Annotated in this window: 41 protein-coding genes, 3 tRNA genes and 1 pseudogene; 25 read left to right on the top strand and 20 right to left on the bottom strand. The window is 69.2% G+C overall.

Annotation, left to right across the window (positions count from 1 at the left end; translation table 11 throughout):
* The 5 genes from SCNU_RS20930 to SCNU_RS18505 all read right to left on the bottom strand — a co-directional run.
* On the bottom strand, window positions 1-180 hold a 180-nt coding region (locus SCNU_RS20930; RefSeq protein WP_238526488.1), incomplete at its 3' end, for a hypothetical protein.
* A gap of 11 nt (window positions 181-191) precedes the next feature.
* Window positions 192-1106, bottom strand: coding sequence for a galactofuranosyltransferase GlfT1 (gene glfT1, locus SCNU_RS18520; RefSeq protein ID WP_009680951.1), 915 nt, complete (start codon window positions 1104-1106; stop codon window positions 192-194).
* A gap of 5 nt (window positions 1107-1111) precedes the next feature.
* Complete coding sequence (gene wzt / locus SCNU_RS18515; RefSeq protein WP_009680950.1) at window positions 1112-1945, bottom strand: galactan export ABC transporter ATP-binding subunit Wzt/RfbE; 834 nt, start codon at window positions 1943-1945, stop codon at window positions 1112-1114.
* An 8-nt stretch (window positions 1946-1953) separates the two neighbouring features.
* Window positions 1954-2817, bottom strand: coding sequence for a galactan export ABC transporter permease subunit Wzm/RfbD (gene wzm, locus SCNU_RS18510; RefSeq protein WP_009680949.1), 864 nt, complete (start codon window positions 2815-2817; stop codon window positions 1954-1956).
* Window positions 2818-2839: 22 nt separating this feature from the next.
* A complete protein-coding gene (locus tag SCNU_RS18505; RefSeq protein ID WP_040518885.1) occupies window positions 2840-3388 on the bottom strand; it encodes a bacterial proteasome activator family protein in 549 nt (182 codons plus the stop codon).
* 41 nt (window positions 3389-3429) lie between these two features.
* Between SCNU_RS18505 and SCNU_RS18500 the strand changes: the two genes are divergently transcribed.
* Window positions 3430-4626: an aminotransferase class V-fold PLP-dependent enzyme gene (locus tag SCNU_RS18500; RefSeq protein WP_009680947.1), complete on the top strand. Its 1197-nt coding sequence runs from the start codon at window positions 3430-3432 to the stop codon at window positions 4624-4626.
* Between the two features lie 80 nt (window positions 4627-4706).
* Entirely contained in the window at window positions 4707-5225 is a 519-nt protein-coding gene (locus tag SCNU_RS18495; protein WP_009680946.1) for a MarR family winged helix-turn-helix transcriptional regulator, read from the top strand.
* 10 nt (window positions 5226-5235) lie between these two features.
* Here the strand turns inward: SCNU_RS18495 and SCNU_RS18490 are convergent, their stop codons facing one another.
* Window positions 5236-6201 (bottom strand): NAD(P)H-quinone oxidoreductase, encoded by a 966-nt coding sequence (locus SCNU_RS18490; protein WP_009680945.1) that lies wholly within the window; start codon window positions 6199-6201, stop codon window positions 5236-5238.
* A gap of 84 nt (window positions 6202-6285) precedes the next feature.
* Between SCNU_RS18490 and SCNU_RS18485 the strand changes: the two genes are divergently transcribed.
* Together SCNU_RS18485 and SCNU_RS18480 are read left to right on the top strand one after the other, a co-directional pair.
* A tRNA-Ser gene (locus tag SCNU_RS18485) sits at window positions 6286-6370 on the top strand.
* A gap of 599 nt (window positions 6371-6969) precedes the next feature.
* Window positions 6970-8130 (top strand): alpha/beta fold hydrolase, encoded by a 1161-nt coding sequence (locus tag SCNU_RS18480; RefSeq protein WP_009680943.1) that lies wholly within the window; start codon window positions 6970-6972, stop codon window positions 8128-8130.
* Window positions 8131-8218: 88 nt separating this feature from the next.
* Here SCNU_RS18480 and SCNU_RS18475 read toward each other — a convergent pair whose 3' ends face one another.
* Together SCNU_RS18475 and SCNU_RS18470 are read right to left on the bottom strand one after the other, a co-directional pair.
* The gene (locus SCNU_RS18475; protein WP_009680942.1) at window positions 8219-9559 is read right to left on the bottom strand and encodes an MFS transporter; all 1341 of its coding nucleotides are present in this window, start codon (window positions 9557-9559) and stop codon (window positions 8219-8221) included.
* A gap of 14 nt (window positions 9560-9573) precedes the next feature.
* The gene (locus SCNU_RS18470) at window positions 9574-10512 is read right to left on the bottom strand and encodes a TauD/TfdA dioxygenase family protein (protein WP_009680941.1); all 939 of its coding nucleotides are present in this window, start codon (window positions 10510-10512) and stop codon (window positions 9574-9576) included.
* Window positions 10513-10602: 90 nt separating this feature from the next.
* On the opposite strand from SCNU_RS18470, the gene SCNU_RS18465 reads away from it, so the two are divergent.
* The 3 genes from SCNU_RS18465 (at window position 10603) to SCNU_RS18455 (ending at window position 12985) form a co-directional block, all read left to right on the top strand.
* Complete coding sequence (locus tag SCNU_RS18465) at window positions 10603-11841, top strand: PucR family transcriptional regulator (RefSeq protein ID WP_085948517.1); 1239 nt, start codon at window positions 10603-10605, stop codon at window positions 11839-11841.
* Window positions 11842-11913: 72 nt separating this feature from the next.
* On the top strand, window positions 11914-12594 hold the full coding sequence (locus tag SCNU_RS18460; RefSeq protein ID WP_009680939.1) for a hypothetical protein: 681 nt from the start codon (window positions 11914-11916) through the stop codon (window positions 12592-12594).
* Window positions 12595-12637: 43 nt separating this feature from the next.
* Window positions 12638-12985 carry an SRPBCC family protein gene (locus SCNU_RS18455; protein WP_009680938.1) on the top strand — a complete coding sequence of 116 codons (348 nt, stop codon included), beginning with the start codon at window positions 12638-12640 and terminating at the stop codon, window positions 12983-12985.
* 22 nt (window positions 12986-13007) lie between these two features.
* Here the strand turns inward: SCNU_RS18455 and SCNU_RS18450 are convergent, their stop codons facing one another.
* Window positions 13008-14039, bottom strand: coding sequence for a LacI family DNA-binding transcriptional regulator (locus SCNU_RS18450; RefSeq protein ID WP_009680937.1), 1032 nt, complete (start codon window positions 14037-14039; stop codon window positions 13008-13010).
* A 128-nt stretch (window positions 14040-14167) separates the two neighbouring features.
* Here SCNU_RS18450 and SCNU_RS18445 point away from each other — a divergent pair, with 128 nt between their 5' ends.
* Both SCNU_RS18445 and SCNU_RS18440 read left to right on the top strand, forming a co-directional pair.
* Window positions 14168-15355 (top strand): acyl-CoA dehydrogenase family protein, encoded by a 1188-nt coding sequence (locus tag SCNU_RS18445; protein ID WP_009680936.1) that lies wholly within the window; start codon window positions 14168-14170, stop codon window positions 15353-15355.
* Window positions 15352-16473 carry a CaiB/BaiF CoA transferase family protein gene (locus tag SCNU_RS18440; RefSeq protein ID WP_009680935.1) on the top strand — a complete coding sequence of 374 codons (1122 nt, stop codon included), beginning with the start codon at window positions 15352-15354 and terminating at the stop codon, window positions 16471-16473. Before SCNU_RS18445 ends, SCNU_RS18440 begins: the two co-directional genes overlap by 4 nt.
* Window positions 16474-16505: 32 nt before the next feature.
* Here the strand turns inward: SCNU_RS18440 and SCNU_RS18435 are convergent, their stop codons facing one another.
* On the bottom strand, window positions 16506-16970 hold the full coding sequence (locus tag SCNU_RS18435; protein ID WP_009680934.1) for a winged helix-turn-helix transcriptional regulator: 465 nt from the start codon (window positions 16968-16970) through the stop codon (window positions 16506-16508).
* A 110-nt stretch (window positions 16971-17080) separates the two neighbouring features.
* Between SCNU_RS18435 and SCNU_RS18430 the strand changes: the two genes are divergently transcribed.
* The 4 genes and pseudogenes from SCNU_RS18430 (at window position 17081) to SCNU_RS18420 (ending at window position 19491) form a co-directional block, all read left to right on the top strand.
* Entirely contained in the window at window positions 17081-17497 is a 417-nt protein-coding gene (locus tag SCNU_RS18430; RefSeq protein WP_009680933.1) for a PaaI family thioesterase, read from the top strand.
* A gap of 33 nt (window positions 17498-17530) precedes the next feature.
* Window positions 17531-18160 (top strand): annotated as a pseudogene (locus tag SCNU_RS20925) (cysteine hydrolase family protein); the annotation flags it as partial.
* Window positions 18140-18709 carry a TIGR03086 family metal-binding protein gene (locus SCNU_RS20920; RefSeq protein ID WP_420795032.1) on the top strand — a complete coding sequence of 190 codons (570 nt, stop codon included), beginning with the start codon at window positions 18140-18142 and terminating at the stop codon, window positions 18707-18709. The pseudogene SCNU_RS20925 and the gene SCNU_RS20920, both read left to right, overlap by 21 nt.
* A gap of 26 nt (window positions 18710-18735) precedes the next feature.
* Complete coding sequence (locus tag SCNU_RS18420; RefSeq protein ID WP_009680931.1) at window positions 18736-19491, top strand: substrate-binding domain-containing protein; 756 nt, start codon at window positions 18736-18738, stop codon at window positions 19489-19491.
* Window positions 19492-19500: 9 nt separating this feature from the next.
* Here the strand turns inward: SCNU_RS18420 and SCNU_RS18415 are convergent, their stop codons facing one another.
* The gene (locus SCNU_RS18415) at window positions 19501-20931 is read right to left on the bottom strand and encodes a serine/threonine-protein kinase (protein ID WP_009680930.1); all 1431 of its coding nucleotides are present in this window, start codon (window positions 20929-20931) and stop codon (window positions 19501-19503) included.
* Between the two features lie 131 nt (window positions 20932-21062).
* Between SCNU_RS18415 and SCNU_RS18410 the strand changes: the two genes are divergently transcribed.
* On the top strand, window positions 21063-21965 hold the full coding sequence (locus SCNU_RS18410; RefSeq protein WP_009680929.1) for a D-isomer specific 2-hydroxyacid dehydrogenase family protein: 903 nt from the start codon (window positions 21063-21065) through the stop codon (window positions 21963-21965).
* A gap of 10 nt (window positions 21966-21975) precedes the next feature.
* On the opposite strand, the gene SCNU_RS18405 is transcribed toward SCNU_RS18410, so the two are convergent.
* On the bottom strand, window positions 21976-22944 hold the full coding sequence (locus tag SCNU_RS18405; protein ID WP_009680928.1) for a GlxA family transcriptional regulator: 969 nt from the start codon (window positions 22942-22944) through the stop codon (window positions 21976-21978).
* A 71-nt stretch (window positions 22945-23015) separates the two neighbouring features.
* On the opposite strand from SCNU_RS18405, the gene SCNU_RS18400 reads away from it, so the two are divergent.
* Window positions 23016-24290 carry an MFS transporter gene (locus SCNU_RS18400; protein WP_238526487.1) on the top strand — a complete coding sequence of 425 codons (1275 nt, stop codon included), beginning with the start codon at window positions 23016-23018 and terminating at the stop codon, window positions 24288-24290.
* Between the two features lie 44 nt (window positions 24291-24334).
* Here the strand turns inward: SCNU_RS18400 and SCNU_RS18395 are convergent, their stop codons facing one another.
* Genes SCNU_RS18395 through SCNU_RS18385 form a run of 3 tightly spaced genes read right to left on the bottom strand, consistent with a single transcriptional unit; the run spans window position 24335 to window position 27458 of the window.
* The gene (locus SCNU_RS18395) at window positions 24335-25945 is read right to left on the bottom strand and encodes an FUSC family protein (RefSeq protein ID WP_009680926.1); all 1611 of its coding nucleotides are present in this window, start codon (window positions 25943-25945) and stop codon (window positions 24335-24337) included.
* Window positions 25936-26553, bottom strand: coding sequence for a class I SAM-dependent methyltransferase (locus SCNU_RS18390; protein ID WP_009680925.1), 618 nt, complete (start codon window positions 26551-26553; stop codon window positions 25936-25938). Before SCNU_RS18390 ends, SCNU_RS18395 begins: the two co-directional genes overlap by 10 nt.
* A 5-nt stretch (window positions 26554-26558) precedes the next feature.
* Window positions 26559-27458: a LysR family transcriptional regulator gene (locus SCNU_RS18385; RefSeq protein WP_009680924.1), complete on the bottom strand. Its 900-nt coding sequence runs from the start codon at window positions 27456-27458 to the stop codon at window positions 26559-26561.
* A 174-nt stretch (window positions 27459-27632) separates the two neighbouring features.
* Between SCNU_RS18385 and SCNU_RS18380 the strand changes: the two genes are divergently transcribed.
* On the top strand, window positions 27633-28661 hold the full coding sequence (locus tag SCNU_RS18380; protein WP_009680923.1) for a YeiH family protein: 1029 nt from the start codon (window positions 27633-27635) through the stop codon (window positions 28659-28661).
* A 108-nt stretch (window positions 28662-28769) separates the two neighbouring features.
* Here SCNU_RS18380 and SCNU_RS18375 read toward each other — a convergent pair whose 3' ends face one another.
* The 3 genes from SCNU_RS18375 to SCNU_RS18365 form a co-directional block, all read right to left on the bottom strand.
* Window positions 28770-29192, bottom strand: coding sequence for a DUF779 domain-containing protein (locus SCNU_RS18375; RefSeq protein ID WP_040518881.1), 423 nt, complete (start codon window positions 29190-29192; stop codon window positions 28770-28772).
* Window positions 29193-29203: 11 nt separating this feature from the next.
* Window positions 29204-30727 carry an acetaldehyde dehydrogenase ExaC gene (exaC, locus tag SCNU_RS18370; protein WP_009680921.1) on the bottom strand — a complete coding sequence of 508 codons (1524 nt, stop codon included), beginning with the start codon at window positions 30725-30727 and terminating at the stop codon, window positions 29204-29206.
* Window positions 30728-30841: 114 nt separating this feature from the next.
* Entirely contained in the window at window positions 30842-32113 is a 1272-nt protein-coding gene (locus tag SCNU_RS18365) for a GAF domain-containing protein (protein WP_009680920.1), read from the bottom strand.
* A 185-nt stretch (window positions 32114-32298) separates the two neighbouring features.
* On the opposite strand from SCNU_RS18365, the gene SCNU_RS18360 reads away from it, so the two are divergent.
* The 6 genes from SCNU_RS18360 to SCNU_RS18335 are packed head-to-tail and all read left to right on the top strand — an operon-like array spanning window position 32299 to window position 38251.
* Window positions 32299-33237: an ABC transporter ATP-binding protein gene (locus SCNU_RS18360; RefSeq protein ID WP_009680919.1), complete on the top strand. Its 939-nt coding sequence runs from the start codon at window positions 32299-32301 to the stop codon at window positions 33235-33237.
* A 29-nt stretch (window positions 33238-33266) separates the two neighbouring features.
* Window positions 33267-34043 (top strand): ABC transporter permease, encoded by a 777-nt coding sequence (locus SCNU_RS18355; RefSeq protein ID WP_009680918.1) that lies wholly within the window; start codon window positions 33267-33269, stop codon window positions 34041-34043.
* A gap of 36 nt (window positions 34044-34079) precedes the next feature.
* On the top strand, window positions 34080-35192 hold the full coding sequence (locus SCNU_RS18350) for a sensor histidine kinase (RefSeq protein WP_040518879.1): 1113 nt from the start codon (window positions 34080-34082) through the stop codon (window positions 35190-35192).
* Between the two features lie 53 nt (window positions 35193-35245).
* Window positions 35246-35857: a response regulator transcription factor gene (locus tag SCNU_RS18345; protein ID WP_009680916.1), complete on the top strand. Its 612-nt coding sequence runs from the start codon at window positions 35246-35248 to the stop codon at window positions 35855-35857.
* A gap of 53 nt (window positions 35858-35910) precedes the next feature.
* On the top strand, window positions 35911-37026 hold the full coding sequence (locus SCNU_RS18340; protein ID WP_009680915.1) for an acyltransferase family protein: 1116 nt from the start codon (window positions 35911-35913) through the stop codon (window positions 37024-37026).
* A 10-nt stretch (window positions 37027-37036) separates the two neighbouring features.
* A complete protein-coding gene (locus tag SCNU_RS18335; RefSeq protein ID WP_040518886.1) occupies window positions 37037-38251 on the top strand; it encodes a hypothetical protein in 1215 nt (404 codons plus the stop codon).
* Between the two features lie 6 nt (window positions 38252-38257).
* On the opposite strand, the gene SCNU_RS18330 is transcribed toward SCNU_RS18335, so the two are convergent.
* Window positions 38258-38707, bottom strand: a complete 450-nt coding sequence (locus tag SCNU_RS18330; protein WP_009680913.1) for an acyl-CoA thioesterase — start codon at window positions 38705-38707, stop codon at window positions 38258-38260.
* A gap of 86 nt (window positions 38708-38793) precedes the next feature.
* Here SCNU_RS18330 and SCNU_RS18325 point away from each other — a divergent pair, with 86 nt between their 5' ends.
* The gene (locus SCNU_RS18325; RefSeq protein WP_009680912.1) at window positions 38794-39789 is read left to right on the top strand and encodes an alpha/beta hydrolase; all 996 of its coding nucleotides are present in this window, start codon (window positions 38794-38796) and stop codon (window positions 39787-39789) included.
* Between the two features lie 240 nt (window positions 39790-40029).
* On the opposite strand, the gene hisC is transcribed toward SCNU_RS18325, so the two are convergent.
* Complete coding sequence (gene hisC, locus SCNU_RS18320) at window positions 40030-41091, bottom strand: histidinol-phosphate transaminase (RefSeq protein ID WP_040518876.1); 1062 nt, start codon at window positions 41089-41091, stop codon at window positions 40030-40032.
* A gap of 112 nt (window positions 41092-41203) precedes the next feature.
* Between hisC and SCNU_RS18315 the strand changes: the two genes are divergently transcribed.
* Together SCNU_RS18315 and SCNU_RS18310 are read left to right on the top strand one after the other, a co-directional pair.
* A tRNA-Ser gene (locus tag SCNU_RS18315) sits at window positions 41204-41292 on the top strand.
* A 58-nt stretch (window positions 41293-41350) separates the two neighbouring features.
* Window positions 41351-41423: transfer RNA gene (locus tag SCNU_RS18310), tRNA-Arg, on the top strand.
* The last annotated feature ends 136 nt before the right edge of the window (window positions 41424-41559 follow it).

Below are 41559 nucleotides of genomic sequence, written 5' to 3'. Positions count from 1 at the left end.
TCCCGCCTCACCAGCGACCAGACCGAACCCATCGGTGGATCCGGGCTCAACCAGCGGGTGGGTGTCCTGCGGGGTTTCGACTCGCTCCGCTCCCGCAACCAGCGGGCAATGCGCCTCCCGCTGGTTGAGCGAGGAGCGCAGCGCAGCGAGCACCGCAGTCGAAACCGGCCCGGCCGGCATCAGGAGTTCGACTACGGCCGTTCGAACCGCTCGGCGCGGCCGAGCTTGCGCAGTCGCATCCACTCGCGGAAGCCCGCGACGTCGCGCTGCTGAACCAGGAAGTACCAGCCGAAGCGCGCGTACTCCTGCGGGAGGAGCTTGCGCATGCCCGGCTGACTCATCAGGTAGCCGCGGTTGCGGTAGGTGAAGAATCGCTTCACCTCGTTGTCCGGGTACTGCGTGTGCATCCGGCCACCGAGGATCGGACGGAACTCGTCACTGCCGTCGGGGTGGAGATACGCGGTGGTCAGACAGGTGCCGAAGCCGATGCCCGACCGCGCCAGCCGCCGGTGCATCTCCACTTCGTCGCCCCGGAAGAACAGCCGGAGGTCGGGCACGCCGATCGCGTCGACGGTGTCGGCGGAGAACAGCGCACCGTTCATCAGCGACGCGATGCCCGGCAGCAGGTCGTTGTCCGGACCTGCGGTCTCACCGTCGGCGTACAGCTCCGACCGCTTCCGTCGCCACACCAGTCCGCGCCGCAGCGGGAAGGCGAGGTCGTCGGGGGAGGCGATGTTCACGACCACCGGGGACACCTGGCCGAGGCGATGTCGATGAGCGCAGTCGAGCAGCGTCGACAGCACCTGCGGACCCTCGGGACGACCGTCGTCGTCCGCGCACCAGATCCAGTCGGCGCCGAGCGCGAGCGCGTGCAGCATGCCGAGCGCGAACCCGCCCGCCCCTCCGAGATTGTGCTGCGACGGTAGGTAGGTGGTCGGAATCGGCTGGCTCGCGACCAACTCGCCGACCTCTGGCTCGGCGGCGTTGTCGACGACGATGAGGTGGTCGAGCGGCCGGTCCTGCGCCGACAGCACCGTCAACGACTCGGCGAGGAGCTCGCGTCGCTTGTGGGTGACGACGACGCCGACGACCGTCGCGCCGGACACGGCGCTCACGCGGTACCCGCGGCACCGGAGGTGCCGTCGCGTTCTTCGGCCAGCTCGTCGAGCACCTTGCGCACGTGCTGTGCGGCGTCGGGACCCTCATATGCTCCGACGACGTCCTCGATGCCGCCGTCCATCCGGATCTGGCCGTGGTCGATCCACAGTGCGCGGTCGCACAACTGTGCCAGGAACTCGTTGGAGTGGCTGGCGAAGACCAGAATGCCCGATCGCTCCACCAGCGCCTGCAGTCGCACGCGGGCCTTCTTCATGAACTCCGCGTCGACGGCGCCGATGCCCTCGTCGAGGATGAGGATCTCGGGGTCGATGCTGGTGACGACGCCGAGCGCCAGGCGCACGCGCATGCCGGTGGAGTACGTGCGCAGCGGCATCTGCAGGTAGTCGCCGAGCTCGGAGAACTCCGCGATCTCATCGGTCTTCTTCAGCATCTCCTTGCGGCTCATGCCGAGGAACATGCCGCGGATGATGATGTTCTCGTAGCCGGAGATCTCCGGGTCCATGCCGACGCCGAGATCGAAGACGGGCGCCACGCGGCCCTTGACCCGGCACGATCCGCGCGTCGGCTCGTAGATGCCCGACAACAGGCGCAGCAGGGTCGACTTGCCCGCGCCGTTGTGGCCCACCAGGCCGACGCGGTCGCCGTGCTCCAGGTGCAGGTTGATGTCGCGGAGCGCCTCCACGACCACCGTCTTCGAGCTGTTGGCGCCGATCACGCCGCCTGCGGCGCCGATCACCGCCTTCTTCAACGAGCGTGTCTTGGCGTCGAAGATCGGGAAGTCGACGCAGGCGTCCCAGGTGTCGACGCGGATGTCGCTGTCTGCCACAGGTCCTCCTAGACCCAGTACGCCACGCGGGCGCGATAGTTGCGCATCACGAACATCGCCGCCACCCAGCCGATGAGGGTGCAGCCGATCACGATGAGCCAGTGATACAGCGCGACGTGCTGGCCGAGCAGCGGCCCGCGCGCGATCTCCAGATAGTGGTACATCGGATTGAGCTCGACCAGCTTGAGACGGCTCGACGCGTCGGCGCCGGTGCTGCTCAGCGACTGCGCCGACCAGATGATCGGCGTCATGAAGAACACCAGGCGGACGGCCGTCGTCAGCAGCTGGCCGATGTCGCGGAAACGGGTCGACATGATGCCGAAGACGATCGTGGTCCAGACCGCGTTCAGCGCGTAGAGCAGCAGGGCGGGGAACACCAGCAGCGCCGTCCAGCCCAGCGGCTGCGGGAACACCACGAGCAGGATCAGATAGATGACGATGTTGTGCGCGAAGATGATCAGGCTGCGCCACACCACGCGGTACACGTGCACGCTCGTCGGGGCGGGCAGCTGTTTGATCAGGCCCTCGTTGGTGGAGAAGACCACCGAGCCGTCGAGGATCGACGTCTCGATGAAGCCCCAGAAGATGAAGCCGAGCGTCACATACGGCAGGAAGACCTTGATGTCCTGGTGGAACAGCTCGCCGTACAGGATGCCCATCGCGACGGCGGTGACACCGGTGGCGACGGTGATCCACAGGGGACCGAGGATCGAGCGCTTGTAGCGCTGCTTGATATCGGTCCACCCGAGGTGCAACCACAGCTCGGAGTTGCGGAACCCGTCGACGAGGTCCTTGATGCCTCGGGCGAACGTCTTCGAGTCCGAGGTCTGGGGTGCGGGCGGGATTCCGCCGTCATTGACTACGGCTGACACAACGCCACAGCATACAAGTGCCTCAGAGGTACTGACCTGTGCTGTGCCCGTCGTGTGACGGCGCTCCCGACGGGAGTGCGCCCTGGCGCATCTGCTCGAGCTGACTGCGGGCGGCCATCTGCTGGGCGAACAGTGCGGTCTGGATGCCGTGGAACAGGCCCTCCAGCCAGCCGACCAGCTGTGCCTGCGCGATCCGCAGCTCGGCGTCGGACGGGGTCACGTCGTCCGAGAACGGCAGCGCCAGGCGATCGAGTTCTTCGCGCAGTTCCGGAGCCAGGCCGTCGGCCAGTTCGGCGATCGAGGTCCGATGGATGTCGGCCAGGCGATTGCGGCTCGCGTCGTCGAGGGGAGCCGCGCGCACCTCTTCGAGAAGCTGCTTGATCATCGTGCCGATCCGCATCACCTTGGCGGGCTGCTCCACCATCGAGGCCACGTTCCCCGGCTGGTCGTCGTCGCCGTCCTGCGGAATCGCGCCGGGCAGAATGATGGACTCCTCCGCCTGCGGGAAACCGGAGTCGGACGGGTTGCCGGGGTCACCCGGCGTCGCGGAGCCGAACATAGCGGGGTGCATGGCTACCATTGTGCACTTTCGCTGCCAGTATCGTTGTGCGCATGCCGTTCGACATCGCCTCGGTCAGGGGGCTCTTCCCAGCGCTGGGAGACGGCTGGATCCATCTCGATCCGCAGGCCGGCATGCAGATCCCCGACTCGGTGGCGTCCGCCGTGTCCACGGGATTCCGCTCGCTGCCGGTGATCCCGGGCACCCGCAGCCCGCAGGCGCGAGCCGCGTCCGACGCCCTCGACAACGCTCGCCGTGCCGTCGCAGACCTGCTCGGCGCCGACCCGATGGGCGTGGTCCTCGGGTCGTCGCGGTCGGCGCTGATCTCGGCCCTCGCCGACGCGCTGCCGCTCAGCGCGTGGATGGACCGGAACATCGTGCTCTCGCGGTCCGACGACGAGCCCGTCCTCGCCCCGGCGACCGCGGCCGCAGCCCGGCACGGCACACAGATCCGCTGGGCCGAGATCGACGTGGAGGACGGCTCGCTGCCTACGTGGCAGTTCGCGGACATCATCGACGACCGCACGTCGCTGGTCGCGGTCACTCTCGCGTCGTCGGTCACCGGGGCGATCACCGACATCGGGCCCATCGCCGGGCATGCGCGCGCGGCCCGCGCCCGCCTGCTCGTCGACGCGTCCACCGCGGCACCGTACGTCCCCCTGTCGATCCACGAGCTCGGCGCCGACGCGGTGCTGCTGAGCGCGGAGCGCTGGGGTGGACCGAGGATGGCCGCGCTCGTGTTCGCCGATCCGATGCAGTTCAGTTCGCTCGCTCGGGTATCGCTGGATCCGCGGGCGTACGGGCCGGCGAAGCTGGAGGTCGAGCCGGTGCCTGGAGCGACGCTCGCCGGGCTCGTCGCATCGGTGGAGTACCTCGCGGGGCTCGACCAGGGAGCGACCGGGACCAGGCGGGAGCGGATCACCGCGTCCATGGACGCCACCTACGAGTACGTGCACCGACTCCTCTACTACCTGGTGAATTCGCTCTCGCACCTGTCCAACATCCGCATCATCGGCCCCGACGTCCATCGCGTGCCGGTCGTCAGCTTCCTGGTCGAGGGCGTCGCCGCGACCGAGGTGTGTATCAGGTTGAGTGACAACGGCATCGCCGCGATGGCGGAGATTCCGAGTCGGGCGCTCGCCGCCGTCGGAGTCGACGACATCGGTGGTGCGGTGACCGTCGGGCTGTCGCCGTACTCCACTCCGTACGAGGTCGATCAGCTGGTCAGAGTGCTCGGGTCGTTCGGGTGATCCGGCTCGTTCGGACGGATGGACATGAATTTGGCGAGCGGTTACACCCCGGTAGGGTCTGACGTTGTCAGACGAGATTCATGATGGTGGAGGGCGCGATCTTGCCGGGACCGGACATGGGCGGAGTCGCCGGGCAGGGGAGTGACGCGCCGGCGATGAGCGCCGAACAACGCGAGTTGTGGCAGCAGTTCGTCGGTGGCGGATGGGTGCTCTATCGCGCCCTCTTCCGCGAGATCGATCAGTCCGCGCCGCTCTCGTCCGCAGACTGGCGGCTGCTCGAGGTGCTGGCGTCGGCACCGCAGCTGCGTATCAGCGATCTGGCCGACGCCACCCAGATCGGTCTCAGCACGGTGTCCCGCCAGGTCAGCCGATTCCTCGAGCGCGGTTACGCGGTTCGCGTGGAGTCCGTCGACGTCGATGCCCGGCAGAAGTGGGTGCAGATCACCGACAAGGGCACCGAGATGGTGCGTCCCATCCTCGAGGCGCGTGACCGGGCGGTCCGCCGCCTCGTCATCGATCGGCTGACGCCGGACCAGTTCGAGCAGCTCTGCACCATCTTCGGTCTGCTCGGCGAGCGGATCGTCGAACACGAGGACTGAGCACGGCGCGTCAGACGGTCAGCAGCACCTTGCCGACTGCGTCGCCGGATTCGAGTCGGGCGTGCGCGGCCGCGGCGTCGGCCAGCGGGAAGGTCGAATCGATCACCGGTGCGATATCGCCGGATTCGATCAGCGGCCATGTGCGGGCCACGGTCTCGGTGACGATGGCGAACTTGGAGTCCGGTCCTCCGGTGGTCGGGCGCGACCGCAGGGTGGTGCCGCTGACTGACGCGCGTTTCGCCATCAAGGCGCCGATGTTCAGTTCGGCCTTGGCGCCGCCCTGCATGCCGATGATCACCAGCCGGCCGTTGGTCGCGAGCGCCGAGAGATTCTGCGCCAGATACTTGGCACCGATGATGTCGAGGATCACGTCGGCTCCGCCCTCGGCGGCCAGGATCTCCACGAAGTCGTCGGTGCGGTAGTCGATCAGGATGTCGGCCCCGAGATCGGCGGCCCGCGCGAGCTTGTCCGCGTTGCGGGCGGTGGTCGCGACGCGAGCACCCATCGCATGGGCCAACTGGATGGCGTGCGTACCGATTCCGCTGCTCCCGCCATGAACCAGGAACATTTCGCCGGGGGCCAGGCACCCGGTCATCACCACGTTCGACATCACCGTGCAGGCCACCTCCGGCAGCCCGGCAGCGGCGACCGGGTCGATCCCCCGCGGGACGGGCATCACCTGCTCCCACGGGACCGCGACCTTCTCCGCGTAACCGCCGCCCGCCAGCAGCGCGCACACCTCGTCGCCGATCCGCCAGCCGGTGACGCCGTCGCCGACCGCGCAGATCGTCCCGGAGACCTCGAGTCCGAAGACGTCCGAGGCACCGGCCGGCGGCGGATAGTGTCCGGCGCGCTGCAAGAGGTCGGCTCGATTCACGCCGGCTGCGACGACGTCGACGATCACCTCGCCCGGACCGGGCTCCGGGTCGGGAAGCTCGACGACCGTCATGGATGCGGTACCGGGGATCGCGCGCATGCCTGCCAGTGTTCCAGCCGTGGGTGACCGCGTCGAGTGCCGAAGGCCGGCGGAACGCGCCGATGCGCTAACCTGATTCGCCAGGGAAGCGTGGCAGAGCGGCCGAATGCACTCGCCTTGAAAGCGAGCGTGGGTAAAACCACCGGGGGTTCAAATCCCTCCGCTTCCGCTGTTGTGATGAGTCGCGACATCGTTTACACACGATGTCGCGACTCATTGCTTTTCCGGGGGTTCACGGGTTGTGGGTTGTTGACTGACGGTGTGGTTCGTCGCGGGTCCGTCCCGGTCGCGGGTGAGCCGCCCGCAGCGCAGAAAGTCTGCGCTCTCAGCGCGGTCCGAGGGAAGATTGCCCTCGGAAGGCTGTGAGACGACAGATTGTCCGGCCGTAACGCTGTTCAGCGCTGGAAGGTGGTGCGTCGCGGGGGCCGGGGGAGGCGCGGAATGAAGCGCGGGACGTTGCGCGCGTGTGCGAAGTACGGATCGCCGAGCTCGGCTCGGAGATCGTGCTCCTCGAATCGAATCGAATCGAATCGAACCGCGACCACGAGGTAGCCGGTTGACCCGGCAGCGAAGAGGAGATGGCCGATGGGCGTCTGCGCTGATCGACGTCGGATTGCTCGGAGTCTTCGCCGTCGAGCACAGTCTGATGGCCCGGCGGCAGGTCGGCGGAGGTGCCGATGACACAGAAGTGACCTGAGTCACGGAAGTTAGCGATGTGCTGTTAACGTGCTAACCGGTGGCCGCCGAGCCGTCCGTGAGGAGAGTCGTATGCAGGATTTGAAGATGCCGGTCAAGATCTGGTCGTCGATCGCCACCGCGCCGATGCAGGTCGCGACGGCGACCGCGCTCGCCGGGATCCGGTACTGGTCGGGGGCATTCGAGCGACGGGCGACGCCGCTCGACGTGATGGGCGACTGGGCTCGCTGGGTCCAGGCGGCGACCGTGCGCGAGGTGCCGCCCTGGGCGCATGACCACACCGTCGTGCGGGAGTGGCCGGTCGCCCGACTGCTCGACTACTCGGCGCCCGAGCCCGGAGTCGAGATCGCCACCCTGGTCCTGCCGCCGCAGGCCGGTCACTCGTCGTCGATCGTCGACTTCAACGAGGGCCAGAGCCAGATGATCACGATCCGGGACGCGGGTCTGGATCGGCTCTACACCCTCGACTGGCTGGGCGCGACGCAGGCCACCAAGGACTATTCGATCGAGGACTACATCTCGATCGTCGACGAGGCGGTCGACGACATCGGCGGCATCGTGAACCTCATCGGTGACTGCCAGGGCGGCTGGCTCGCGACGATCTATGCCGCGCTGCGCCCGGACAAGGTCAACTCGCTGACGATCGGCGGTGCACCGATCGACTTCCACATCGGCGACGGCGTCATCAACGAATGGGTCCGGGTGATGCGGGCCGAGCAGGACACCGCGGTCTATCGCGGTGTGGTGGCTGCGGGCAACGGCGTCTACCGCGGACAGAACCAGGTCCTCGGATTCAAGATGCTCGAACCCGCCGCCGAGTACGAGCGCCTCGTCGGGCTGCTCCCGGACATCAACGACGAGCGGGCGGTCAAGCGGTACACCGACTTCACCAACTGGTTCGAATGGACTCAGGACATCCCGGGCGCGTTCTACCTGTGGATCGTCGAGCACCTGTTCGGGAAGAACGAACTCGTGAACGGGCAGCTCGCCGTCGGCGGGGAGACGGTGGATCTGGCGCGTATCTCCTGCCCGGTCAACCTGCTCGCGGGCAGCGCCGATCACATCACGCCGCCGGTGCAGGTGTGGGCCCTCGAGGACTACGTCTCGACGCCGAAGGATCAGATCAAGCGGGAGCTCGCGCAGTCCGGGCATCTCGGGCTGTTCATGGGCCGGGAGTCCCTCGCGAGCCACTGGGCGCCGATGGTCGAAGCGCTGGTTCCGATCAGCCGCTGAGCCACGACCGCCCGTGGGCGAGACGAGACCGGTCCCGAACCCTGCGAGGTTCGGGACCGGTCTCGTCGTTGCTACGAAGCCGCGCTGATCACGACGCAGCCTTCGTCTGCAGCCTGCGTCGATCCCGTTCGGGGTCGACGAGCAGCAGCACCGCGACACCCGCGGCCAGCAGCAGTGCGCCGCAGATCAGGAACAGGACGTGATAGCCGCCTGCCTCGGTCGACGCGTTCTCGATCAGCCGTCCGGCGATGGCCGGCGCGAGCATTCCCGCCACGCCGAAGAAGGCGAAGAACACGCCGAGCGCCGTGCCTCGCTGAGCCACCGGGGTGATCTCGGCGACCGCCGCAGTCGCGGCCGGGAAGATGGTCGTGTAGAGGATGAACGCGGGCAGCATCAGGATCAGCTGGACGGTCCCGCCGGTTCCGGCGAACGCGAACATCGCAACCGCGGCGATCACGATCGCCACCGCGGGGACCCCCGAGCGGGACCATCGGCTCGACACGCCGCGGGCGAGGAGTCGTCGTGAGACCCAGCCCTGGCCGAACATCGCGACCGCGCCGGTCGCGGCGACCGCGGCGATGAGATTGCCCGTCGACACCGTGCTGATCCCGCGCACCGACTCGAGGTAGGTGGGCAGCCAGGTGGTCAGGATCGCCGTCACGAAGTAGCAGGCGAATCCGGCGAAGGCGAGGAACGCCCAGGTGGGAGAGGCGAACAGGTTCCGATAGGGAACCCGGCTCTCATCCGGTTCGGCGTCGTCGGTGGCGGCGGGAGTGCCTGCGGGCTTCACGTCGTAGGGTCCCTCCTTGCCGATCATCAGCCACAGCGCGACCCACACGAGGCCTGCGATGCCGAGCACGCCGAAGCACCAGCGCCAGCCCCAATGGACCTGGACGAAGGCCATCGCCGGTGCGGCGATCAGCACGCCGAGCGACGACGATCCGAGAACGATCGCGTTCGGGACGTCGCGCTTCTCGTCGGGGAACCACTTCATCACCGCGTGCAGCGACACCGGCGAGGCGGGGCCCTCCGCGAGACCGAGGACCACGCGGGAGATCAGCAGCACGGAGAACGACGCCGCACCCATCACCGGGAACTGGACGACGGCCCAGACCAGCGCCATCGCGATCAGCATCCATCGCGTCTGAATCCGGTCGACGAGCATGCCGCCGACGACGGTCGACACCCCGAACAGGAAGAAGAACGCACTCGCGATGAGCCCGTACTGGGACGGGGTGAGGCCGAGGTCGTCCATCAACGCGTGCGAGGTGAGGCCGAGGACCGACTTGTCACCCCAGTTGATCACCATGAACAGCGCGAGGGCGCCGGTGATCAGCCAAGCGCGGCGAGAGGAGTAACCCGCCGGTGCGGTGTCCGGGTCCGTGCCCGTGGAGGCGGGCGCGGGCACGGAAGCGATGGTGCTTGTCATGAGAGGTCCTTGATTCAGCGGGGCAGGTCGCCGGCGACGGTGACGCGTTCCATCACCCGGCGGTGCGGGAAGTAGTCGTTGACGGCGTAGTGCTGCGTGGAGCGGTTGTCCCAGATGGCGACCGAGTTCGGCTCCCACTGGAAGCGGATCTGGTACTCGGGAGTGCGGGCCTGGAACATCAGGTAGTCGAGCAGCTGGTCGCCGTCCCCCTTCGGGAGTCCGACGATCTCCGACGTGAACGGCTCGTTCACGTACAGCAGTCGACGGCCGGTCTCGGGGTGGGTGCGAACGATCGGGTGGGCGATCGGCGGGTGGATCTTCGACATCGCCTCCACCTGCTCCGCCGACATCGCCAGGCCCCACGACTTGGTGAACGTGTGGATCGCCCGGAGACCCTCGATCTTCTCCTTCACCGGCTCGGGAAGGTTGTCGTAGGCGGCGGCCATGTCGGCCCACACGGTGTTGCCGCCGACCGGCGGAACCTCGACGGCACGCAGGATCGACGCCATCGACGGGTCCTTGCGGAACGAGGTGTCGCTGTGCCAGACGTTCTCCGTGCCGACCGACATGTCGCCCTTGGCGAGCCGCGAGATCTCCTGCGCCTCACCGTTGGGGAAGAAGTCGTTCACCTCGACCGAGCCCCACCGCCGAGCCAGGCTGATGTGCTGCGGACCAGTCAGACTCTGGTCGCGGAAGAAGAGGACCTTGAACTCGAGGAGTGCGCGGTGGAGTTCCGCGTGCAGCTCGTCGTCGATGTCGGCGAGGTCGACGCCCTCGATGTATGCGCCGATGGTCGGGCCGGCCGGCGTCACCTCGAATCGGGTGTACGACGGCGAATCGGCAGGCTGATCGCCATTGCGTTGAAGGTCGCGGGCACCGAGATGGATCCGCGGGTACGCGGTCTCACCTGCGGTGTGGATGGTCAGGTTCTTGATGACGGTGTCTGTGCTCATGATTCAAGTGTGATGGGCGACACCACTGTCTCTGGATGTGAGTTGCGACAGCGGGTGCGAAGCGTGGCTGTGCTGTAGCACAATCTATGGATGGTCCTGTCCTCAGAATCTCCGCAATCCGGACCTCCCGAAGGTGTGGCGGCGATCCTCGATCGGGTCGGCTCGCGGGTCGGTGCGATGGCACAGGAGATCACCGCTGCCGAGGCCGCGCAGTTCCTGCCGGATGAGATGCACGATTCGGAACTGGTCTCGATCGGCAACCGGGTGATCCCCATCGCCCTGCGGTATCTGCGGACCGGCGGGACGCCGACCGACGACGAGCTGCAGGCGGTCCGCGAGCGCGCGGAACAGCGTGCGCGGGAGGGCGTCCCGTTGTCTCTGGTGCTCGGCCTGTGGCAGCGGGGGTTCCAGCTGGTGTTCGACGAGTGCCTGCGTGCTTCCGAGGGGACCGGTGACGGTCCCGCCCTCGGCTGGATCGGCGCGGTCGGCTTCCGGGTACAGGAGGTGTTCGTCGCAGAGCTGGTCCGCGCCTACCAACGGGAGCGCGCCGTGCAGTCGGACGAGCTCACCGGCGGACCGCAGTTCGTCGGTCGACTGCTGCTGCTCGGCCACGATCCGCGGGCCGACGCCGAGCGCCTGGACGTCCGCCTCGACCTCGCCTACCACGTGCTCGCCGTGCGCCTCGAGAAGACGCCGGGTGAGCTGTCGGCCGAGCGCGCCGCGCGCGACGTGGCCGGTCGTCGCAAACTGCACCGGGTCCAGCGGCTGTTCCGGGCCGACGGCGGACCGGCCATGCTCTCGATGCTCGACCGCGACGGCGGTACCGTGCTCATCCCGGTCGCCCTGTATCCGGTCGACGACGACGATGAGCGCCTGCGGCGACTGGTCGCCGCGATCGCCGCGGCCGCCGGTGCGCCCGCCTCTGCGGCGGTCGTCGAGGGCGTCGCCCGAGGTGAGATCAAGGACGCGGCGGTCGAGGCGCAGGAGGTGCTCCGGGTCGCGGTCGCACTCGGGCGACCCGCCGGACTGCACCGGCTGGCCGACGTCGCCGTGGCCTATCAGCTGAGCCGTCGGGGCCCAGGGGCACAGCGGTTGTCGGAGACGATTCGGCCGCTGCTCGATCAGCCCGACCTGCTTCGGACGCTGCGCGCGTACCTCGACTGCGATCTCGACCGGTTGCGCGCCGCCCGCGCCCTCGACGTGCACCCGAACACCGTGAACAATCGGCTCAACCGGATCGAGGGGCTGTGCGGTACGAGTCCGTTCCGGACCGAGGGGATCGTCGCGCTGTACGCGGCGGTGACCGCCCACGCCGTGGAGGGCGGCTGACCGGCCGACGAGGCGGACGTGACGGGCGTCCCGCGATTCGACTATCGGCGCGCCAGGCCGTAACTTTTTCGGGTGCATTCCGATGACGACACCACCCTCCCCGCGTGGCGCGAACCCGGTGAACTGCCCGTACCTTTCGCTGACGCGATCGAGGAGTGGGCGGTCGCCGCGCGTGCGGTACTGATCGAGACCGCACGCGTCTACGGCGCGCTCATCACTCAGGCTGAGCTCGCGTCGAAGGTGCAGAGCGACACCGGAATCCGGGCGGGCGGACCCGTCCGACTGTGGATCGACGAACTGCTCGCTGCCGTCACCCGATCGCGCACGGCGGACGAGCCGCTGCTGGCGTCGCTCTGTGTCCGGCTCGACCAGAGCGTGGGTGACGCCTACCTGCGCGTCCTGGAGATCGCGGGCCGCCCGAAGCCGGACGACGAGGACATGGACGCGGCCACCGCGCGGTTCGCCTGTTACGAGTTCTTCGGTGCCACGATTCCAGCGTTCGCCCGCCCGACGCTCGCACCGCGTGTCGCGGAGAGGCGCGCCGCTCGGCGCCCCGCGCGTCCGGCGAAGGCGCCGAAATCTCCGAAGGCGGCGAAGTCGACTGCGAAGTCGGCTGCGTCGGGCGCGCCTGCCAAGCCCAAGCCGAAGACCAAGCCCAAGGCGGCACCCAAGCCCGAGGAGCCGAAGCCCAAGCTGTGCCCGAACTGCTTCACCGTGCTGTCGACGTCGGGCGAGTGCGGGTTCTGCTACTGATCTGATCAGTCGGCGCTCGGGCTACGATCGCGACATCACTGTCGTGGGGTCGAGGGCGCGGGCACTTCCCGCGCCTCCGAACGCGGTCTTCGAAGACCTCATCGATCCGGCGCGGCAGCCGGTGCGTCCATGGCTCACCCTCCTGGCGGACGAGACGCCACCCGGAGTGCTCACCGTGGAACCCGGCGTGCGGGTGGTGTGGACGTCGATCTGGCCTCGCCGGCCGGACGCTCGCATCGAGTTCGAGTTGACGCCGCATCGCGGAGGAACGACTGTCGCGTGGCTGATCCGGGTCGACGGAGATACGCCCGATGACTCGCTGGCCGGACACATGCGGAAGCGCATCAACGAGCTGGTGTTCGCGAATCTCCGCTATACGTACGGTCAGTGACGAATCGGTGCCGTCTGTCGTCTCAGCCCCTGGTCGACCCGCGTACGGCCAGCTCGACCGGCAGCCGGACGTCGGCGGGGGCGTCATCGGTCCCGGTGATCATGCCGAGCAGTAGTCGGACTCCGGCCGCGCCGATCGCATGGGCCGGCGTGACGACGGTGGTCAGCGGGACGGGGAGCTGCGCGGCGACGGGGATGTCGTTGTAGCCGACGAGGCCGAGGTCGTCCGGGATCGACAGCCCGAGATCGCGGGCGACGCCGAGAAGTCCGATGGCCATCGTGTCGCTGACGCAGAAGACCGCGTCGGGCCGGTCGTCGCCGGTGAGAAGTGTTCGCGCGGCATCGATTCCGCCCTGCACATCCATCCGCGCATGTGCGATCCGGCCGGTGGGGACGGCGACGCCCGCGTCGTGCATCTCGTAGAGGAAGCCGGCCAGCCGATCGTGTCCCGTGGTAGCGAACAGCGGACCGCCGACGGCGGCGATCCGGCGATAACCGCAGTCGACCAGGTGCCGTGCCGCGAGACGTCCGCCGAGGCGATCGTCGCCGCCGGCGAACGGCAGGCCGGCGTCGGCGTGCCGGTTGAGCGCCACCGCGGGTACCGGCAGGGCGAGGTCGGAGACGAACTCGGCGGCCGGGCTGTGCAGACTGCTCAGAATGAGGCCGTCCACCTGGCGGCCCGCGAGCAGAGCGATCGCCTCGCGCTGCCCATCCGGATCGTCGGGCGGACTCGACAGCAGCACCGAGTACCCGGCCTCGCGCGCCGCCTGTTCGACGCCCTGGTAGATCGTGGCGACCACGCCGTCGGTCAGGCGGGGCATGACGGCACCGATGGTCGTCGTGCGGCGCGTGCGCAGGCTGGCGGCCCAGAGGTTCGGGCGGTAGCCGAGCTCGTCGGCGACCTCTCGGACACGTTTGGCGGCCTCCGACCCCCCGTCCACCGGCTCGGCCTGCCGCAGCACGCGTGACACCGTCGACACGTGAACGCCGGCGCGCTCGGCGATCTCCTTCATCGTCGGCGGACGCGAGCCGCGGCTGCCGGAGGGATCTGTCATGCGGAGGGTCCTTGCGGGTCGGGGATTGACGGCTCGTCGTGCATCTCGCTACTCTCACTCCACCATATGCAATCGATTGCGCAAAGCATTGCATGTACGTGTTCCGCTGTTATCCACCAGGAGAAGCCATGGCCGACACCCGCACCGTCACCCAACTGTTCGCCCTCGACGACCTCCTCTCCGACGAGGAGAAGGCGATCCGCGACACCGTCCGCAAGTTCGGTGAGGATCGGATCCGGCCGCACATCGCGGGCTGGTTCGACGAGGCCCGGATCCCGGCCAAGGAGCTCGCCAAGGAACTCGGCGGACTGGGCGTGCTGGGCATGCACCTCGACGGCTACGGGTGCGCGGGGATGAGCGCGGTGACCTACGGCCTGGCGTGCCTGGAGCTGGAGGCCATCGACTCGGGCATCCGGTCGCTGGTGTCGGTGCAGGGCTCGCTCGCGATGTTCGCGATCCACCACTGGGGCAGCGAGGAGCAGAAGCAGGAGTGGCTGCCGCGGATGGCCGCCGGTGACGCGCTGGGCTGCTTCGGCCTGACCGAACCCGACTTCGGCTCCGACCCCGGTGGCATGCGCACCCGCGCGGTGCGCGACGGCTCCGACTGGGTGCTGAACGGCGCCAAGATGTGGATCACCAACGGCTCGGTGGCCGACGTCGCGGTGGTCTGGGCCAAGACCGACCTGGAACAGGGCGCGCGCGGAATCCGCGGCTTCGTCGTCCCGACCGACACACCCGGATTCTCGGCACCGGAGATTCGCGCGAAGATGTCGCTGCGTGCGTCGGTCACCTCCGAGTTGGTGCTGCAGGACGTGCGCCTGCCGGAGTCGGCGATGCTGCCGAAGGCGGCCGGCCTGAGCGGCCCGTTGAGCTGCCTCAACGAGGCGCGATTCGGCATCATCTTCGGATCGATCGGCGCGGCCCGCGATTGTCTCGAGACCGCCGTCGACTACGCCTCCACCCGCATGGTGTTCGACAAGCCCCTCGCCGCCTACCAGCTGACGCAGGCCAAACTCGCCGACATGGCGCTCGAGGTCGGCAAGGGGCATCTGCTGGCCTACCGGCTCGGACGACTGAAGGACGCCGGTGAGGTGGAGCCCGCCCAGGTCAGCCTCGGCAAGCTCAACAACTGCCGCGAGGCCATCAAGGTGGCGCGCGAATGCCGCACCATCCTCGCCGCGAACGGCATCACCCTGGAGTACCCGGTGATCCGCCACGCGAACAATCTCGAGTCGGTGCTCACCTATGAGGGCACCTCCGAGGTCCACCAGCTCACCATCGGTCGCGCCCTGACCGGCGAAGCCGCCTTCCGGTGACCTCCGGCGCGCTCGACGGTCTCCTGATCGCCGATTTCGGCAGAGTGCTGGCCGGCCCCTACGCCACGATGCTGCTCGCCGACCTCGGCGCCGAGGTGGTCAAGATCGAACGGCCGGGCGCGGGCGACGACACCCGGTCGTGGGGTCCGCCCTACGCGGACGGGCAGGCCACGTACTTCCAGGCGGCCAATCGCAACAAGTCGTCGCTGGCACTCGACTTTCGCGACCCCGACGATCTGGCCGTCGCGCGCGACCTGGCGCGCCGGGCCGACGTGGTGGTCGAGAACTTCCTGCCCGGCACCATGGAGCGGCTCGGTCTCGGTTACGACGCGGTGGTCGCGGCGAATCCCGGCGTCGTCTACTGCTCGATCACCGGTTTCGGCGGACACAACGACCTGCCCGGCTACGACCTCCTCGTTCAGGCCGTCGGCGGGCTGATGAGCATCACCGGCCCGTCGCCCGACGAGCCGACCAAGGTCGGGGTCGCGCTGGTCGACGTGGTGACCGGATTACACGCGGCGGTCGGGATCCTGTCGGCGCTCCGCCACCGCGATCGCACCGGCGAGGGGCAGCGGGTGGAGGTGAACCTGCTGTCGTCGCTGCTGTCGGCACTGGCGAACCAGAGCTCGGGCTTCGTCGGCGCGGGCGTGGTGCCGCAGGCGATGGGCAACCGGCATCCGAGCGTCGTGCCCTATCAGCCGTTCCCGACGGCCGACCGGCCGCTGATCCTGGCGGTCGGCAACGACCGGCAGTTCGAGGCGTTCGCCCGAGAGCTGGGCGCGCCGGCGATGGCCGACGACGCGCGGTTCGCGACCAACTCCGCGCGCGTCGAGAACCGTGACGTGCTGATCGACGAGGTCACCCGACTTCTGTCGACCGACACCGCCGACGGCTGGTTCAAGCGATTCGCCTCGGTCGGCGTCCCGTGCGGGCCCGTCAACGACGTCGCCGAAGCCTTCGCCCTGGCCGACCGGCTGGGTTTGCAGCCGGTCGCGGAGGTCGTGGATCCGCGTCGGAGCAATCCCGTCCGGACGGTCGCGAATCCGATCCGCCTGTCCGCGACCCCGCCGACGTATCGGTCGGCGCCACCGGAGCTGGGGGAGGGCGCCGCCGGCTGAGTACGGCCGTCACCCCGCCGGTTCAGCGCTTCTCACGACCGCTTCTTCGCGCCCGGGCCCGGAGCGGCGCGGACATCTCGTTGCGCCACGGCGTGTCCCGCGTCGCAGACGACGACCGCCCGCACGGGGGCGCCGCAGTCGCGGTGGACGATGTCGACGGACGGACCGGCCGGATCGGCTCGGTGCCGGTCGCCCCAGCGGAGCATCGCGATCAGGACCGGCTGCAGGTCCAGGCCTGCGTCGGTGAGCCGGTACTCCTTGCGTCTGCGGGAGCCGGGTTCCTGGTATTCGCGCGCCGTCAGCACGTCGGCGTCGACCAGTTTGCGCAGGCGGTCGGACAGCACCGAATCGGACACCCCGGTGTGCTCCTTGATCTGGTCGAACCGGCGGACACCGTTGAAGACCTCGCGCAGCACCAGTGCGCTCCATCGGTCGCCGATCACGTCGAGCGTGCGCTGGACGGAGCAGTTGTCGGTGTCGAAGTCGAGCCAGTCCATGTCCACATCGTATCTGGCTTCTCTATTGACAGTCAGCGGATCTCCGATCTAACTTCTTAATCAGAAGTCAGTGGCATCGACGTCGCAGACGCTCAACAGAGGAGAAGGCCATGACCGAAGCCGTGCAGATGCCCGGACCGTCGAGCGTGTTCATGGACGCATCGGGGCTCGTGATCACCGAAGCATCGGGCTCGCGGGTCGAGGGTTACGCCGACCTCGACGAACGGCACCACACCCCGTTCGGTGTCGTGCACGGCGGTGTGTACGCGGCGATCGTCGAGAGTGCCGGGAGCGTCGGGGCCAGCGCCGCCGTCGCCGACCGCGGGCAGTTCTCGGTCGGGCTCAACAACTCGACCGACTTCCTGCGGTCGTCGAACGGATGTCGTGCGCGGGTGGTCGCGGAGCCGATCATCCAGGGCCGCACCCAGCAGCTCTGGCTCATCCAGATCAGCGACGAGGCCACCGGAAAGGACCTGGCACGCGGCCAGCTCCGACTGCAGAACATCGCGCTGCCGACAGCGGACTGACGTCGCCCGCGGCGCTGTGCGACCATCGATGGCGTGGCCGACTACCTCGTGCCCGACTGGGCCAACGCAGCTTTGGTGATCATCGACGTCCAGCAGGACTTCGTCGACGGTCCGGGCGCGGTACCGGGTACCCGCGAGGTGCTTCCGGCCATCGCCGAAGCCGCCGCCGAGTTCCGCCGACTGGGCCGCCCGGTGGTCCATGTGGTCCGCTCCTATCGGCCCGGTGAGAGCGACGTCGACCTGCCCCGGCGAGCGGCCGTCGAAGCGGGGACCGCCGTCGTCGTACCGGGAACGCCGGGCGCAGGGATCCCGCAGGAACTCCTGCCCGGGGACGTCGACCTCGATTGGGAGTCGCTTCGGTTCGGGGCCGTCCAGCAGATCGGGGAGGCCGAGTTCGCGCTGTACAAGCCGCGGTGGTCGGCGTTCTTCCGGACGCCGCTCGAATCGCTCCTCGGCGACCATGACGTCACGACGGTCGTCGTCGCAGGCTGCAATCTGCCGAACTGTCCGCGGGCCACGCTGTTCGACGCGTCCGAGCTCGACTATCGGACCGTCCTGATCACGGACGCGACCTCGCAGGTCACCGCCGCGCGATCGGCGGACATGGAGCTGATCGGCGTGCAGCTGCGGACGACCGGCGAGGTGATCGCGTCGCTCGCGGGAGACGAACTGCTCGGCGTGGCCGAGAGCCTGTGGGCCGATGCCCTGGACGCGCTCGACCTCGACGATCTCGACCGCGCGAGCGGATGCGGAGACTGGACGGTTCGGCAGCTGGTCGACCATGTGGCCGGGGGCGCGGCCCGGTACACGATTCTGCTCGACGGCGGGACCGCGCAGGACACGGTCGCCACCCGAGAGCTCGACTACATCGGCGACGACGCCATCGGCAGCTTCTGGGAACAGGAGCATCGACTGCGCGAGGCGGCCGAGCAGGCCGACCTCGACGTTCTCGTCGACCATCGGGCGGGCCCGCGAAGCGGCACCTCGCTGATGCAGTTGCGACTGCTCGAGTTGACCCTGCACAGCAAGGATCTCGCGGATGCGCTCGGTCTGACCTGGTCGCCGCCGGCGGAACTGCTCGACCACCTGCTCGGAGCCGGAGCGCCGATCATCGAGGATCTGCGCGGGCTCGGACTGTTCGGCCCGTCGCTCACGCCGGCCTCCGACCGGCCGGCGGACAGGCTGCTGGCGTTCGCCGGACGTACGGCGTGACCGTCCGATCCCGATAGTCTGACCCGGTGACTTCCGACTCGGCGGCGAGCGCCGACGCGCGACCCCGGTTCCGCCTCGCCTACGTCCCCGGTGCGACGCCCGCGAAGTGGGTCCGCAAGTGGCGGGACCGATTCACCGACACCCCGCTGGACCTGCTGTCGTGCTCGGTCGTCGACAGCACGCGGATGCTCGCCGACGGTGCCGCGGACGCCGTCGTCACTCGGATTCCGGACGCGCTGGCGATGTTCGATCCGGGACCGCACCACGCCATCGACCTCTACGAGGAGACGACGGTGGTCGTGGTCCCGAAGGACCACTATCTGACCGTCGCCGAGGAGCTGACGGCCGACGACGTCGCTGCGGAGAGCTTCTTCTCGCCGCTCGACGACGTGCTGACCTGGGAGCGGCCACCGGGCACGATGCTCGACCACCGCCCGGCGACGACGGCCGACGCGATCGAACTCGTCGCGGCGGGCGTGGGTCTGCTCGCCGTGCCGCAGTCGCTCGCCCGCCTCCACCATCGGCGCGACCTGGTGTACCGGCCGCTGATCGGTGCTCCGACCAGCCGTGTCGGACTCGTCTGGGCGTCACCCACCTCCGATCTCGCCGAGCAGTTCGTCGGACTGGTCCGCGGCCGCGGTGCGAACTCCTCCCGCGGCAAGGAGCCGCAACCCAAACGGTCCGCGAAGGAGAAGGCGGCCGCCAAACGCGCGAATCGCGAGGCCGCGGGCAAGGTCCCGGGAAAGAACTTCGGGAAGGGTGCGCGGCGCGGTCGGCGGTAGGGGTGGGTGTCACCAGCTCCAGGTGAGGTCGCCGTCAGGACCGGCCTTGCACGTCGCGATTCCGTCGGTGCGGGCGATTCGCGCACGTGCACCGGGCTCGGTGCACGTGGTCCCGTACTCGACGGCCGGTCGGGACTGGTTCGTCCGGTCGGTCCACGCGCCGTTCATCGCGCTGCAGACAAGCGTGCCGTCCGCCGACACGTCCCCGAACTCCTCCACCCCGCACGGCTGTCCCTCGACCGGTTCCGGGGTGGCCGAGGGCTCGATCGTGACGGGTTCCTCGGTCGGCGTGGCGGTCGCGTAGACGGTGACCGGGGCCGGTTCGGTGGTCGTGGTCGGGGTTCTCCGGACGGTGACGGTCGACGTGGTGGTCACCGGCGTGGACGCGGCCGTCGGCGCCTCTCTCGACTTCAGATGGCCGTAGGCGAACGCGCCGCCGACCGCTAGCACCGCGGCGGTCGCCACGGCGGTGATCGCGGTGATCCATCCGTTCCGGTTCGACGATCGCTGCCGCTCGGGCTCGGGGACGACCGCTCGCTGCGCCGCGGTGGCGGCCATCGTCGCCGCGTACGCGGGCACGACGGGCTGCGTCGGCCGGCCGTGGATCGCGTCGGTGAGGGCGGAGGTGAACTCGGCGCAGGTCTGGAACCGCGCGTCGGGGTCCTTCGCGAGGACCCGGGCGAACACCGGGTCGAGCGCCGCGGGCAGCTGCGGCGCGACCTCCGACGCCGCGGGCGGTGACTGATTCAGATGTGCGGCCATCAGTGCCGTCATCGACGGTCCGGTGAAGGGGGCGCGGCCGGTGATCAGGTGGAACGCGGTGCAGCCGAGGGAGTACACGTCCGAGCGATTGTCGATCGCGCCGCCCTCGATCGCCTCGGGGCTCATGTACGACAGCGTGCCGATCGCGACGCCGGTGGACGTCAGCGACGTCGTCTCCTCGGCGGCCTTCGCGATGCCGAAATCGGCCAGCTTGACCGCTTCGACCGTCGGCTCGGCGCCGGTGTCGTCCATCGCGAGCAGGATGTTCGCCGGCTTCACGTCGCGGTGGGTGATCCGCTGCCTGCGCCACGCGTAGTCGAGCGCGGCCGCGGCGCCGCCGACCAGGGAGGGCACCAGGTCCGGTGCCTGCGCGCCGCTCTCGTCGAGCAACCGTCCGGCGTCGATGCCCTCGACGAACTCCATCGTGATCCACAGGCGACCCTCGTACTCGCCGCGGTCGTGGAGAGTGACGATGTTGGGGTGCGACAGCTGGGCCAGGAGATCGGCTTCGCGCTGGAACCTCGACTTGAAGTCGTCGTTGCGCGAGACTCCCGCGTCGAGCAGTTTCAGCGCATCGCGGCGAGGCAGGCGGGGATGCTCGACCAGGAACACCTGGCCCATGCCGCCGGCGCCGAGCGTGCGCAGGACTCGGTATCCGGCGATTTCGGTGATCTCCATGAAGATTCTCTTTTCCGGCGAAGCGTCGACTTGCAGAGTGTGTCACGGGGGTCTGACTGTGGATCGAATGAGCGGCACCGCGATCGGCGTGCCGCGCGGCGTCTACGGTGAGAATCGAACGAGGAGGTCCAGTGAAGATCGCGATCGAGCCCGTGCGGGACCGGTATCTGGTGGAGGCCGTGACCGCGGCCGGGAGTGAGGTCGTCGCGCTCGACGACGCCGAGGCGCTCGTGTGGATCGGCGGCCCGGACGGATTCCCGGAGCTCGGCGACGACGTGCGCTGGGTCGCGCTGAGCACCGCGGGCATCGAACGGTTCGTCGACGCCGACGTCCTCGACGACCGTCGACTGTGGACCAACGCCTCCGGCTTCTATGCCGCGGGAGTCGCCGAGCACGCCCTCGCGCTGCTGTTGGCCGGGCTGCGTCAGATCAATACGGCGGTCCGGGAGCATTGGGCCAAGGAACTGATCGACCCGGCCGTCCGGACCCTGCGGGGGTCGACGGTCGCGATCATCGGTGCAGGCGGCATCGGTCGCGAACTCGCCCCGCTGCTCAAAGCCTGCGGCGCGACGGTCATCGCCGTCAACCGCAGCGGCCGGGAGATCCCCGGCGCCGACCTGACGCTGGCCGCCACCCGGTTGGACGAGGTGTGGGAGCGCACCGACCACGTGGTCCTGGCCGCGCCGGACACCCCGGAGACCCGCCACCTGATCGACGACGAGACGCTCGCCCGCCTTCATCCGCACACGTGGATCGTGAACATCGCGCGCGGTCCGCTGATCGATCAGGCGGCCCTGTGTCGAGCGCTCGCGGATGGGGTCATCGCCGGCGCGGCTCTCGACGTCACAGATCCCGAGCCGCCCGCCGACGACGACCCGCTGTGGTCGCTGCCGAACGTCATCATCACTCCCCACGTGGCCAATCCCGCTTCGGGACTGACGCGGGAGATGGCGCCGTTCCTGGCGGAGAACGTTCGGCGTCACGAGGCGGGCGAGGAACTGCTGGCCGTCGTGACACCCGGTGCGGGGTACTGACGGCGGTCGTTCAGCCGGCGGCGGTCGGCGTCTGGAACAGGCGCCGATAGGTCGACGGGGGCATGCCGGTGTCGCGGCGCAGCAGAGTCCGCAGACTCGCGCCCGACCCGAGGCCGGACCGCTCGGCGACGTCGTCGATGGACAGGTCGGTGCGCTCCAGGAGTTCGCGCGCATGGTCGAGGCGCAGCCGCTGCACCCAGGCGCCGGGCGTCTCCCCGGTCTCCTCACGGAATCGGCGGTTGAACGTCCGCGGGCTCATGTCGGCGCGTCGGGCGAGCCGCTCCACCGACAGATTGTCGGACGGGTTCGCCGTCGCCCAGGCGCGGGTGGCCGCCGTCGATCCGGCACCGCTCGACGGGACGGGTCGGTCGACGAACTGCGCCTGCATCCCCTCGCGAGCCGGCGGAATCACCGCGTAGCGCGCGACGCGGTTCGCGACGGCGGTGCCGTGGTCGCCGCGGATGATGTACAGGCACAGGTCGAGCCCGGAGGCGACGCCCGCCGAGGTCAGCACGTCCCCGTCGTCGACGAAGAGCACATGCTCCACCAGGTCGACCGCGGGATGCAGCCGCGCCAGATCGCCTCCGGCCTGCCAGTGCGTCGTGACGCGTCGACCGTCGAGTGCGCCGGCGGCGGCGAGTGTGAATGCGCCGGTGCAGATCGACACCAGACGCGTCCCCGGCCGAATCAGCGACAGCGCGTCGCGGACCGTCTCCGGCAGGACTCCCTCCATCCGGATCTGAGGCTGTCGATTGCCCGGCACGATCACCGTGTCGGCGCGTGCCAGGACCGATGCGTCGGACTGCGGCGCGATCGCGTAGCCGTTCGTCGTCATCACGGGGCCGCCGTCGACGCTGCAGGTCACCACCTCGTAGAGGGGGCGGCCGTCGTCGTCGGTGGCCTTGCCGAAGCACATCGGCGCGATGGTCGCGTCGAAGCCGATCAGCGGTTCGAGGAGCAGGACTGCCACTACGTGCATGGCATTATTCTTTCATATATTGGCATTCATGCCACTCGTTCTCGATGCCCGCGGACGGCAGAGTGATCGGCGTGAGACAACGAGTGCACTACGCCTGGGTGATCGCGGTCGTCGCTTTCCTGACCATCCTCGGAGCCGCGGGCTTCCGATCGGTACCCGGTGTGATGATGGACCCGCTCCATCACGAGTTCGGATGGTCGCACGCCACCATCGGCGCGGCGATGAGCATCAACATGGCGCTCTTCGGGTTGACAGCGCCGTTCGCGGCCGCCCTGATGGATCGCCTGGGCATCCGCCCGGTGGTGGTCGGCGCGCTGGCGTTGATCGCGGCGGGGACCGGCCTCGCGGTGTTCATGACCGACGCGTGGCAGCTGGTACTCCTGTGGGGTGTCCTCGTCGGACTCGGAACCGGCGCGCTGTCGACCGCCTTCGTCGCGACCATTGCGACGCGATGGTTCGAGGCGCGACGTGGGCTGGTGACCGGCGTGCTGACCGCCGCGTCGGCCACCGGACAGTTGATCTTCCTGCCGGTGGTCGCCGGCATCGCGGACGTCCACGGCTGGCGGTCGGCGACCCTGGTCGTGACCGCGGTGGCGGTCGCGGTGATTCCGCTGGCCGGGCTGTTCCTGCGGTCGTGGCCCGCTGATCTGGGGATTCCGCCGTACGGGGCGGACACCGTCGTCGCGCCGGTTCAGGAGAACCGCAACCTGTTCCGTGTCGCTCTCGGCGGGCTGGTCCTCGGCGCACGCAAGCCGATCTTCTGGTTGCTGGCGGGCAGTTTCGCCATCTGCGGCGCGACGACCAACGGGCTGCTGCAGACCCACTTCATCCCCGCGGCCGGCGACCACGGCATGCCCGCGACCACCGCAGCCTCCCTGCTGGCCCTGATCGGAGTGTTCGACGTCGCGGGCACCATCGCGTCCGGGTGGTTCACCGACCGCGTCGACTCGCGGATCCTGCTGGTGATCTACTACCTGGGTCGCGGAACGGCGCTCGCGGTGCTGCCGTCGTTGCTGAGCGCCGAGACCAGCCCGGGGATCTGGGTGTTCATTCTGTTCTACGGGCTCGACTGGGTCGCCACGGTCCCGCCGACGATGGCGTTGACGCGTCAGCAGTTCGGCGACGCGACGCCCGTCGTGTTCGGCTGGATCTTCGCCGCGCATCAACTGGGCGCGGCGGTGGCGGCGTTCGGAGCCGGGTACATCCGCGACGTCTCGGGCGGGTACGACCCGGCGTTCTACGCCGCGGCCGGACTCTGCGTCGTCGCCGCGGGCCTGTGCTGGGCCGTGCCGCGCGCCCGCGAGGGCGTGACCTCCGTCGGCCGAGTCCCGTCCGCTGTCGGGTGAGCGTGCCTCTTGGCGTTGGTTGAGCTCAACCAGCAGGTGGGGGGTCACTCGGTCAGCCGGCTGGCCGTGATTCTCGAGGTGAGTTGATTCAGAACCGGCTCGGGGACCAAGCCGTCGGGCCCGGCGCGCCAGCACGCGGAGAGGGCGTCGTAGCCGACCGCGCGGACCGCTGCGTGGGCCGGCCAATACCGTCTCGCCCACGGCGGGTCGTCGTTGGCGCTGTCGGTCGCGTCCAGTTCGGCCTCGAGCAGTTGCCACTGGAGATCGCGGCGGGCCACGCGCATGGTGACGGAGGCCGGAACCTCGGTGGCCGCGAGTGACACCAGATCGGTGCAGGCCCGGCGCGCCGCCTCGTCGTCGGACCGGAGGGTACTTCGGTGTGCGCGGGGAAACACCCACCAGGTGGCCGCGATCGCGAGTGCGACGCCGAGGAGCGTCTCGAGCACGCGCGAGGTCATCTGGTGGGAGAGCGGTTGTGGCGAGGCGCCCATGAGCAGCGCGAGCGGCGTGATGAAGGTGACCGCGAGCGCATAGTTCGTGGTCACCGTCAGTTCGATCATCACGTTGAGCAGCGCCAGCACGACGATGAGGGCGGCGGTGTGCAGGTCGAGCGCGTGCAGCACCGCGAAGATCACCAGTCCGCCGAGGGTGCCGAGCACGCGGTGGGCGCCGCGGACCGCACCGCGAACGCGGTCGGGCCCCATCTGGAGTACGAGGACGGCGCCCATGATCGCCCAGTCCGGCCGGCCCAGGCCCGCGACGACGGAGATCCCGCCCGCCAGCAGGGCGGCGATCGCGGCTCGGACGGTGGTGACGGTGGCATGACTGTCGAGCCGCCAGGCGAACCGGAGCCGGCGCAGAATGCCGGGACGGGGGAGCGGTGCCATCAGCGCGCCGGCCTCCGCGTCATGCACCCGATGATGAGTCAGCCACAGGCGATGCGCGAGGTCGCCGTCCGTCTGCGCGGCGTCGTGGAGCACCGACCACGCATTGAGCGTCGACGCCGCCACACTGTGCCTGCGCGAGGGCTCGCGGTTGTCGTCGAGGAATCGTTCACTCTCGGCCAGCGCGGCTTCGGTGGCCGCGGTCTCGGGGCCGTGCGGCCGCCACAGCGCAGGCGCCATGCTCACGATCAGACCGGCGACGGCGCCGGCGGCGGTGCACACGACCACCGTCGCGGGCGACCCGCCGGCCCGGCACACGATCACCGCGACGCCGCCGACCAGGACCAGGAAGAACGGTCCGGGCGGGCCCAGCCGCAGGGCGTTGACCCCGAAGACGGAGACGGCGGTGAGGAGCGCGAGGGCGCCGACCATCACCGACTCCCTGGCGAAGGACTCGTCCGGTCCCATCCACGAGCCGATCGCACCGAAGGCGGCTGCGGTGGCGACCAGCAGCGCTCCGGTGGTCGTGATCACCTTCCACCGGATGCGGTACGGACGGCGCTCGCCATACAGCAGTGCGAACGAGCCGAGCGCGGCGAGCACCGAGTTGCGGTCGAATCCGAGGCTCAGCAGCGTCATCGCGGGCAGCACGAACGCCAGGCCCGCCCGGGCCGCGGGCGCCCACCGGCCGCGGGTGGACGGGCGCGACCACAGCAGGGCCCGGACCGACGGGCGCGACGGCGGGATGTGCGGGTCGTTGCTCATCGGCATCGCGCCACGAGGTGGACGTCGGGGAAGCGATGGTCGGCGTCGGCGCGGCTCACGGTCCGCCACAGCTCGTCGAACCCGGCCGCGACGACTGCGGCGCCCAGCGCGTCCGGGTGCCAGCGCCACGCTCGTGTGACCGCGTGGTCGAACTCGTGAACCCCGGGTTCGTCGGCGGCCTGCGCCGAGACCAGGACGACCGCGCCGGTCGGCAGGCGCGCGGACCAGTCGACGAGCACCGCCCGGACCTCGTCGGGCGGCACGTGAATCAGACTGTGCCTGGCGATCACTCCGCCGACCTTCGACAGATCGACACCCGTGAGGCGGGCGTCGCCCTCTGTCACGGTCAGCTCGGGGTGTTCCCGTCGCGCCACCGCGAGCATTCCGGTGCTCGGGTCCACGCCGTGCACCGAGAGTCCGCGCCGCGCCAGATGTGCGGCGACGCCGCCCGTGCCGCAGCCGACGTCGACGACGCCGGGCTCGAGGCCAGACGCCTGCACCAGATCGGCGAAGGCGTCGACCGCTCGACGTTCGATCGCGGTCTGGAAGGGTTCGGGAAAGGTCTCTGCGTACTTCTCGGCGAGGGCGTCGTAGCCGGGTCGGTCGGCGATCACGGTGTCTATTGTGCCGACCTCCGGGCGATCCGGACGAGTTCGGCGGCCGGACCCTGCAGCGTCTTCGGCGGCCGCCACACGGCGCGCAGTTCGCGGGACAGGTCGAGGCCGTCGACGTCGATCGCGCGGAGCTCGCCGCTGCGCGCGGACTCCTGCACCGCGAGGGTGCTGAGCACGGCGGGCCCCACACCGCCCGCGACAGCGGTGCGGATCGCGGCGCTGGAGCCGAGTTCGAGGATCGGCGCCGCCATGTCGTAGTCGGCCAGCGCGACCTCGAGGGTGGTCCGGGTGCCCGAGCCCGGCTCGCGGACCAGCAGCGGCGTCGCGGCCAGCTCGGCGATGTCGATGGGCGCGCGCCGCCGGGCCCACTTGTGTCCGGGCGGGACGACGAGCACCAGACGGTCGCGGGCGACCACCGCGCTGTGCAGGCCGGGCGGGATCGACGGGCTCTCCACGAAGCCGACGTCGCAGGTCCCGGAGGCGACTGAGTCGAAGACCGCCGTCGAATTGCGGACGCGCAGATGCACGGTGGTGTCGGGATGCGAGGCGCGGAAGGTGCCCAGCCACAGGGGCATCAGGTGTTCGGCGACGGTCATCGACGCGTCGACGGTGACCTCGGCGGCGGTGTCGCTGAGCAGTCCGGCTGCGACGTCGAGCAGTGCGCGCGCGTCGTCGACCGTGCGGCGCGCCCAGTGCACGAGGACGGTGCCGTCGGGGGTGAGGCGTGATCCGGTGGTCACGCGGTCGAGCAGGCGGACGCCCAGTTGTCGTTCGAGTCGGCCGATGGCGCGTGAGGCATTCGGCTGCGCGACGTGCAGGGCGCGGGCCGCCGCGCTCAGGCTGCCGTGGTCGTCGACGCCGACGAGCAGTTCCAATGCCCCCAGGTCGATCGATCGCAAGTCCACGGCTGGACATTACCCCGGCGCCGGGCACCGTCGGACATCGTTCAGGCGGCGGATCTCGACGCGGTGACCCGCCCGCCACGGTATTCACCGAACTGAATACCCATATCGAACTGATATGTCTGCATATCGGATGTCCGGGTTCCGGCAGCGACCGGACCAGCCGAATGTAGAGGCATGACCCAGACACTGCACCGCCCCACTGAGCCCGCGGAAGGCGGCGACCGCCAGTCCCGCGTCCGCACCTTCGTCCCCGGGCTGCTGGTCTGCGGCGCAGTCGCGCTCGCGGCCACCGGCATCAACATGGCCCTCCCCGCGGTGAGCCCGCTGCTCCTGGCAATCGTGATCGGCGCGGTGGTGGCGAACGTCGTCCACCTCCCGACCGCCACCGCCCCGGGGCTCACCTTCGCCTCGAAGACGCTCCTGCGCATCGGCGTCGCCCTTCTCGGTCTGCAGCTCGTCCTCGGCGACGTGCTGGGCCTGGGCTTCGGCATGATCCTCGTGGTGGTGGCGATCGTCTTCGGCGGCATCTTCGGCGGACTGATGATCGGCAAGGCGCTGGGCATCCCACTGGCACGCCGCCTGCTGATCGCCTGCGGCATGTCGATCTGCGGTGCGGCGGCGGTCGCGGCGGTCGACGGCGTGATCGAAGCCGATGACGAGGACACCGCGACCGCGGTCGGCACGGTCGTCATCTTCGGCACCCTGATGATCCCGGCCGTTCCGCTGCTGGCGAGTGCGATGGGCCTGTCGGACAAGATGGCAGGCATGTGGGCGGGCGGTTCGATCCACGAGGTCGCTCAGGTGGTCGCCGCGGGCGGCATGATCGGCGGCGGCGCGCTCACCGTCGCGGTGGTCGTCAAGCTGGCCCGCGTCATGATGCTCGCCCCGGTCGTCACCGTCTTGAGCATCCGTCAGCGCAAGATGACCGGCGATGCGGGCAAGCGCCCCCCGATCGTCCCGCTCTTCGTGGTCGGCTTCATCGCCTGCGCCGTCCTGCGCTCCACCGGCGTGCTGCCCTCGTTCGTCATCTCGATCGGCCACGAGGCCCAGGTGGTCCTGCTGACCATCGCGATGGCCGCGCTCGGACTCGGCGTCCGGATGGAGGTCATGCGCAAGGTCGGATGGCGCCCGTTCGTCCAGGCGGCGATCACCACGGTGCTGGTCGCAGGCATCGCCCTCGGCGGGGTGCTGCTCGCCGGATAGCCGAGAGTACTGACCGGAGCGTCCCCGTGGCGGCGGTTGTCGGACCATGTGTCCGGGAACCTCTGTCACGGGGACGCTCCGGTCAGTAGACGATGTGGCGTCTCCGGTTCAGACGCCCAAGTCGGCGCCGGTGAGCGGCGGCGAGGCCGCCAGTTCCGCGTTCTCCTCGTCGGTGAACACCCGCGAGCGGGAGAGGAAGCGGACGCCCTCGGGAGCTTCGAGCGAGAAGCCCGCTCCCCGGCCGGGGACCACGTCGAGGATCAGCTGGGTGTGCTTCCACAGTTCGAACTGGTCGCCGTTGATCCAGATGCGCACGGTGGGCAGCGGCTCCGGCAGGTCGATCTCGCCGACGAGCACGTCGCGCTGACCGATCCGGTACTCGCCGACCGGGTAGCACATGGGGGCGGAGCCGTCGCAGCATCCGCCGGACTGATGGATCATGAGACCGCCGTGAAGCTCCGACAGCTTGGTCAGGAGCTCCACGGCGGAGTCGCGGGCAACCACGCGTGCGACGGTTGCTGGCTGGTTCATCGCACGCCGGCTTAGAAGAAGCCCTTGGCGTTCTGCGCGTAGCCGACCAGCAGGTTCTTGGTCTGCTGGTAGTGGCTGAGCATCATCAGGTGATTCTCGCGCCCGACGCCCGACTGCTTGTAGCCGCCGAACGCGGCGTGCGCCGGGTAATCGTGATAGGTGTTCGTCCACACCCGGCCGGCCTGGATGTCGCGGCCGGCCCGGTAGGCGACGGCGCCGTTTCGGCTCCACACGCCGGCGCCGAGACCGTAGAGGGTGTCGTTGGCGATCGCCAGCGCGTCGTCGTAGTCGGAGAACGACGTCACCGCGAGCACCGGGCCGAAGATCTCCTCCTGGAAGATCCGCATGTCGTTCTTGCCGCCGAAGACGGTCGGCTGGATGTAGAAGCCGCCCGAGAGGTCGCCGCCGAGGTCGGCGGGCTCGCCGCCGGTGAGCACCTGAGCGCCCTCCTGCTTGCCGATCTCCAGGTACGACTTGATCTTCTCCCACTGGTCGCTGCTGGCCTGGGCGCCCATCATGGTGTCGGTGTCGAGCGGGTTGCCCTGCTTGATCGCCGCGACCCGGGCCACCGCCCGCTCGAGGAACTCGTCATAGATGCTGCCCTGGACCAGCGCGCGGCTCGGGCAGGTGCAGACCTCGCCCTGGTTGAGCGCGAACATCGAGAAGCCCTCGAGCGCGCGATCGAGGAAGCCGTCGTCGGAGGCCATCACGTCCTCGAAGAAGACATTCGGGCTCTTGCCGCCGAGTTCCAGGGTGACCGGGATGAGGTTCTCCGACGCATACTGCATGATCAGGCGGCCGGTGGTGGTCTCACCGGTGAAGGCGATCTTGCGGATGCGGTTGCTCGAGGCGAGGGGCTTGCCCGCCTCCACGCCGAAGCCGTTGACGATGTTCACGACGCCGTCGGGGAGCAGGTCGCCGATCAGGCTCATCAGGTAGAGGATCGACGCGGGCGTCTGCTCCGCGGGCTTCATCACCACGGCGTTGCCCGCCGCGAGCGCCGGGGCCAGCTTCCACGTCGCCATCAGGATCGGGAAATTCCAGGGGATGATCTGGCCGACCACGCCCAGCGGCTCGTGGAAGTGGTAAGCGACCGTGTCCTTGTCGATCTCCGAGATCCCGCCCTCCTGGGCGCGGATGGCGCCGGCGAAGTATCGGAAGTGGTCGATCGCGAGGGGGATGTCGGCGGCGAGGGTCTCGCGGACCGCCTTGCCGTTCTCCCAGCACTCGGCGACCGCGATCTTCTCGAGGTTCTCCTCCATGCGGTCGGCGATCTTGTTGAGCACGGCCGCGCGCTCGGCGACGGATGTCTTGCCCCACGCGGGAGCCGCGTCGTGGGCGGCGTCGAGCGCCACGTCGATGTCCTCGGCGGTCGAGCGGGCGACCTCGCAGAAGGTCTTGCCGTCCACCGGCGACGGATTCTCGAAGTACTGACCCTTCACCGGCGGAACCCACTTGCCACCGATCCAGTTGTCGTAGCGGGACTGGTAGCTCATCAGCGAGCCGTCGGCTCCGGGCTTTGCGAAGACGGTCATGGCGGGCACTCCTTCGTGGAATCACTTCGTTCGGTGAGGTGAATCACACATTAGGAGGATGGTGGTTGCAGTCACGTTGCATCGCGATGCGGGTGAGGTCGGCGGGTTGCGAGCCTATCGCTGGACGCCGAATCGGCGGTCGAGCAACCGGACGCGGCCTTCGGCGACGGACCGCTGCGGATGTCCCGCGGGGAGCCGGTGGGCGAGGGCGTTCCAGGCGGTGATGTCGTCGCGGCCGTGCGGTGAGGCGACCCAGGCGCTGAGCGCCGCGAGGTCGCCGGTGCCGAACATCCGCGAGCGCAGATCCTCGCGCACCTCGTCGAGGAGTTCGACGACGCCGGGCGCCAGCGATTCGGCGAGCAGACCGCCTCGGCCCAGGGTTCGGACCGCGGAGGTCAGCTCACCGGCTTCGATGAGCCCGCGCAGGTCGTCGACGTCGGACCGCGTCTCAACGGTGAGTCGATAGGGGCGAGCGGCGACGACGTCGCCGAGGTCGCGCCGCAGCCGGGAGATCTCGGCTCGCACGGTCACCGCGCCCAGCCCCTCGTCGGACAGCATGGTCGCGAGCTGCTCGGTGCCGAGTCCCTCCGGGTAGCTCTGCAACAGGAGCAGGATCTCGGCGTGCCGGGGCGACAGCGGTCGGGCGGCGCCCGGACCGTCCCGCCAGCGTGCGGGGCCGTCGGCGAGGACCGTCAGCTGAGGCCTGGCGAGGGCGCCGAAGGTCTCGGGGACGGAGAGGTCGACGGCGCGCGAGTTCAGCTCGCGCTCCACGGCGGCGACGACGGATCGGACTGCGGCGAGCGCGAACGGCGCGGCCGCGGCCGGTCCGCCGGTGACGTCGATGACCCCGAGCAGTTCGCCGGACACGGGGTCGTGAACGGGTGCGGCCGCGCAGTTCCAGTTCTGCACCGGCCCGGAGAAGTGCTCGGGTCCGATGATCTGCACGCCGCGGTTCATCGTCAGCGCGAGTCCCGGCGCGTTGGTGCCGACGGTGTCCTCGCTCCACACCGATCCCTCGACGAAGTTGATCCGCGCGGCGGCGTCGCGGGCACTGTGGTCGCCCTCCACCCACAGCAGGCGCCCCTGGTTGTCGGTCAGCGCCACCACCACGCCCGCGTCGGCGATGTCGTCGACGATCAACGACTGCACCAGCGGACGGATCGCCGCGAGTCGATGAGTGGACCGATAGGCGTCGAACTCCGTTCCCGACATCGGCGCGCCGTCGTGCCCGGGCTCCAGGTCGGCCGGGTCGACGCCGCGGCTGCGCGAGCGCTCCCACGACTCCCGGACCAGCGAACGCACGGTGTCGTCGGCGGGGGCCACGCCCGCCAGGAACTGCTCGTAGGCGCGGCGGACGCGAGTCGACACGGTGGTGCCTTCTCCCATCACGTTCAACTCCCGACTGTTTGCGCAGGTCCTTGTACTCCGATTGTGCCTGGACGGTGTGACCTGGGCAACGATCGGGCCTACGGCAGTGCCCGGCATCGGGTCCCGAGCCATGACAAACGTCATGCCGAAGTGATGACATCCGCTCTGGGTGACGTGAGCGCATCGGCGGGAGAGTGAATGGCATGACACAGCGTGATCTCACCTCAGCGCGAACCGCGTCGGCGGTTCCGGCCATCGCACTCAACGGTCTTTCGAAGCGGTTCCGCGGCTCGAAGGGCGAGACGGTCACGGCCGTCGACGGCATCGACCTCGAGATCCGGCCGGGCGAGGTGGTCGCCTTCCTCGGACCGAACGGTGCGGGCAAGACGACCACCATCGACATGATCCTGGGGCTGACCACCCCGGACGCCGGCACCGCCGTCGTCTTCGGAAGCTCTCCCCGGGACGCGGCTCGCGCGGGCCGCATCGCTGCGGTGATGCAGACCGGCGGGCTGCTCGACGATTTCACCGTCGGTGAGACGGTGTCGACCATCGCCGCACTGCACGGGCGCACCGCCGACATCGGCGAGGTGATGGCCCGCGCCGAGATCGCCGGCTTGGCCGACCGCAAGGTGTCCCGGTGCTCCGGCGGCGAGCAGCAGCGACTGAAGTTCGCGCTCGCGCTGCTCCCGGACCCCGACCTGATCGTGCTCGACGAGCCGACCGCAGGCATGGACGTCGAATCGCGCCGGACCTTCTGGGCGGCGATGCGGGCCGACGCCCAGCACGGTCGCACGGTCCTGTTCGCGACCCACTACCTCGAGGAGGCCGACTCCTTCGCCGATCGCATCGTGATGATCGCCGACGGCAGGGTGGTGGCCGACGGTTCCACCGCCGAGATCCGGGCCCGCGCCAGCCGCCGCATCGTCTCGGCCGTGCTCGACGACGACGCCGTCCCCGGACTGATGCGCGTCTTCCCCGAGTTGCAGGTGACCGAACGTCGCGGCGGACGCCTTTACCTGTCCCTGGAGGACTCCGACGTGCTGGCCCGTCACCTGCTGACCAGCACCCGCGCCCGGGAGATCGAGATCGCCAGCCACAACCTCGAGGACGCATTCGTCGCGCTGACCGCGCACGCCTGATCCTCGTTCGACCACTGAAAGGCATCGTCATGACCATCGATTCGACCCTCGCCGCCGGCCGCGTGTCGACCGTCTACCTCCGCAACGACATCCGCCGCGTCCTCCGGAACCGGCGGGCCATGATCTTCACCGTCGCCATGCCCGCGCTGCTCTACCTCGTCTTCGGCGCCACACAGAAGAACAGTGAGACGGTGGGCAGCGGCAACGTCGCCTTCTACGTCCTCGTCGGCATGGCACTCTACGGCGCGGTGATCGCCGCCGCGTCGAACGCCGCGTCGGTCTCGATCGAACAGCAGGCGGGCTGGACTCGGACCCTGCTGATGACGCCGCTGCGCCCGGCGGGCTACGTGTCGACCAAGGTCGCCCTCGCGATCACCATGAGTGCCCTGCCGGTGGTGTTGCTGGCGGTCGTCGGCGTGCTCTCGGGAGCCACCGCGCCGATCGGCGTGTGGGTGGCCTGCCTCCTGCTGGCCTGGGCGGGGTCGGCCGTCTTCGCAGCCTTCGGTCTGGCGCTGGGGAGCGTGCTGAAGTCCGACGGCGCGATGCAGGTGATGGGCGGCGCCCTCGCGCTGCTGGCGTTCGCGGGCGGCGTGTTCGTTCCGCTCGACGGAGTGATGCTGCGGATCGGCGAGTTCACGCCGATGTTCGGGGTGTCCGCGCTCGCCCGCTACCCGCTCGACCACGGCGTCACGTCGTACGGCGTTCACCTCTCGCTGTTCGTGATCGTGGCGAACATCGTCTTCTGGGCCGTCGTCTTCGCCGGTGCGGCAAGCTACTTCTACAACCGCAGCGCGCGCAGGCAGTAGTCGCCGGTGTCAGCGCCCCGACCCTCGGAGGTATCGATGTCCCCAACGCCCGCTCCCGCCTCACCGTGGCGGAGCGGGCGCTGGGTGTTCGCCGCCGTCTGGCTGATCTTCATCGTCTATCCGGTCGTCGCGGTCATCACCTCGGACTCCTCCGCCGCGGTCAAGGCGATCGGCCTCGCGCTGCTCGCCCTGTTCGTCGTCGTCTACCTGCTGCTGTGCGTGTACTCGATGTTCGACGAGGACGGCTCAGTCGCGTTGCGGAACACGGCGATCGCCGCACTGGCCGCACTGATGGTCGGTCTGATGCCGATCCTGCACACCGACGCGTTCGCCGTCGCCCCGTTCCTGATGGCCGCGGTGTCGTTCGCGGCGCCGTGGAAGCCGCGGTACTCGCTGGCCGCGGTGGTCGCGATCATCGCCGCGGCGGTCGTGGTGCCGGAGATCGTCGGGTGGGAACTCGACACCGGTTTCCTGATCGTGATGGTCGTCGTCGGCATCACGATGGGCTTCTCCCGCGTGATGCGCGACAGCCAGCGAGAGCGCGAGGAGGCGACGGAGCGGCAGCGCGAACTGAACGCGCGGCTGGCGGTCGTCGCCGAGCGGGAACGTGTGGCCCGCGACGTGCACGACATCCTCGGACACTCGCTGACCGTGATCTCGGTCAAGTCGGAACTGGCCGGCAGGCTCGTCGACCTGGACCCCGACCGCGCGAAGACCGAGCTCGCCGAGCTGAACGCGCTCGCCCGCGAGGCACTCGCCGAGGTCCGCGCCACCGTCGGCAACCTGCGTGCGCCGGAGCTGCCGAGCGTCGTCGCCGCGGCGGAGATCGCGTTGACGACGGCCGGCATCGACGCCGATCTGCCGGATCCGGACTCCTGCGACGGTGTCCACGCCGAGTTGTTCGCCTGGGTCCTTCGGGAGGCGGTCACCAATGTGGTCCGTCACAGCGGGGCGACGCGGTGCACGGTGACGCTGACGGCAGAATCGATCAGCATCGCCGACAACGGTCGTGGTTCACCGCTGCTGACCTTCGGCAACGGACTGCGCGGACTCGCCGAACGGGTCGACGCGGGAGGCGGCAGACTCGTCGTCGACTCCGACGCGACCGGGACCACGGTGACCGCGACAGTCGGGCTGGGCCCCGAGTAGTCCGCGCGCCGCCGTGCTCGCGGTAGGTTCGTGTCTGCGAGAGGGGGTTCGGCGTGGAGACCATCAAACTGCTGTTGGCCGACGACCAGGCGCTGGTCCGCGGCGCGCTGGCCGCACTGCTCGATCTGGAGCCGGACCTCTCGGTGGTCGCGCAGGTGGGGCGCGGCGACGAGGTGGTCGACGCCGCCCGGGCCAGCGGTGCGCAGGTGTGCCTGCTCGACATCGAGATGCCCGGCGCCGACGGCATCGAGGCGGCTGCCCGGATCACGGGTGAACTCCCGGGAGTCCGCTCGCTGATCGTCACCACGTTCGGTCGTCCCGGCTATCTGCGGCGGGCCGTCGACGCCGGGGCCTCCGGCTTCGTGGTGAAGGACACCCCCGCCGCCGAGTTGGCCGACGCGGTCCGACGAGTGCACGCCGGGCTGCGCGTCATCGACCCGACGCTCGCCACCGAGAGTCTGACCAGCGGCGACAATCCGCTGACGCCACGCGAGACCGAGGTGCTCGCCGCGGCGCTGTCCGGCGCGACGGTCGCGACCATCGCGGCACAGGTGCATCTGTCGGCGGGTACGGTCCGCAATCACCTCTCGTCGGCCATCGGGAAGACGGGCGCGTCGACCCGTGCCGAAGCCGCCCGGATCGCGCGAGATCGGGGCTGGATCTGAACGCGGCGGAGCGGCCGGAGACGGCGCCGACCGGACTCGCGCCGCGGCGACGGGTGCCTGCGCTGACCGGTGTGCGCACGGTCGCCGCGCTGTCCGTCTGCCTCACTCATGCCGCATTCTGGACCGGCCACTACACCGACGACTACCTCGGCCGGCTGCTGTCGCGCTTCGAAGTGGGCGTCGCGATCTTCTTCGTCCTCTCCGGCTACCTCCTGTTCGCGCCGTGGGTCCGCGCGCTGCACGATGCCCGGTCCGGTGCGCCCGCGCACTACCCGGCGCTGGGCCGGTACGCCTGGCATCGCGCCCGCCGGATCCTGCCCGCGTACTGGATCACGGTCGTCGCCGTCTACGTGATCTTCCTGTTCCGCACCGACACCTCCGACTTCGGACAGGGCTGGTCGGGGCTGCTCCGGAACCTCACGTTCACACAGGTCTACGGTCTGGGCCACCTGCACACCGGGCTCACACAGATGTGGAGCATGGCCGCGGAGGTGGCGTATTACGTCGCGCTGCCGCTGGTCGCCTGGCCGCTGGCGCACTTCGCCTGCCGCGATCGCTGGCGCCCGGACCTCCTGCTCGCCGGTCTCGGCGGGCTGTTGCTGGTCTCGCCGCTGTGGACGATGGTCGTGCACGGCTCGGAGGGAGTGGACCCCACTGCTCGACTGTGGCCGCCGGCCTTCGCGAGCTGGTTCGTCGGCGGCATGATCCTCGCGGTGCTGGCTCGGATCGTCCGCAGCTGGCCCGCGCTGCCCAGCGTCGCGGTCGCAGTGGTCGCGTTCCTGCTGAGCGCGGGCGCCGTGGGCGGCGAGCCGACGATCGTGCCGAACGACGCGGGCGCGACCGTCGTGAAGCATTCGCTGTACCTGATGGTTGCCCTGGGGCTGGTCGGGCCGCTCGCCATCGGCGACGGGGCCGACCCGTGGTCGCGACTGTGCGGCAGCCGGCCGATGGTGTGGTTCGGCGAGATCTCCTACGAGTTCTTCCTCGTCCACGTCATGGTCCTCGAGTTCGTGATGGATCTGCTCGGCTATTCGATCTTCACCGGCTCCACCCTCGCGGCCTTCGCGGTGACCACCGTCATCAGCGTGCCGGTCGCGTGGGTGCTGCACCGCATGACGGCACCACTGTGGCGTGATTCGCGGACGCGGACTGTCGGAGCCCGCGGGTAGGATCGGCGACATGACCTCACCGCAGCGTGCCGTCTCAGCCGCCGACCTCCGGCAGTGGACGACGGACGCGCGCGTGCCCGGGCAGCCGGTCGAACTGTCCGACACCGCGTGCATCCTGGTCGCCGCCGGATACCTGGTGCCCACCGCGCGGGCTACGGTGGTGCGTCGTGTCTCGTTGGGTATGCCGATGCCGGTGCCGCAGGCGGGATTCACCGAACTGCGCCGCGTTCAGCGGGGCATCCTGCACGCCGAGCGCAAGCTCACGTCGACGATGCTGCCCGGCTTCGTCGTTCCGATCATCCGATCGCGGATGTCCGGACTGACCCGTCGCCGAGACGACGCGCATCGCGCGGTGGTCGCGGGCAAGGGCGTCTTCCCGTCCGGGATGCGGGCGATCCGGCGCGAGCGCCGGGAGAACGTCTATCTGGAGGTCGAGGAGCGCGAGCAGTTGTTCGCCGGCCTGCTGTGCACGCCGGTGGCGAATCTCTCGACGTCCGGTGCGCGCTGGGCGGGCACCGACGCGCTCGACAAGGTGGCCGGCGTCGTCGACAAGGTGGCCGGTCGGGCCGGCCGTCGGCAAGTGGAGCACTGGGCCGACGAGGTCTTCGGCACCGCGCCGACCACGCAGGACTCGTCGCGTGGCGCCACGTTCGCCGACGGCTACGAGACGCTGCTGTTCGTCGCCGGGCACTACTACGACCGCGTGCGGACCAATCCGGCGTGGTTGTCGGATCACTTCGAGATGCAGCGGGTTCAGGTGAATCTGCACGCCGAGCTCGCCGAGATCGCATCCGACGTCGTCGCACTCAGAGCGCTCCGGGTGGACCTCGATCGCGCGCGGGCCAACGGCGGGTTCGACCCCGGCTTCGTCGCGCACATCAAGGAGCGGGAAGAGGCACTGCGCCCGGTGTGGAGCGAGCTGATCGATCGGGTGCACGCGCTGGTCGAGATCAGCGCGACGGTCGAATCCGCGGCGGTCGAGCTCAGGTTGCTCAACGAATTCGACCGCGCGACGACGATCGACGCCCGCATCGACCACCTGCTCTCCAGGTCGGGCGACCGGGAGCTGTCCGCCGACCATTCGCGCAGGCTGTCGCAGCAGGTGCGCAGCGGCGAGGAGCAGTTGCGGATCTATCGCGACGTGCTGCAGGGCAATATCGCGCAGCTCGGCACCTCGGCGCCGGCGCAATTGCCGCCGAAGTACGAACCTGAGTCGCCGAAGTGAGCGGAATCAGCCGCGGCTCCAGGCTCGCAGGTGGTTCTTCTCGTCGTCGGTGAGGCGCCGGAGCCGATGTTCCTCGATGTCGACGACGGCCATCTGAGTGCGCGCGACGCACGCCGGTCGCGAACCCGGCGCGGCGCCGGCTCCGCTGATCTCGTAGCCGATGGTGAAATCGACCGACCGGAACTTCTCGATCCACATGCCGACGCGGATCGGCGAGTTCTCGTGATGCAGTTGGGATTGATACCTGATGTCGACATGGACGATCATCGCGCTCTTGATCAGCGGTGCGTAATCATCTCCTGCACTGAGCAACCATTGAATTCGTGCCTCCTCCATCAGGGTCACCATCCGCGCATGATTGACGTGCCCGAAAGCGTCCATATCCGACCATCTGACCGGCACGGTCGCGGTGAATGCGTACGCGCACTGGGGAAGTGGAGCGGAGTCGTCGGTCATGGCGCCGATCTTAGTGTCGGCTCAAAGCCCGATCGCGGAGGTTCCGTTCACGCATCGGATACAAAGGCCCGGTACTGTGGGCGACCATGTGGTCCAATCGTCTGTCACTGAAGCTGGCTACCGCCCTGTCCGTCGTCGGGGCTGCGGGAATGCTCGCCTCGGTGTCGTGCGCGCCGGTCGACGCCGCGCCCAAGGGCGCGCGGATCGTCTCCGAGAACGTGCGCAGCATCCATCGCGTGGACCTGATGGTGAAGTCCGCCGCCATGAAGGGCGCGGTGCCGGTGACGGTGCTGAGCCCCGGCGGCACAGCGCCGCGGCCGACCGTCTACATGCTCGACGGTGCCGGCGCGGGCGACGAGGTGAGTGACTGGATCACCAAGGGCGGTGCCGAGACCTTCTTCGCGGGCCGCGACGTGAACGTCGTCCTGCCCGCCGGCGGCGCGGGCAGTTTTTACACGAACTGGGAGAACAAGGACAAGAAGCTGGGCAAACCCCAGTGGGAGACGTTCCTGGTCGATGAGTTGCCCGGCGTGATCGATTCGAAGTTCTACGGCTCGGGCAACAACGCGGTGATGGGCCTGTCGATGGGCGGCCAGTCGGCCTTCGCGCTCGCCACCCGCCACCCCAAGCTGTACCGCGGCGTCGCCTCGATGAGCGGTTGCCCGCCGGTCTCCGGCCAGGCCAACGAGGCGTACGTGCGTGCGACGGTCGCGCAGAGCGGCGCCAACGCCGACAACATGTGGGGTCCTGCGGGCTCCAAGGAGTGGCTGGCCCACGATCCGTCGCGCAACGTCGACGCACTTCGCGGCAAGGCGCTCTACATCTCGTCGGGTTCCGGCGCCGTCGGTCCGCTGGACATCACGACCAAGCGCGACCCCAAGGACGGGCCGGAAGACGCCCAGATCGCGGCCGGCTCGGCTCTGGAGGTCGGCGCCAACCGGTGCTCGCTGGAGTTCGCGGCCCTGCTGCGCGCCAAGGGAGTTCCGTTCACCTCGGGCTTCCGCCTGATCGGTACCCATAGCTGGGAGTACTGGAAGCAGGACCTCCCCGAGGCCTGGGCCGCGATCTCGCCCGCCCTGTAGGGGTAGAGCAGCTACAGGCTGGTCGACCGAGCGTATCGAGCGCAGCTCAGATCGCACGCAGGTCGGCCCGCCGGCTCGTCGAGCGAGCAGAGAAACGAAGCGACGATGCACATCGCCGCTCGCACGCCGACTGCCCTCGGCAAGCGCCTCACTGCACCAAGCGCTTACTGACCTAAGCGTCCCCGTGACAGCGGTTGCCGGACAAATAGTCCAGCAACCGTCGTCACGGGGACCCTTCCGTCAGTTGCCCGCCCAGGACGCTGCGAACTTCAGGAAGACGTCGTCCTCGGCGGGGTTGGTGACGGTGACTCGGACGCCGTCGCCGGCGAACGGGCGGACGATCACGCCGGCCTCGGCAGACGCCGTGGCGAACGGGATCGCGTCGTCGCCGAGCATCAGCCACACGAAGTTCGCCTGCGACGGCGGAACGCGGTAGCCGAGCCGTCGGAGCTCAGCGGTCACCCGCTCGCGCTCGGCGACGACCGCGTCGGTCCGTGCCAGCAGCTCGTCCTGGGCGCGCAGCGAGGCGATTGCCGCCGCCTGCGCCACGGTGCTGACGGTGAACGGCACGTGCACCTTGTTCAGCGCGGTGATGACCTGAGGGTCGCCCACGGCGTAGCCGACACGCAGCCCGGCCAGGCCGTACGCCTTCGAGAAGGTGCGCAGGACCACCAGGTTGGGGAACTCGCGACGCAGTTCCAGGGCGTCGTAGGAGTAGGGGCCGTCGAGGCGCATGTACTCGAAATAGGCCTCGTCGAGCGCGACGACGACGTCGGACGGAACGGCCGCCAGGAAGTCGTGCAGCGCCTGCGCCTCCACCACCGTGCCGGTCGGGTTGTTCGGGTTGCAGACGAAGATCAGGCGTGTGCGATCGGTGATCGCGTCGGCCATGGCGGCGAGGTCGTGCACCGCGTCGCCGGTCAACGGGACCTGGACCGGTGTCGCGCCGACGGCCTGGGTCGCCACCGGATACATCTCGAACGAGCGCCAGCCGAACAGCACCTCGTCACCCGGTCGGGCGGTGACCAGGATCAGGTTCTGGCACAGGATCACCGAGCCGCAGCCCACCTGGACTTCGGCGGGCGTCACGCCGAGGTTCTTCGCGAGCTCGTCGGTCAGCTCCACCATCCCGTTGTCGGGGTAGCGGTTGGCGGTCGCGGCGGCATCGGCGATCGCGGATGCCACGCTCGGCAGCGGCGGGTCGGTCACCTCGTTGCTCGCAAGCTTGATCGCGCCCGGAAAGGTCTTGCCGGGGACGTAGGCGGGCAGGGTGTCCAGATCGGGGCGGATTCGCATGCTCACCCCTCAAATGTACGTCTGACCTGCAGATCGTTGCCCATCCGGTCAGCGATTTGCATCCTGACGTTCACTCTGTGTAATGTTTTGCCCCGGCGGCCCGAAAGGACTCCACCAGGGAGGCGTGCCAGAGCGGCCGAATGGGACTCACTGCTAATGAGTTGTTTCATGAAAATGGAACCGGAGGTTCAAATCCTCTCGCCTCCGCCGACCGGGACACGCGCCCGGTATAATTGAATGAAGTGCGGATCGCAAGATCCACTACGCGCCCGTAGCTCAACGGATAGAGCATCTGACTACGGATCAGAAGGTTTGGGGTTCGAATCCCTACGGGCGCACTCCGAGAAGGTCCCCGTCGTTCGCGACGGGGACCTTCTCGTTGGTCGAATCAGTTGTGCCGTACTAGGTGTGTTGTCCAGGTGTGCCGTACTAGGTGTGATGTCCAGGCAGGTTGTTTTCAATCCTGGTGATGGG

The sequence above is a fragment of the Gordonia neofelifaecis NRRL B-59395 genome (genome assembly GCF_000192435.1).
Classification (GTDB): Bacteria; Actinomycetota; Actinomycetes; order Mycobacteriales; family Mycobacteriaceae; genus Gordonia; species Gordonia neofelifaecis.
Note: the sequence above shows the minus strand (reverse complement) of the source record. Positions and strands in the feature narration are given on the sequence as shown.

Excerpts from the sequence above, each read along its gene's own strand:
- SCNU_RS18405 (WP_009680928.1), bottom strand. The coding sequence starts at position 22,944 with ATGCACGTAGTGGCAGTCCTGCTCCTCGAACCGCTGATCGGCTTCGAC.
- SCNU_RS18445 (WP_009680936.1), top strand. The coding sequence starts at position 14,168 with ATGGCCGACACCCGCACCGTCACCCAACTGTTCGCCCTCGACGACCTC.
- SCNU_RS18350 (WP_040518879.1), top strand. The coding sequence starts at position 34,080 with ATGTCCCCAACGCCCGCTCCCGCCTCACCGTGGCGGAGCGGGCGCTGG.
- SCNU_RS18450 (WP_009680937.1), bottom strand. The coding sequence starts at position 14,039 with ATGACAGATCCCTCCGGCAGCCGCGGCTCGCGTCCGCCGACGATGAAG.
- SCNU_RS18355 (WP_009680918.1), top strand. The coding sequence starts at position 33,267 with ATGACCATCGATTCGACCCTCGCCGCCGGCCGCGTGTCGACCGTCTAC.
- SCNU_RS18430 (WP_009680933.1), top strand. The coding sequence starts at position 17,081 with ATGACCGAAGCCGTGCAGATGCCCGGACCGTCGAGCGTGTTCATGGAC.
- SCNU_RS18360 (WP_009680919.1), top strand. The coding sequence starts at position 32,299 with ATGACACAGCGTGATCTCACCTCAGCGCGAACCGCGTCGGCGGTTCCG.
- SCNU_RS18490 (WP_009680945.1), bottom strand. The coding sequence starts at position 6,201 with ATGCGCGCGATCCCCGGTACCGCATCCATGACGGTCGTCGAGCTTCCC.
- exaC (WP_009680921.1), bottom strand. The coding sequence starts at position 30,727 with ATGACCGTCTTCGCAAAGCCCGGAGCCGACGGCTCGCTGATGAGCTAC.
- SCNU_RS18475 (WP_009680942.1), bottom strand. The coding sequence starts at position 9,559 with ATGACAAGCACCATCGCTTCCGTGCCCGCGCCCGCCTCCACGGGCACG.
- SCNU_RS18480 (WP_009680943.1), top strand. The coding sequence starts at position 6,970 with ATGCAGGATTTGAAGATGCCGGTCAAGATCTGGTCGTCGATCGCCACC.
- SCNU_RS18395 (WP_009680926.1), bottom strand. The coding sequence starts at position 25,945 with ATGCCGATGAGCAACGACCCGCACATCCCGCCGTCGCGCCCGTCGGTC.
- SCNU_RS18375 (WP_040518881.1), bottom strand. The coding sequence starts at position 29,192 with ATGAACCAGCCAGCAACCGTCGCACGCGTGGTTGCCCGCGACTCCGCC.
- SCNU_RS18335 (WP_040518886.1), top strand. The coding sequence starts at position 37,037 with ATGACCTCACCGCAGCGTGCCGTCTCAGCCGCCGACCTCCGGCAGTGG.
- SCNU_RS18465 (WP_085948517.1), top strand. The coding sequence starts at position 10,603 with ATGGTCCTGTCCTCAGAATCTCCGCAATCCGGACCTCCCGAAGGTGTG.
- SCNU_RS18415 (WP_009680930.1), bottom strand. The coding sequence starts at position 20,931 with ATGGAGATCACCGAAATCGCCGGATACCGAGTCCTGCGCACGCTCGGC.
- SCNU_RS18505 (WP_040518885.1), bottom strand. The coding sequence starts at position 3,388 with ATGCACCCCGCTATGTTCGGCTCCGCGACGCCGGGTGACCCCGGCAAC.
- SCNU_RS18365 (WP_009680920.1), bottom strand. The coding sequence starts at position 32,113 with ATGGGAGAAGGCACCACCGTGTCGACTCGCGTCCGCCGCGCCTACGAG.
- SCNU_RS18380 (WP_009680923.1), top strand. The coding sequence starts at position 27,633 with ATGACCCAGACACTGCACCGCCCCACTGAGCCCGCGGAAGGCGGCGAC.
- SCNU_RS18325 (WP_009680912.1), top strand. The coding sequence starts at position 38,794 with ATGTGGTCCAATCGTCTGTCACTGAAGCTGGCTACCGCCCTGTCCGTC.
- SCNU_RS18495 (WP_009680946.1), top strand. The coding sequence starts at position 4,707 with ATGATGGTGGAGGGCGCGATCTTGCCGGGACCGGACATGGGCGGAGTC.
- SCNU_RS18330 (WP_009680913.1), bottom strand. The coding sequence starts at position 38,707 with ATGACCGACGACTCCGCTCCACTTCCCCAGTGCGCGTACGCATTCACC.
- SCNU_RS18470 (WP_009680941.1), bottom strand. The coding sequence starts at position 10,512 with ATGAGCACAGACACCGTCATCAAGAACCTGACCATCCACACCGCAGGT.
- SCNU_RS18435 (WP_009680934.1), bottom strand. The coding sequence starts at position 16,970 with ATGGACTGGCTCGACTTCGACACCGACAACTGCTCCGTCCAGCGCACG.
- SCNU_RS18500 (WP_009680947.1), top strand. The coding sequence starts at position 3,430 with ATGCCGTTCGACATCGCCTCGGTCAGGGGGCTCTTCCCAGCGCTGGGA.